At 40.2% G+C, this 57,671-nt stretch carries 61 protein-coding genes and 1 riboswitch (1 of these 62 only partly in view); of the genes, 42 read left to right on the top strand and 19 right to left on the bottom strand.

The features are described from left to right. From desA to BK583_RS17135, 3 genes are all read left to right on the top strand, one after another. Positions 1–588: the 3' portion of a Delta(5) desaturase DesA gene (gene desA / locus BK583_RS17145; protein WP_038477109.1), read on the top strand. It extends 456 nt beyond the left edge of the window; the window shows 588 of its 1,044 coding nt (coding positions 457–1,044); the start codon falls outside the window, past its left edge; its stop codon occupies positions 586–588. 75 nt (positions 589–663) lie between these two features. Continuing rightward, on the top strand, positions 664–1,797 hold the full coding sequence (locus BK583_RS17140; protein ID WP_055736658.1) for a sensor histidine kinase: 1,134 nt from the start codon (positions 664–666) through the stop codon (positions 1,795–1,797). Further along, positions 1,794–2,393, top strand: coding sequence for a response regulator transcription factor (locus BK583_RS17135; protein ID WP_055736659.1), 600 nt, complete (start codon positions 1,794–1,796; stop codon positions 2,391–2,393). Before BK583_RS17140 ends, BK583_RS17135 begins: the two co-directional genes overlap by 4 nt. A 108-nt stretch (positions 2,394–2,501) precedes the next feature. Here the strand turns inward: BK583_RS17135 and BK583_RS20870 are convergent, their stop codons facing one another. The 7 genes from BK583_RS20870 to BK583_RS17105 all read right to left on the bottom strand — a co-directional run bounded on the left by BK583_RS20870 (position 2,502) and on the right by BK583_RS17105 (position 8,515). Continuing rightward, on the bottom strand, positions 2,502–2,669 hold the full coding sequence (locus tag BK583_RS20870) for a hypothetical protein (protein WP_158318490.1): 168 nt from the start codon (positions 2,667–2,669) through the stop codon (positions 2,502–2,504). Positions 2,670–2,862: 193 nt separating this feature from the next. Beyond that, a complete protein-coding gene (locus tag BK583_RS17130; protein WP_055736660.1) occupies positions 2,863–3,930 on the bottom strand; it encodes a sulfate/molybdate ABC transporter ATP-binding protein in 1,068 nt (355 codons plus the stop codon). Further along, on the bottom strand, positions 3,927–4,745 hold the full coding sequence (gene cysW, locus BK583_RS17125; protein WP_055736661.1) for a sulfate ABC transporter permease subunit CysW: 819 nt from the start codon (positions 4,743–4,745) through the stop codon (positions 3,927–3,929). Before cysW ends, BK583_RS17130 begins: the two co-directional genes overlap by 4 nt. Beyond that, positions 4,745–5,572 carry a sulfate ABC transporter permease subunit CysT gene (gene cysT, locus BK583_RS17120; RefSeq protein WP_055736662.1) on the bottom strand — a complete coding sequence of 276 codons (828 nt, stop codon included), beginning with the start codon at positions 5,570–5,572 and terminating at the stop codon, positions 4,745–4,747. Before cysT ends, cysW begins: the two co-directional genes overlap by 1 nt. A 16-nt stretch (positions 5,573–5,588) precedes the next feature. Then, positions 5,589–6,590, bottom strand: a complete 1,002-nt coding sequence (locus tag BK583_RS17115; protein WP_055736663.1) for a sulfate ABC transporter substrate-binding protein — start codon at positions 6,588–6,590, stop codon at positions 5,589–5,591. A gap of 284 nt (positions 6,591–6,874) precedes the next feature. Then, on the bottom strand, positions 6,875–7,864 hold the full coding sequence (gene mgrA / locus BK583_RS17110; protein WP_055736664.1) for an L-glyceraldehyde 3-phosphate reductase: 990 nt from the start codon (positions 7,862–7,864) through the stop codon (positions 6,875–6,877). A 138-nt stretch (positions 7,865–8,002) separates the two neighbouring features. Beyond that, a complete protein-coding gene (locus BK583_RS17105; protein WP_078440238.1) occupies positions 8,003–8,515 on the bottom strand; it encodes a GNAT family N-acetyltransferase in 513 nt (170 codons plus the stop codon). Between the two features lie 357 nt (positions 8,516–8,872). Between BK583_RS17105 and BK583_RS17100 the strand changes: the two genes are divergently transcribed. Next, a complete protein-coding gene (locus tag BK583_RS17100) occupies positions 8,873–9,466 on the top strand; it encodes a hypothetical protein (RefSeq protein WP_055736665.1) in 594 nt (197 codons plus the stop codon). 74 nt (positions 9,467–9,540) lie between these two features. Here BK583_RS17100 and BK583_RS17095 read toward each other — a convergent pair whose 3' ends face one another. Beyond that, positions 9,541–10,410 carry a TetR/AcrR family transcriptional regulator gene (locus tag BK583_RS17095; RefSeq protein WP_038477137.1) on the bottom strand — a complete coding sequence of 290 codons (870 nt, stop codon included), beginning with the start codon at positions 10,408–10,410 and terminating at the stop codon, positions 9,541–9,543. 148 nt (positions 10,411–10,558) lie between these two features. Here BK583_RS17095 and BK583_RS17090 point away from each other — a divergent pair, with 148 nt between their 5' ends. Next, on the top strand, positions 10,559–12,031 hold the full coding sequence (locus tag BK583_RS17090; RefSeq protein WP_055736666.1) for a DHA2 family efflux MFS transporter permease subunit: 1,473 nt from the start codon (positions 10,559–10,561) through the stop codon (positions 12,029–12,031). Between the two features lie 94 nt (positions 12,032–12,125). Here BK583_RS17090 and BK583_RS17085 read toward each other — a convergent pair whose 3' ends face one another. Further along, the gene (locus BK583_RS17085) at positions 12,126–12,980 is read right to left on the bottom strand and encodes a glycoside hydrolase family 16 protein (RefSeq protein WP_055736667.1); all 855 of its coding nucleotides are present in this window, start codon (positions 12,978–12,980) and stop codon (positions 12,126–12,128) included. A 341-nt stretch (positions 12,981–13,321) separates the two neighbouring features. Here BK583_RS17085 and BK583_RS17080 point away from each other — a divergent pair, with 341 nt between their 5' ends. Genes BK583_RS17080 through BK583_RS17045 form a run of 8 tightly spaced genes read left to right on the top strand, consistent with a single transcriptional unit; the run spans position 13,322 to position 21,761 of the window. Further along, on the top strand, positions 13,322–14,365 hold the full coding sequence (locus BK583_RS17080; protein ID WP_055736668.1) for a ring-opening amidohydrolase: 1,044 nt from the start codon (positions 13,322–13,324) through the stop codon (positions 14,363–14,365). Next, on the top strand, positions 14,362–15,375 hold the full coding sequence (locus BK583_RS17075; RefSeq protein ID WP_055736669.1) for an amidohydrolase family protein: 1,014 nt from the start codon (positions 14,362–14,364) through the stop codon (positions 15,373–15,375). Before BK583_RS17080 ends, BK583_RS17075 begins: the two co-directional genes overlap by 4 nt. Positions 15,376–15,389: 14 nt before the next feature. Then, on the top strand, positions 15,390–16,220 hold the full coding sequence (locus BK583_RS17070) for an ABC transporter permease (protein WP_055736670.1): 831 nt from the start codon (positions 15,390–15,392) through the stop codon (positions 16,218–16,220). After that, positions 16,217–16,999, top strand: a complete 783-nt coding sequence (locus BK583_RS17065) for an ABC transporter ATP-binding protein (RefSeq protein WP_038477162.1) — start codon at positions 16,217–16,219, stop codon at positions 16,997–16,999. The genes BK583_RS17070 and BK583_RS17065 overlap by 4 nt, the downstream gene beginning before the upstream one ends. Before the next feature lie 20 nt (positions 17,000–17,019). Beyond that, entirely contained in the window at positions 17,020–18,060 is a 1,041-nt protein-coding gene (locus tag BK583_RS17060; RefSeq protein ID WP_055736671.1) for an ABC transporter substrate-binding protein, read from the top strand. Between the two features lie 14 nt (positions 18,061–18,074). Continuing rightward, positions 18,075–19,700 carry a PucR family transcriptional regulator gene (locus BK583_RS17055; RefSeq protein WP_055736672.1) on the top strand — a complete coding sequence of 542 codons (1,626 nt, stop codon included), beginning with the start codon at positions 18,075–18,077 and terminating at the stop codon, positions 19,698–19,700. A gap of 4 nt (positions 19,701–19,704) precedes the next feature. Further along, a complete protein-coding gene (locus BK583_RS17050) occupies positions 19,705–20,889 on the top strand; it encodes an amidase (protein WP_055736673.1) in 1,185 nt (394 codons plus the stop codon). Further along, the gene (locus BK583_RS17045) at positions 20,886–21,761 is read left to right on the top strand and encodes a fumarylacetoacetate hydrolase family protein (RefSeq protein ID WP_055736674.1); all 876 of its coding nucleotides are present in this window, start codon (positions 20,886–20,888) and stop codon (positions 21,759–21,761) included. Before BK583_RS17050 ends, BK583_RS17045 begins: the two co-directional genes overlap by 4 nt. A 182-nt stretch (positions 21,762–21,943) precedes the next feature. Here BK583_RS17045 and folE2 read toward each other — a convergent pair whose 3' ends face one another. Beyond that, positions 21,944–22,834, bottom strand: coding sequence for a GTP cyclohydrolase FolE2 (folE2, locus tag BK583_RS17040; RefSeq protein ID WP_055736675.1), 891 nt, complete (start codon positions 22,832–22,834; stop codon positions 21,944–21,946). Between the two features lie 541 nt (positions 22,835–23,375). On the opposite strand from folE2, the gene BK583_RS17035 reads away from it, so the two are divergent. The 9 genes from BK583_RS17035 (at position 23,376) to BK583_RS16995 (ending at position 33,794) form a co-directional block, all read left to right on the top strand. Next, positions 23,376–24,365: a ZinT family metal-binding protein gene (locus tag BK583_RS17035; protein ID WP_055736676.1), complete on the top strand. Its 990-nt coding sequence runs from the start codon at positions 23,376–23,378 to the stop codon at positions 24,363–24,365. Positions 24,366–24,428: 63 nt separating this feature from the next. Further along, a complete protein-coding gene (locus BK583_RS17030) occupies positions 24,429–25,982 on the top strand; it encodes a metal ABC transporter solute-binding protein, Zn/Mn family (protein WP_055736677.1) in 1,554 nt (517 codons plus the stop codon). A gap of 158 nt (positions 25,983–26,140) precedes the next feature. Beyond that, positions 26,141–26,857 (top strand): metal ABC transporter ATP-binding protein, encoded by a 717-nt coding sequence (locus tag BK583_RS17025; RefSeq protein WP_038477179.1) that lies wholly within the window; start codon positions 26,141–26,143, stop codon positions 26,855–26,857. Next, complete coding sequence (locus BK583_RS17020; RefSeq protein WP_055736678.1) at positions 26,794–27,630, top strand: metal ABC transporter permease; 837 nt, start codon at positions 26,794–26,796, stop codon at positions 27,628–27,630. Before BK583_RS17025 ends, BK583_RS17020 begins: the two co-directional genes overlap by 64 nt. A 151-nt stretch (positions 27,631–27,781) precedes the next feature. Continuing rightward, entirely contained in the window at positions 27,782–28,228 is a 447-nt protein-coding gene (locus tag BK583_RS17015) for a hypothetical protein (RefSeq protein WP_055736679.1), read from the top strand. A 333-nt stretch (positions 28,229–28,561) separates the two neighbouring features. After that, a complete protein-coding gene (locus BK583_RS17010; RefSeq protein WP_055736680.1) occupies positions 28,562–29,422 on the top strand; it encodes a D-alanyl-D-alanine carboxypeptidase family protein in 861 nt (286 codons plus the stop codon). A gap of 131 nt (positions 29,423–29,553) precedes the next feature. Next, positions 29,554–30,672, top strand: a complete 1,119-nt coding sequence (locus BK583_RS17005) for a sensor histidine kinase (RefSeq protein WP_055736681.1) — start codon at positions 29,554–29,556, stop codon at positions 30,670–30,672. Positions 30,673–30,814: 142 nt separating this feature from the next. Beyond that, a complete protein-coding gene (locus tag BK583_RS17000) occupies positions 30,815–31,504 on the top strand; it encodes a response regulator transcription factor (protein ID WP_055736682.1) in 690 nt (229 codons plus the stop codon). 364 nt (positions 31,505–31,868) lie between these two features. Continuing rightward, positions 31,869–33,794 carry an endonuclease MutS2 gene (locus BK583_RS16995; RefSeq protein ID WP_055736683.1) on the top strand — a complete coding sequence of 642 codons (1,926 nt, stop codon included), beginning with the start codon at positions 31,869–31,871 and terminating at the stop codon, positions 33,792–33,794. A 203-nt stretch (positions 33,795–33,997) separates the two neighbouring features. On the opposite strand, the gene BK583_RS16990 is transcribed toward BK583_RS16995, so the two are convergent. Beyond that, on the bottom strand, positions 33,998–35,362 hold the full coding sequence (locus BK583_RS16990; protein WP_055736684.1) for an FAD-dependent oxidoreductase: 1,365 nt from the start codon (positions 35,360–35,362) through the stop codon (positions 33,998–34,000). Between the two features lie 300 nt (positions 35,363–35,662). Further along, a riboswitch (TPP riboswitch) is annotated at positions 35,663–35,765 on the top strand. Positions 35,766–35,828: 63 nt separating this feature from the next. Between BK583_RS16990 and BK583_RS16985 the strand changes: the two genes are divergently transcribed. Beyond that, positions 35,829–37,094: an acetylornithine deacetylase gene (locus BK583_RS16985; protein ID WP_055736685.1), complete on the top strand. Its 1,266-nt coding sequence runs from the start codon at positions 35,829–35,831 to the stop codon at positions 37,092–37,094. Positions 37,095–37,111: 17 nt separating this feature from the next. On the opposite strand, the gene BK583_RS16980 is transcribed toward BK583_RS16985, so the two are convergent. From BK583_RS16980 to BK583_RS16965, 4 genes are all read right to left on the bottom strand, one after another. Continuing rightward, a complete protein-coding gene (locus tag BK583_RS16980) occupies positions 37,112–37,618 on the bottom strand; it encodes a cupin domain-containing protein (RefSeq protein ID WP_055736686.1) in 507 nt (168 codons plus the stop codon). Between the two features lie 108 nt (positions 37,619–37,726). Next, positions 37,727–38,341 (bottom strand): class I SAM-dependent methyltransferase, encoded by a 615-nt coding sequence (locus tag BK583_RS16975; RefSeq protein WP_055736687.1) that lies wholly within the window; start codon positions 38,339–38,341, stop codon positions 37,727–37,729. A 14-nt stretch (positions 38,342–38,355) separates the two neighbouring features. After that, entirely contained in the window at positions 38,356–38,820 is a 465-nt protein-coding gene (locus BK583_RS16970; RefSeq protein ID WP_055736688.1) for an HIT family protein, read from the bottom strand. Positions 38,821–38,833: 13 nt separating this feature from the next. After that, complete coding sequence (locus BK583_RS16965) at positions 38,834–39,541, bottom strand: tubby C-terminal domain-like protein (protein WP_055736689.1); 708 nt, start codon at positions 39,539–39,541, stop codon at positions 38,834–38,836. A 116-nt stretch (positions 39,542–39,657) separates the two neighbouring features. Here BK583_RS16965 and BK583_RS16960 point away from each other — a divergent pair, with 116 nt between their 5' ends. From BK583_RS16960 to BK583_RS16930, 7 genes are all read left to right on the top strand, one after another. Next, the gene (locus tag BK583_RS16960; protein WP_038477214.1) at positions 39,658–40,227 is read left to right on the top strand and encodes a hypothetical protein; all 570 of its coding nucleotides are present in this window, start codon (positions 39,658–39,660) and stop codon (positions 40,225–40,227) included. A gap of 19 nt (positions 40,228–40,246) precedes the next feature. Beyond that, a complete protein-coding gene (locus BK583_RS16955) occupies positions 40,247–41,044 on the top strand; it encodes an SDR family oxidoreductase (protein ID WP_038477216.1) in 798 nt (265 codons plus the stop codon). Positions 41,045–41,111: 67 nt separating this feature from the next. After that, positions 41,112–41,318 (top strand): hypothetical protein, encoded by a 207-nt coding sequence (locus BK583_RS16950; RefSeq protein WP_038477219.1) that lies wholly within the window; start codon positions 41,112–41,114, stop codon positions 41,316–41,318. A 102-nt stretch (positions 41,319–41,420) separates the two neighbouring features. Then, the gene (locus tag BK583_RS16945; RefSeq protein ID WP_055736690.1) at positions 41,421–42,479 is read left to right on the top strand and encodes a tetraprenyl-beta-curcumene synthase family protein; all 1,059 of its coding nucleotides are present in this window, start codon (positions 41,421–41,423) and stop codon (positions 42,477–42,479) included. Between the two features lie 53 nt (positions 42,480–42,532). Next, the gene (locus BK583_RS16940; RefSeq protein ID WP_055736691.1) at positions 42,533–43,012 is read left to right on the top strand and encodes a GNAT family N-acetyltransferase; all 480 of its coding nucleotides are present in this window, start codon (positions 42,533–42,535) and stop codon (positions 43,010–43,012) included. Positions 43,013–43,025: 13 nt separating this feature from the next. Further along, the gene (locus tag BK583_RS16935) at positions 43,026–43,931 is read left to right on the top strand and encodes an aminoglycoside 6-adenylyltransferase (RefSeq protein WP_055736692.1); all 906 of its coding nucleotides are present in this window, start codon (positions 43,026–43,028) and stop codon (positions 43,929–43,931) included. Between the two features lie 89 nt (positions 43,932–44,020). Next, entirely contained in the window at positions 44,021–45,238 is a 1,218-nt protein-coding gene (locus tag BK583_RS16930; RefSeq protein ID WP_055736693.1) for an MFS transporter, read from the top strand. A gap of 109 nt (positions 45,239–45,347) precedes the next feature. Here the strand turns inward: BK583_RS16930 and BK583_RS16925 are convergent, their stop codons facing one another. Beyond that, complete coding sequence (locus BK583_RS16925) at positions 45,348–46,106, bottom strand: class I SAM-dependent methyltransferase (protein WP_055736694.1); 759 nt, start codon at positions 46,104–46,106, stop codon at positions 45,348–45,350. A 222-nt stretch (positions 46,107–46,328) separates the two neighbouring features. On the opposite strand from BK583_RS16925, the gene BK583_RS16920 reads away from it, so the two are divergent. The 3 genes from BK583_RS16920 (at position 46,329) to BK583_RS16910 (ending at position 48,586) form a co-directional block, all read left to right on the top strand. Further along, positions 46,329–46,949, top strand: coding sequence for a DJ-1/PfpI family protein (locus tag BK583_RS16920; protein ID WP_055736695.1), 621 nt, complete (start codon positions 46,329–46,331; stop codon positions 46,947–46,949). A gap of 138 nt (positions 46,950–47,087) precedes the next feature. Then, on the top strand, positions 47,088–48,032 hold the full coding sequence (locus tag BK583_RS16915) for a helix-turn-helix transcriptional regulator (RefSeq protein ID WP_055736696.1): 945 nt from the start codon (positions 47,088–47,090) through the stop codon (positions 48,030–48,032). Positions 48,033–48,097: 65 nt separating this feature from the next. Continuing rightward, a complete protein-coding gene (locus BK583_RS16910; RefSeq protein WP_055736697.1) occupies positions 48,098–48,586 on the top strand; it encodes a DinB family protein in 489 nt (162 codons plus the stop codon). Positions 48,587–48,650: 64 nt separating this feature from the next. Here BK583_RS16910 and fosB read toward each other — a convergent pair whose 3' ends face one another. Continuing rightward, positions 48,651–49,100 carry a metallothiol transferase FosB gene (fosB, locus tag BK583_RS16905; RefSeq protein WP_371836655.1) on the bottom strand — a complete coding sequence of 150 codons (450 nt, stop codon included), beginning with the start codon at positions 49,098–49,100 and terminating at the stop codon, positions 48,651–48,653. A 109-nt stretch (positions 49,101–49,209) separates the two neighbouring features. Between fosB and BK583_RS16900 the strand changes: the two genes are divergently transcribed. From BK583_RS16900 to BK583_RS16890, 3 genes are all read left to right on the top strand, one after another. Then, entirely contained in the window at positions 49,210–50,280 is a 1,071-nt protein-coding gene (locus tag BK583_RS16900) for a GNAT family N-acetyltransferase (RefSeq protein ID WP_055736698.1), read from the top strand. A gap of 168 nt (positions 50,281–50,448) precedes the next feature. Further along, positions 50,449–50,868: an RrF2 family transcriptional regulator gene (locus tag BK583_RS16895; protein WP_038477249.1), complete on the top strand. Its 420-nt coding sequence runs from the start codon at positions 50,449–50,451 to the stop codon at positions 50,866–50,868. Between the two features lie 75 nt (positions 50,869–50,943). Beyond that, complete coding sequence (locus BK583_RS16890; RefSeq protein WP_055736699.1) at positions 50,944–51,861, top strand: NAD(P)/FAD-dependent oxidoreductase; 918 nt, start codon at positions 50,944–50,946, stop codon at positions 51,859–51,861. On the opposite strand, the gene BK583_RS16885 is transcribed toward BK583_RS16890, so the two are convergent. Both BK583_RS16885 and BK583_RS16880 read right to left on the bottom strand, forming a co-directional pair. After that, on the bottom strand, positions 51,858–52,172 hold the full coding sequence (locus tag BK583_RS16885) for an AzlD domain-containing protein (RefSeq protein ID WP_038477256.1): 315 nt from the start codon (positions 52,170–52,172) through the stop codon (positions 51,858–51,860). The genes BK583_RS16890 and BK583_RS16885 overlap by 4 nt on opposite strands. A gap of 4 nt (positions 52,173–52,176) precedes the next feature. Then, a complete protein-coding gene (locus tag BK583_RS16880) occupies positions 52,177–52,851 on the bottom strand; it encodes an AzlC family ABC transporter permease (protein ID WP_055736700.1) in 675 nt (224 codons plus the stop codon). Between the two features lie 100 nt (positions 52,852–52,951). Here BK583_RS16880 and BK583_RS16875 point away from each other — a divergent pair, with 100 nt between their 5' ends. The 6 genes from BK583_RS16875 (at position 52,952) to BK583_RS16850 (ending at position 57,663) form a co-directional block, all read left to right on the top strand. Next, positions 52,952–53,500 carry a helix-turn-helix domain-containing protein gene (locus BK583_RS16875; protein WP_245804423.1) on the top strand — a complete coding sequence of 183 codons (549 nt, stop codon included), beginning with the start codon at positions 52,952–52,954 and terminating at the stop codon, positions 53,498–53,500. 108 nt (positions 53,501–53,608) lie between these two features. Then, a complete protein-coding gene (locus tag BK583_RS16870; RefSeq protein WP_307188683.1) occupies positions 53,609–54,184 on the top strand; it encodes an LOG family protein in 576 nt (191 codons plus the stop codon). Then, a complete protein-coding gene (locus tag BK583_RS16865) occupies positions 54,181–54,942 on the top strand; it encodes an alpha/beta fold hydrolase (RefSeq protein ID WP_055736702.1) in 762 nt (253 codons plus the stop codon). The genes BK583_RS16870 and BK583_RS16865 overlap by 4 nt, the downstream gene beginning before the upstream one ends. A 369-nt stretch (positions 54,943–55,311) precedes the next feature. Further along, on the top strand, positions 55,312–56,388 hold the full coding sequence (locus BK583_RS16860; RefSeq protein ID WP_055736703.1) for a hypothetical protein: 1,077 nt from the start codon (positions 55,312–55,314) through the stop codon (positions 56,386–56,388). Positions 56,389–56,497: 109 nt separating this feature from the next. Continuing rightward, positions 56,498–57,049 (top strand): NADPH-dependent FMN reductase, encoded by a 552-nt coding sequence (locus tag BK583_RS16855; protein WP_139366203.1) that lies wholly within the window; start codon positions 56,498–56,500, stop codon positions 57,047–57,049. Positions 57,050–57,189: 140 nt separating this feature from the next. Continuing rightward, positions 57,190–57,663 carry a metal-dependent hydrolase gene (locus BK583_RS16850; RefSeq protein WP_055736705.1) on the top strand — a complete coding sequence of 158 codons (474 nt, stop codon included), beginning with the start codon at positions 57,190–57,192 and terminating at the stop codon, positions 57,661–57,663. Positions 57,664–57,671: the final 8 nt, after the last annotated feature.

Raw genomic sequence — 57,671 nt, 5'->3', positions numbered from 1 at the left:
ATTTTATTCGGATTAGGTCCACTTTATTTATTTTTAATAGAAAATCGTATCAATTGTAAGGGCGCAAAACGGAAGGAACGCTATAATACGTACGTAACCAATATTTGTATTGTGTTGATTTATGTTGGAATGAGTATGCTTGTTGGTTGGGAAGCTTTCTTACTTGTTCAACTTCCTATTATGTATGTGTCAGGCGCAGCAGGAATTTGGCTATTCTATGTACAACATCAATTCGAAGATTCTTACTTTGAAAATGATCATGAATGGGATTTTGTAAAAGCAGCTGTTGATGGAAGTTCTTACTATAAATTACCTAAGATTATACAATGGCTGACTGGCAATATTGGGTATCACCATGTGCATCATTTAAGTCCAAAAGTGCCAAATTATTATTTAGAAAAAACGCATGAGAATACACCACCATTACAGACGGCAACAACGATTACACTGAAAAAGAGTCTTGAATCCATTTCTTTCCGGTTATATGATGAAGAGAATCAAACGTTTATTAGCTTTAAAGAAATGAAACTGGCTAATCGCTTACAATCCATTCGACGTTCACGAGGTAGAACAAATCGAGTAGGATAAAAGTAAAATGGGAAAGCTCTCGGAAAAGGGAGCTTTCTTTGCTGTACACCAAATTGGCTGTAAGGAGTCTTTAGAATGTATCACTGGTTTCATATTTTCCCCAAAAATACAGGGTTAAGTCTCTATGCATGGATTGTCTTTTGCTTATTGCCCTTTTACTTCATTATTCGTTCATCTACTGTTTATGAAATTATTGTAGGTGTGGCAATGATTATGCTTTTTTTCACTGCCTATCGTTTGTCTTTTATCAAAAAAGGCTGGACCGTTTATGTAGCACTTAGTATTGAAATGCTTATTAGTATTGGCATGACTATTTATTTTGGTTATGTCTACTTCGCATTATTTATCGCCTTTTTTATAGGCAATTTAAAAAGCCGAGCAGGCTTTATTAGTCTATATGTCGTGCACCTTTCCACGACTGTCATAGCGTTTACCATTGGTTCCTTATTAGAGAATGAAGGGTTTATGGCTCAACTTCCTTTTAATGTCCTTAGTATATTAGGTGTGATTTTGTTACCATTTACCATTTCTCACCGTAATCGTAGAGAAGAGTTAGAGAGCCAGCTTAAAGTAGCGAATGAACGAATCTCCCAGCTTATGGTTGTGGAGGAGAGGCAGCGGATTGCTAGAGATCTACACGACACATTGGGACAAAAGCTATCTTTAATTGGCCTGAAAAGTGACTTGGCTCGAAAGTTATTAAAAGTCAAGCCAGATTTAGCTGAGCAAGAGCTTGAAGATATAAACCAAACGTCAAGAACAGCATTACGTGAAGTGAGGGAAATTGTCTCAGATATGAGAACAGCGCGATTGAAAGACGAGATGGTCCATGTTCAAGCGCTCCTTGCTTCCAGCGATATGGCGTGTGAGATTTCAGGAGAAGGGTCATTTAAACACCTTCCTCTGCTACTTGAAGACGTGTTCTGTATGTGCTTAAAAGAATCTGTGACAAATGTAGTCAAGCATAGTGAAGCTACTACGTGCACCATTCAATTAGAAAATCATCCGAACGAATGGCGTATGATTGTAAGGGATGATGGCGTCGGATTGCAACATAAGCTACCAGCAAGAAAGAAAAGTGGATTAATTGGAATGAAAGAAAGACTAGAATTTGTGAACGGGGATTTGGACATAACGTCTAGTGAGGGAACAGTACTGACCATTGCTATACCAAGAATTATTTATCAAAAAGAAGGAGAGGTACTATGATTCGAATTGTGATTGCAGAGGATCAAGGAATGGTTTTAGGTGCACTTGCATCCTTGTTAGAATTGGAAGCCGATATGACAGTTGTTGGAAAAGCCAAAACAGGTGTTGACGCCGTTGCGCTTGTAAAGCAGGTCCAACCGGATATTTGCATCATGGATATTGAAATGCCACTTATGACCGGAATAGAGGCTGCTGAACAATTAAAAGGTGAGGCATGCAAAATTATTATTCTCACGACATTCGCGCGAACCGGTTATTTTAATTATGCTCGTGCGGCTGGTGTCAGTGGGTATCTGCTAAAAGATAGTCCAAGTGATGAATTAGCACGAGCCATTCGCACGATTCTAGATGGACGCAAAGTCTATGCACCTGAATTAATGGATATGATCGACGACAGCACGAACCCGTTAACAGATCGAGAAGGTCAAGTAATTCAACTCATTGCAGAAGGAAAGAGCACAAAAGAAGTAGCAGATCATTTAAACATAAAAACAGGAACCGTCCGAAACTATGTATCGGTGATTTATGAAAAGTTAAACGTTACTAATCGAATTGAAGCTATTTCGCTGATCCAAGAAAAAGGCTGGTATAAATAAAAATAAACAGATGGGCATAAATGAGATAACTTCTATGTCCTTTTCCTGATTACCTGTATGGTTCATGTACTTGTTTTGTTATCGGTTCTGTTCCTCTGCTGAAACCTGTTACATACCGAGAAGTAAGCTTGCCATTATAGTAATAATAAAAGCAATTACAGTTGAGGCTACAAACCATGATTTTAGTGTTCCTTCGTTTTTTAACAAAGCATCGAAAATCCCATTAAGAATAAAGACAATAACAAACACTACGATAAAAAGTAAGAAAATAATCAAGTGCTGTCCTCCTTTAAACAACTTTTGCTTTTAGGTAATAAATTGAATCAATTCATCCTATCATTTTGACGAGAAGATCGCTTTCTTGACAATAAGAAAGATTTTTTATTTGAGAGTCATTAATACTAAGGCAATAGAAAAGACAAAAGAACCTATCACTTTGTATAGGCTCTTTGGCATGGAATAGACTTGGTTAAATAACATAGTCATTTACGTGGAAAACACCAATTTTTTCAGGTCGAATATAAGCGGTATCGCCAACTTGTAGGCCAAGCTCGACAATTGTTTTTTTCGGTTGTTGAATGTCAATCATCTCCGGGTGACCTTCATGTTTCGCTTCAATAAAAACAATAGGGCCAACTGGATGAATGGATGTGATCGTTATTTTTAAGTCGGCTTTTCCCTCATAAGTCGTCGAAATGGAAAATTCGTGTGGGCGAGCAAATCCGATCGCTTCCTCTTCTTCCAGTGTTGAAGCGGTTTCCCAGTCGGCACCTTGAATGTGCAAGGTCCCTGCTTTAGCCTGACCGGAAAAACGGTTTGCGTTTCCTAGAAATTCATAGACAAATGGTGTTCGGGGTTCTTCATAGACGTAAGTAGGTGTGCCTACTTGCTCGATGGTACCGTTGCGCATGACAACTACTTTATCAGCTACATCAAGTGCTTCTTCTTGATCGTGTGTAACAAATACAGTCGTAATACCTGTCTGCTTGTGCAACGTTCGTAACCACCGGCGTAGCTCTTTACGTACTTGGGCATCAAGTGCCCCGAACGGCTCATCTAGTAGTAATACATCTGGATTAATAGCTAAGGCACGAGCGAGTGCTACACGTTGACGCTGTCCTCCTGATAATTCAGAAGGATACCTTTCTCCAAGACCGTCGAGCTTCACAAGAGAAAGAAGTTCATCCACACGCTTTGTAATCTCTTGCTTAGAAGGTCGTTCGCTACGTTTTAAAACCGTTAATCCGTATGCAATGTTTGCTGATACAGTCATGTGAGCAAACAGGGCATAGTGTTGAAACACGAAACCCACTTTTCGTTCTCGTGGGGATCGGTGGGTGACATTTTTCCCTTTAATCTCAATTTCGCCACCATTGGTTGTCTCTAATCCAGCAATCATGCGTAGTAGTGTCGTTTTACCAGAACCAGAAGGACCAAGTAAAGCGAACAATTCTCCTTGTTCCACTTCAAGATTAATATCCTTTAAAATCGGTGTGGTACCGAATGATTTATAGAGGTTCATCATTTTTATGGTCATTTCGTTTTTACCTTCCTTTGACGGGATTCCACCAATTGCTTTACAACGATGGTAACAATGGCAAAGAGGGACATTAATGCAGCAATGGCAAACGACGCCGTGAACTGGTATTCGTTGTATAAGATTTCAACGTGAAGGGGCATCGTATTAGTGCTGCCTCGAATTCGACCTGATACAACGGATACGGCACCAAATTCACCAATTGTGCGGGCTGTACAGAGAATGACGCCGTAGAGAAGTCCCCATTTAATAGCGGGTAACGTCACACGAAGAAAGGTTTGCCAGCCGCTGGCACCAAGGGTAACGGATGCTTCTTCGGCTTCTGATCCTTGTGCCTCCATTAGTGGAATGAGTTCTCTCACTACAAAAGGTAACGTGACGAACATCGTCGCGAGAATGATTCCTGGTAATGCAAAGATCACTTGAAAACCATTTGCTGTAAGCCATTTACCAAAAAAGCCATAAACACCATAAAGCAAAATAAAGAGTAGCCCTGCAATAACAGGAGAAACCGCAAAAGGAATTTCTATAAGCGTTATGAGAAATTGTCTACCTTTAAACCGAAACTTGGTAAGCGCCCAAGCGGCAGCTAGACCAAATAATGTATGTAAGGGAACAGTAATGACTACGACTAATAGTGTTAACTGAATGGCAGATAATGCATCTGGTTCTGTGATTGACGCAACAAAGACTTGAAAGCCTTGGGCAAAAGCACCTGAGAAGATTACGATTAGTGGAAGAAACAAAAACAACAGTAAGAATAAAAACGCAACACTTATTAATACATAGCTTAACCATGTTTTTTTTGCTTGCATTACGTTATCCTCCTTTGTCCAAGTTTCCTTGAAATAAACCACTGAAGTGCATTAACAGCCAAAAGAAGCGCAAACGAAAGTGTTAGCATGACAACGGCAATTGCTGTAGCGCCACCATAATCAAATTGCTCAAGCTTCGTCATAATAAGCAACGGTACAATCTCTGTTTGCATCGGCATATTACCGGCGATAAAAACGACTGAGCCGTATTCTCCAAGGGCTCGTGCAAATGCTAGCGTCATTCCTGCCAGTAAGGCAGGAATGAGCACAGGGAAGATTACGGTCCGAAATGTTTGGAAAGGAGTAGCGCCGAGCAGTGCCGAAGCTTCTTCCGTTTCTTGATCGATGGTTTTTAATACCGGTTCCACCATACGAACGACAAACGGAAGTCCAATAAAGGTTAGCGCAATGGTAACTCCAATTGGTGTGAAAGCGACTTGAATGCCCAGAGGAGCAAGTAGTGAGCCAATCCATCCACTTTCTGTGTAAAGGCTTGTCAACGCTATTCCTGCTACAGCAGTAGGTAAGGCGAAAGGTAGATCAATCATGCCGTCCATGATCCGTTTACCTGGGAACGTGTAACGCACCATGACCCAAGCAATTAAAACCCCAAAAACACCATTTATTAATGCAGCAATTAACGAGGCTGTAAAAGATAAGCGAAACGCTGCGTATACACGTGGGTCATTTAGCGCGTTCCAAAACGTATCCCAGCCATTATAAACAGTAAACACAATCAATGCGGCAAGGGGAATGAAAACAATAAAACTCATATAGAGCATCGTAAAGCCTAAGCTTAACCCAAAGCCGGGTAATATTCGTTTCATAATCGACTCCTACGTATTAAGGTTGATAAATCGTATCGAAAATGCCTCCGTCGGCGAAATGTTTTTCCTGTGCTTCTTGCCATGAACCGAACTTCTCATCAATGGTAAAGAGCTCAAGCTCGGGGAAGGAATCACTATATTCTGAAAGAACTTCTTCGTTTCTTGGACGATAGTGATGCTCTGCAATTAATCGCTGTCCTTCATCGGTATATAAAAATTCTAAATAAGCTTCGGCGACTTCTCGTGTTCCTTTCCGATCAACCACTTTATCAACGATTGCTACTGGTGGTTCGGTTAATATTGAAATAGAAGGCGTTACAATATCAAACTCATCTTCCCCTAATTCGTTCGCAGCAAGAATCGCTTCGTTTTCCCAAGCGAGAAGAACATCCCCAATATTACGCTCAACAAATGAAGTCGTTGCCCCGCGTGCGCCTGAATCTAAAGCGACCACATTTTTGTAGATATCACTCACAAATGCTTGTGCTTCTTCTTCGGAGCCATATGCTTCTTCAGCAAATCCCCATGCGGCTAAATAATTCCATCGAGCACCACCAGAAGTCTTCGGGTTTGGAGTGACGACTTCAACGTCCTCACGAATTAAATCATCCCAATCTTGAATATCTTTTGGATTACCTTTTCGGACGAGAAAATTAATAGTAGATGTATAAGGAGAAGAGTTATCTGCGAACTGTGATTGCCAATCTGAATCGAGCAACTCTCTTTCCTGTAGAACATCAATATCGTAAGCCAATGCTAACGTAACAACATCTGCATCAAGGCCATCTAAAACTGAGCGTGCTTGACTTCCAGACCCACCGTGTGAGGCATTAATTTTAATTGTTTCTCCTGTTTCTTCTTCCCAATATTCAATAAAGGCATCATCCACATCCGTATACAATTCACGCGTAGGGTCATAAGAGACATTTAATAACTCCACTGTTGATCCAGAACTAGAGGTGGTATTGCAAGCAGCGAGAACACCTAATGATAGTAAGGGAAGGATAATTTTTTTCATGTCAACACTCCTTTTATGTATTCCTATGTATTTAGTGGGAATTAAGACTAAAAAAATAGCTTGCTAATGTGTTCTTATATTATTCTTATAATTCCGATCTGTCAATAAGTTTTTTGTGAATGAAGCATCCTTTTAACTGGAATGATTGATAAGGGGAAGAAAGTGAGTACAGCTTCATATGGTTAAAATAGCGGGGCACAAGGCATGGTGATAAATAAAGAGCTTGTCTCGAATCGAAACAAACTCTGGGCACTCTAGTTTACATTGTGATGCTCTGAACGAAATTAAGATGTTAGAATACTATCAATCATTTCTAGTTCGCTCTTGCTAAACGCTAAATGATCAAGGGCTTTTACATTCTCTTCAATTTGTTCCACCTTACTTGCGCCAATTAATGCTGATGTGACTTTCCCTTCACGAAGTACCCAAGCTAGGCTCATCTGGGCTAGGGACTGGTTGCGCTCCTTTGCTATCTCGTTTAATTGAATTAATTTTGAAATGGTAGCATCGGTGATCTCTTCTTGAGACAAGCTCGTTCCTTTACTAGCGCGAGATCCTTTAGGAATTCCATTTAAGTACTTGCTTGTTAACAAACCTTGAGCAAGTGGAACAAATGCAATCGAACCAACTCCATTTTCCTCCAACACTTCTTGCAACCCGTCTTCAATCCAACGGTTCAACATGGAGTAAGCAGGTTGATGAATGAATAATGGTGTACCCATGTCATTGAGTATCTTCACGGCTTCAGAGGTTTGCTTTGCATCATAGCTCGAAATGCCAATATATAAGGCTTTTCCTTGTCGAACAAGTAAATCCAGTGCATGCATCGTCTCTTCAAGGGGTGTATCAGGATCAGGACGATGATGATAGAACACATCAACATACTCTAAGCCCATTCTTTTTAAGCTTTGATCTAAGCTTGATACGAGGTATTTTTTTGAACCCCAGTCTCCATAAGGGCCGTCCCACATCTTGTAACCTGCTTTGCTGGAAATAATGAGTTCATCTCTGTAAGGCGCCAAATCTGTCTTGAGCATCTCTCCAAAAAATTCTTCTGCAGAACCTGGTGGCGGTCCGTAATTATTTGCCAAATCAAAATGTGTTATGCCTAAGTCAAAGGCTTTTCGTATCATTTCTTTTCCCGTTTCCCTTGCATCGACACCGCCGAAATTATGCCACAAGCCAAACGAAATAAGTGGAAGTTTTAAACCAGAGTGTCCAGACCGACGATACTGCATGTGTTCGTATCTATTACTAGCTGCTACGTATACCATAGAATCTCTCCTTTATCGTCATTCTTCACATTGTAAACGTTTTCTTCGTTTCCTTCCACTTTTAAAATTACGAGTTATACTGTAAGCTAAGTCAAAATGTGGCATCTCTATTTTGTATAAGAGTTTACTTGCTCATAGCTAAGAAGACTCACACAGACTATAAACCAAAATTTCTTTTCCCCACGTAAGAATGCGTTTTTCTTTTGTCATACCAATTCGCTCAGCGACTCGAATGGAAGGGTAGTTGAGTGGAGCAATTAAGGAAATGAGTCGCTTTTGTCCTAGGTCGTTAATGGCGAAATCACGGCAAGCAGATGCCGCTTCGGTTGCATAGCCATTGCCCCACGCATGCCTTGCGAACAAGTAACCAATTTCTACTTCATCTTTCCCTTCTACATGTTGGGGCACTAAACCACATTGACCTAAAAACGTTTTTGTCTCTTTCTCTTCAACGATCCAAAGACCAGCTCCGGTTTGTTGATAAAGATCTAGCTGCCAATGAATCCATTTTTTTGTTTCAGTTTCACTTTTTGTTCCAGGATAATGAACCATTGCTTCTGGATCAGTAAATATGGTCATTAAATGGTCTACATCGGCAAGTGTCATCTGCCGCAAGGCTAGTCGATCCGTTACGAGTACATCCTCGTTCAATTTGTTTTCCTCCTCGTTTTTTTTTACGATTCACATGTTGCTAGGAGCGTGCCCCTTTTTTCGAGTCACTTTTTTTTAGAAGCTAGACAGTAGTAGCGAATCTGTAAGTATTTTATCGTAATTTGTAGCTTGTTAAGTAAATAAAAACAACTCGTTCCTTAAGACAAAAAGTGTAGAAAGTGGGTATTGGTAATAAAATTCATTCTTTTATGGCGAAATCCTGCAAATGCAGATGGGCGATTAAAGTTTTAAGACACAGTCGTTGCACAATGGGTGAACAAATGGCTGGCTCGCAAAACAGTCTAATGGGATGAAACATGGTTCATGTTGTTACGTAAAACGAGTGGAGGTGATTAGGTGAAAAAATGGATCGTAGAAGCTCCTACTTTAGGTGCAATTCTTATCGTAAGCCTTTTCTTTTTCCAAATTCAAACCATAGCCCCGGAAGAAAATGAGCAGTTCCAACAGCCACTTCTAGAAGCAATTGTACAAGCGCGAGAAGATGTCGCCGCTATAGATGGACTAAGGGACAAAGGAATAGAGAAATGGGCAATAAGACTAAGAATCAATCAATTGACTACTGGTCATGTGCAGTCTGAAGAAGATTTACTCGCACAAGCGGAACAGGCTCATGTAAAAAGAAACGATCAACTAATGGTAGCAAAAGAAGTATATGGTGTAGATATGAGTGAGAATCAGATTCATACCTTCATAAATCAAGAATTGGAACAAGTCGACGACGCGTTTATGAAACCCATCGCTGCCGCTCATGGAATGTCACTAGAAGCATTTATGTTTGAATGGGAATATGACCATTTTGCTTACAATTATGCGTGGCGTGAAATAGGGAGCCAGCTCGAAGACGAATTTCCTATTCAAGAAGGAGAAACAGCAGAGGAATACAATGAACGCTTACGTGAAGAATGGCGTTCGAAAATAAAAGAGATGTAGCGAATCGTTGCTACATCTTTTTCTCTTATTTCATAAGTGAAGCCCTGCCCTTATGCACGTTGCATGAAAAGGAGTCAGTATGAATGAACGTAATACCAAATCATGTTAATAAACGTTTGTACAGTGTCTTCCATTGTTGTATCTTGTGCTGATGCTTGAAACGGTTTCAATAAAGGTAACAGAACGGCTTTTCGTATACGCTCTTTTTGAAGCTCTTCTAAAATGGCATCAAATAAATCTTTCTGCTCTTCGTAAAAGTGTGCTACATCAAATGACTCTGCGTAAGACAACACATCTTTTTTTGTAATCGTTCTATGTTCAACTTGGGAACGGAATTGCTGAATGGCACCATCGTTCAACAACAGATGCTGGTCTCGCTCCATTTTTTTCAGAATGTCTTCTAAATAGGAAAGAAGGATGTCTATGACTGTCTCAAGATGGTAACTACTGTTTGTATAGCGATGAACAAATAGTGTGTGTTGCATCATACCTGTAAAAAGAACGACTCCTTCAAATGCATAAGGGCGTACGGATTCACCTCTTACTTCAATTAAGCGTTGGGTGAGCCATTCCATATCATGCACGCGGTGCTTGAGGACTAGCTTTTTTAAATCGGCTTCGTTTGAATGGAGAATCGCTTCGAATAGCCGATAAAGGTGTTTTTCTTCTTGCAATTTAATGAAAATCGCAATTTGCTCAATGAAAATGGTTCGATCGTTTCGGGCTTTGCCGATTTGTGCAGCAATGCGCCGTTGGCTTGCTTCATATCGTAAATCCTCTAAAATTTCGGCAACACAATCATTTTTAGAGGAAAAATAATTATAAAACGTACCTTTTGAGATAGATGCTGCTTTTACTATATCTTGGATCGATGTATGCTGAATGCCTTTCTCTTGAAAGAGTTTTAAAGCCGTTTCCGCGACATGTTTCTTTCTTTCGTTCATTGGAGCCTCCTCGATAGATTCCGATGTGCTTAGTATAAATTCTAGAACGAAAAAAAACAATTTATACAGTGAGTATAATATATTGACTATATTGTACCATAGGTATAATATAGCGTAGTGTTGAATTTCTGATTAGAGGTGACGATGCATGAACGAAAGCATGCAGCTAAAAAGACCTCCCTACTTGATGATAGGGATTTTATTTGTTGGTGCGTTTGTAGCATTCTTAAATAATTCATTATTAAATGTAGCTTTACCAAGTATTATGGTGGATTTAGGCATTGAAGATTACTCCACAGTCCAATGGCTAGCAACTGGCTATATGCTTGTCAGTGGTGTACTAATTCCGGCTTCTGCCTATTTACTAACCCGGTTTACAAATCGGAATCTTTATATAGCAGCAATGGCCATTTTTACAATTGGAACAGCTCTTGCGGCATTTGCTCCAAACTTTGGTCTGTTATTAACAGGAAGAATGGTGCAGGCGGTAGGCGGCTCTGTTATGGGACCGTTGCTGATGAACGTGATGCTCATTAGTTTTCCACGGGAAAAACGGGGAACGGCTATGGGTGTATTTGGCCTTGTCATGATTACTGCACCTGCGATTGGACCAACATTATCTGGTTACATTGTGCAAAATTACGATTGGCGCTTGTTATTTGAAATGATTCTGCCACTTTCTATTATTAGTCTTGTTTTAGCTTTATGGAAATTAGGAAACGTGATGCCTCAAAATAAAGAGGCTCACTTGGACTACACGTCAGTGATCCTTTCAAGCTTAGGCTTCGGTGGGTTGCTTTATGGATTCAGCTCAGCAAGCTCGGATGGATGGACAGATTTTTGGGTATTAGTGACATTAATCGTTGGTGTCATTACCCTCACTGCCTTTATCATACGGCAATTGCGGATGGATGAGCCGCTCTTAGATTTACGAGTGTATAAGTACCCAATGTTTGCATTGGCATCGGTTATTGCTGCAGTTAATGCAGTGGCTATGTTCTCCGGTATGATTTTGACGCCTGCTTATGTACAAAGCGTACGCGGTATCTCACCGCTAGATTCCGGGTTACTTATGTTACCAGGAGCCATTATTATGGGATTGATGTCTCCTATAACCGGGAAGCTATTTGATAAATTTGGACCACGAACCATATCTGTACTTGGTCTTGTGATTTCGGCTATTTCTACTTATATGTTGGCTAACCTCCAACTTGATACACCGTATGCTATGATTGTTGTTATTTACAGTATACGAATGCTTGGAATGTCTCTTGTCATGATGCCCATTATGACAAACGGATTAAATCAACTACCAACACGTTTAAATCCGCACGGGACGGCCATTAACAATACAGCACAACAAGTATCTGGATCCATTGGAACAGCAATTCTTGTAACGATTATGAACAGTGTTGCTGCTAGCGAAGCAGAAAGTATTTTAAGCCAAACTGATCCTGCTGCTGTCAATGAAGCTGCGCTAATGCAACAGTCGTTATTAGCGGGAATCCAATTTTCTTTCTATGTCGCGTTTGGAATGACACTTATTGCATTACTGCTCTCGTTCTTTGTGAAAAGAGTTGATACAAGTATGGAAGCTGTACGAAAAATCGAAGCAGAATAAAGAAAAAGAGTATGGGGTGATCCTCAATACTCTTTTTCTTAGTCATTCTCATGAATCTTTTACTCGTTCTTTACACTAGCTTAATGAAAGGGCTTTACCGCTCATACACGCGCACATAATCCACTGCCATGGAAGATGGAAACGGTGTTGATCCGTCTGGATTTCCACCATACCAACCACCAACAGCTAGGTTGAGAATTAAATGGAAGTCTTGATCAAATGGTGCGGGGTAAGATCCACCGGTAGAATACCAGTCGTTAATCGTTTGATAGTGGTTCCCGTCAACATACCATCGAATTTCTCCTGGCTCCCATTCTACTGCATATTCGTGATATCCTGTCGCATCGGTACCAGCAGGGAAATAGTAATCCCCAGCTTGAAATTGATTCTCCGGCCAAGGACCACCATAATGAATAGCGCCTCCTACTTTATTAGGTGTTCCTCCTGCATTCTCCATAATATCAATTTCACCAGATGCTGCCCAACCACCGTACTGGTCATTCTCAGGCATCATCCAAAAAGCTGGCCAGAACCCTTGTCCAGCGGGTAAACGCATGCGTGCTTCAAAACGGCCATAAGTTTGACTGAAACGACCTTCTGTTAACACTTTTCCTGATGTATAGCCGTGTGTGCCATATTGATCAGAAACGGATTCTTGGTGCGCTTCAATAATTAATTCCCCATTTTCCACACGAACGTTCTTCGGATCATCGCTATAGTATTGTAGTTCTTCATTTCCCCAGCCAGGCAAATTCGGCTGTCCGTTGCCAATATCATGCCGCCATTTAGATGGGTCAAGCGAATTGCCGTCAAATTCATCGCTCCAGACTAAGTTCCATCCTTCTTGTTCAATGGATGGTTCTCCTTGAGTCTCTTCTGCACCGACATATGAAGTGGCGAATAAAGTGGTGCAAGCAGCTATCGATAGTGCTCCTATTACTTTCTTCATGTCATCTCCTCCTTAATGATTTAAGGTGTCTGCTTCTCGTGAGAAGTGTTTCTAGTTTTAAGTATAAGAGCTAGATGTTTCTTACACAGTTGGGAAAAAAAGAACGAGGTTGGGAAAATCCTGGCGAATCAGAATGGCTAATGTAGAAAAATGGTTTCTGTATGTTCGATCGTTAGATTTTGTAACGGACTTGTGGCTTGGATATAACAAGGTGCGCTACTATTAGTGAAACTTCCTAATAATGAATCGATAAATTTGGAAATGGTTCACCATTACTTCGTTTCCTCGTGTTGCTAGAATGAAAGAAATTCAATCAACAGCGAAAAAAAGAGGTGACTGGAATGAACTACGATATGATTCGATGTGACATGAGCCATCCAGGAGATGTGACGGCTTTACAAGAGTTACTTGATACAAATCAAGTACATGCGCAGGAGATTAAAGCGATTATAGCTCAAACCGAGGGAGACGGTTATGCAAGAGGTTATGCAACGCTTGCTTTCCAACAATTATTATCAGAACGTTTAGACATTAGTCAAGAAGAGGTGTTTGCTTCCATTCCTATGATGATGATTGGAAAGACAGGCGGTTTAATGACGCCACATTTTACCCTTTTCTTAAAAAAAGAAAGTAATCAAGTAGGTGATGGCACGAAACGATTTAGCTTTGGCGTCCAGTCAACGAGACCATTACGAAAAGAAGAAATTGGAACATTAACTCAAGTCGACCTTGTACGTGAAGCAGTAGAAGTGGCTATGAAAGAAGCGAACATAGAACAGCCAGAAGATGTTAAATGTGTTGAAATAAAGTGTCCTTGGGGTGAGGGTGGAAGTTTATCAAAGGCTGCAGCTGCATTAGGCTCTGCCGTAGCACTAGGAGAAGTTGATCGCTCAAAATTAACAGAAACAAGTGTAAACCAAGATCATTCACTCTATTCTACAAAAACGAGTGTCTCTGCTGGACAGGAGCAAGTCGCAGTAAGAGTAATTGTGATGGGGAATTCAGCCACTTCTGTAAGTGAGCTAAAGATTGGTGCAGGTGTGATGGGTGATGCCCTTGATTTAGTCGGTTTGCAACAGGCATTCGAAGATGTTGGATTAAAAGCCGACGGATTTCTTACAAAAGCCCAGCAAGAAAGAGTTATACAGGTCTTTGTTAATGCTGGAGCAGATGCTCTTCCAGATATTCGTGGTCAACGTCATACCATGCATACCGATGCATTAAGTATGCATGCAGGAATTTTAGCAAAAGCCGTTGCCAATGCAGTGGTGGGAAGCTATGTTGGCGAAACAAGAATTCTTTGCTCAGCAGGTTCAGAGCATCAAGGCCCACAAGGTGCTAATCTCATTGCCCCTATTGTTCGAATTGTAGGGGGTGTAGCATGAAGACCATTCAATCAGGTTGGAAAAATTATCATGCTCACCTTGATAAAGGCTTTCTTATTCCTCCAAACCGGTACGAAGATGCACCTGCACCGGTTCGAGCTGAGTGGACACGTGACGCGAAAGTGATGATGACGAAACAAGATATAAAACGAGCAGCAAGCCAAGCGCTAGAAAAAATGACCGTACACGGTACTACTTACGTGCGTACCCATGTAGATGTTGATCCGTTAGTTGAGCTTCGAGGAATTGAAGCGATGCTAGAAATAAAGCAAGAATGGAAGGATCGAGTGGTTCTCGACATTGTTGCATTTAACCAAGAAGGCTTTGATCGCTTCCCAGAAACAACAGTATTGCTAGAAGAAGCCCTTAAGTTAGGTGTAAATGGCATAGGTGGTCATACGAGCATGGATAAGGATGCCAAAGCTCATATTCACAATATTTTTGCACTAGCAGAGAAGAAAAATTTAGATTGGATTGAATTTCATACTGATGAAACTGGCAATCCGCAAGATTTTAATCTTCCCTACCTAGCAGATATCACGAACCGCCTCGGCTATAAACAGAAGGTAACAGCGATTCATTGTTGTTCCCTAGCGAATGTAGAGGATGAGCTGGCTGAACGAACGATTGAGAAAGTAGCACATGCTGGTATGACGGTAACAACTTGTCCAACGGCCATTGCAACGAGGAATTTAACAAGAGTAAAGGATCTGGCAAAAGCAGGGGTACCTATACAGCTTGGTTCAGACAATTTACGTGACTACTTTAATCCATTAGGTAGTGGGAACATGTTGCAATATGGACAATTGCTTGCTTACGTGCAGCGTTTCTACGAAAAAGAAGAACTCGAACAGCTGCTATCTTGGTTAAGTGCAACTCCGCTGAATCAACAGGTGGCTATAGCCATAGAGAAGCTTAATCGTAATGTGGACTACGAGGTTGATCGTCTTAGTGATTTGCTCGCAGATGTTCCGGTGATTGCGTCAACGGAAAAAACGATTTACTCATGAGAGGTGGAGGGACAATGCAAACAAAAACAGAGACAACGTGGATGAAACAAGCAAAGCAAAAAAACGTCAAACGTATACAAATACCACATTCATTGTGGGCAGGATTTACATTAATCGGTTTTTTCCTTGTTTGGCAGTTGGCAACAATGCTGTTAGCCATTCCCCAATATTTGTTGCCTTCTCCACTAATCATTTTCACACGTGTGCTAAGCGAATCACAGGTACTACTCTCTCATGCACTAACAACACTGGCAGAAGTAGGGTTAGGCTTTGCACTAAGTGTTTCCATTGGTATCCCTCTTGCCATAGCCATTGTATACTCTCGTTATTTGGCAAACGCTCTGTACCCAATTCTAATTGCCATTCAATGTATTCCCATGGTATCGATTGCGCCTATTCTGGTTATCTGGTTTGGTTATGGGTTAACCACAAAGATTTTGCTCGCTTGTTTAATCTCTTTTTTCCCTATTGTCATCAATGCTGTAACTGGTTTTCGTTCATTAGATAAAGATATGCATGATCTGGGACGGTCAATTGGTATTTCGGAGTGGAAAAATTTCTTCTATTTACGTTTACCGAATGCTCTTCCCCATCTATTCGGAGGGATAAAGGTCGGCGTTACATTAGCAGTAGTAGGGGCAGTTGTTGGAGAGTTTGTTGCTTCAGAACGCGGTCTTGGTTATCTACAACTCACTGCAAACGCAAGACTTGATACACCCCTTGTGTTTGCGACATTATTTACACTTGCCCTTATAGGGATGATGCTGTTTGGAGCGGTTCAATTACTTGAAAGATGGCTGATGCCTTGGTATAGCGCGAATAAAGCGGGGGGTGATCGATCGTGACAACGAGCCTTGAGCTGCAACACATTGGTAAAGTTTATCAAACAAGAACAGGTGAAGTACAAGCACTATCGCATGTGCATCTGTCAATTGCTCCTCGTTCGTTTGTTTCCATTGTTGGTCCAAGTGGTTGTGGGAAAAGCACGGTGATGCGTATTATCGCAGGTCTTGAACAGCCGTCAACAGGATCCATTAAAAAGAATGGGGAGGATCTTAAAAACCATCGTGACGATATGGCGGTGGTGTTTCAGAAAGATGTCTTGTTAGCATGGCGGTCTGTCCTTGATAACGTGCTGTTTCCAATTGAAATAAAGCATGGGAAGAAACAAAAAAAAGCAACTGTTGATAAAGCCATGCAGCTACTGAAAAGCGTCGGGTTAGAAGGATTTGAACAGAAATACCCCCATGAATTATCTGGTGGGATGAAACAGCGAGTAGCCATTTGCCGAGCACTTATTCAAGATCCACAGCTGCTATTAATGGATGAACCTTTTGGCGCTCTTGATGCGCTAACACGGGAGCAAATGATGTACGATTTGCTGCGCTTATCCGATACGTATCAATTTACTACCGTTTTTATTACCCACAGTATTGAGGAAGCTGTGTTTCTATCAGATAAAGTAGTTGTGATGTCGGGGCGGCCTGGTTCCATTGTAAAAGAAATTCCGTCAACACTTTCTCGCCCCCGGAATGGAGATACAAGAAAAGAACCGGAATTCACTGAACACGTCTCAGCCATCCGTTCAATTTTCCAAACCCAAGGCATTTTGGCGGAAGCATAAGAAGTAGAGGAGGAAAAAGGATGAAACGGTTTATTCCTTATACAGTAGCAGGTTGCTTCCTAGGTTTTCTAGTAGGGTGTGGAAATGAAGGAGGAAGCTCTTTAGCTAAGCCTACGGTAAATGCTGACACAGGTGAAATTGGAGAGCCGGAGGTGGAAGATGTTACACTCCGCTTGAATTGGCGATTCAAAGGGGAGTTTGCTCCTTTCTATGTTGCACAAGAAAAAGGCTTCTTTGAAGAATATGGACTAAATGTCGATGTACTTGAAGGAAATGGCTCAACAAGCGTTATGCAAACAGTGGCCCAGGGGCAAGATGATTTGGGGATTACGTCTACCGTTGAACCAGCCCAAGGTGTAGAAGAAGGAATGCCCATTACAATGATTGCAACATACATGAATTCTTCTCCTATAATGATTGCTTCTCACCCGGATACTCCAGTGGAAACGCCAGCCGATCTAGAAGGGAAGTCTATAGCAATGGCCATTGCTTCAACCTTCACGAATATTTTCCCTCGTTTTCTAGATCAAGAGAATGTCGATGCCACTCAAGTAGAGGCAGTGCAAGTGGAGGCTTCTGCTCGAAACGGTCTCTTCCTAGGAAAAGAAGTCGATGCTGTTGCCATCTTCTCAACAAATGAACTACCTGTATTTGAACAAGAGCTTGGCTATGAATTAACGCCGCTTTATTTAAGTGAGTATCAATTTGATTTAGCTGGATTAACTGTGATCGGCAACAATCAGTTTTTGAATGACAATCCTAACACGGCAGCACGATTTCTTGCAGCAATGGACGAGGCATTCCGCTACACATTGGATCATGTAGACGAAGCCGTCGCCATATCTGCGGAGCGATTTCCAGATGCTGTTGATGAAGAGGTTGTGAGGAAACAATTACTGTTGCTGGAAGAGATTGCTCAGTTTGATTCCGTGCCATATGGCTGGATAGAAGAAGAAAATATTGCAGAAACATTAACCATTTTAGAGGGAAGTGGGTTAATTTCAGACAAACAGGACGCAGAAGCTTATTTTACGAATGAATTCTTTCAGCTTGATCAGTAGCGAGGTGAATAAAGTTGAGCTCCTTTCATAAAAGAGGGTTAACGATTGAGCGCCTGCTTGAGCTTGAGCCTTTGCATGGTGCTCGGTTAATAACGGGTGACCAAAATAAGCAAAAGCGCATCTCGAGAATTAACATCATGGGTTCACCAGATATTGATCAGTTTGTGCGCCCGGAAGAATTCGTAATGACAACAGGCTATTTGTTTAAGGACAATACGATTCATTTAAGAAAGCTGATCGATGCCCTTCACGACAGAGGGGTAACTGGGATGGGTATTAAAGTGGAACGGTTTATTGATGTTATTCCAGAAGATCTTTTGTGCCGTGCACGAGAGTTGTCTTTTCCAATCATTGAAATTCGACCACAAACCATTTTCTCTGATGTCGTTAGGGTAGCAATGGAAGAAGTATTTTATCAGGAATCAGAGCATCTAGTCACATTGTATCATCGCGTACAAGTCTTTATGGATCAGCTCAATCGCGATCATTCTTTACCTGATTTATTAAAAGGAATTGAACAGATGATTGGCAATCCAATTGTTGTACTCGATTTTGAGGAACAGCTTACCGCACCACTGTTTGAGCAAGTGTTAGAACCGAAAGAATGTCTCCACCTTAATCATACGTTAGAAGCAAAAGCAGGTATTGGGAAAACAACGATTTCAATAAGAGACGAATCGTTTCAATGTTACTGTGTGCCTCTTGTTTCTGAAGGTCTTATTCATTTTGTCCCTTATATAGCATGTATTGAGACGAATGTTGATCTCACTGAAGTAGATTGTATGACACTAGATAAAGTGAGTTCAATGCTGAGCATCGAGCTGACGAACCAAACAGCTAGAAAACGAATTGAACAAAAATACTTAAACCAATTTGTTAAAGAATTAGTTGTTGGAGACATTGTTTCGGATTATGACATCGACCTACGCGCCCATTCATTCGATTTAGACTTAAAAGATAAGTGGTTTCAAACGGTTATTTTAGATTTGGAGGAAGGCGTATTTTCTGATGTTACAGCATTCCAGCTTTTCTTAAAGAAAATAACGATGCAGTCGCACGGTCAAGTATTAGGTACATCCCTTGATAAAGCTTTTGTCATGCTGATCTGTGTCGATCGAAAGACAAGTATACCAATTATGCTGCAAATGATTGAAACGGCTGTACAGCGAATTGTAAAGAAAGATGGGCAGCCCCCCCTTTATCAGCTTTACGGAGGAAGAGCTGTTCAATACATTGGGCACATTAAGCAAAGCTTTAATGAAGCTTACCATGTAAAGACCATCGCGAAACATAACCAGTTAACAACGTCTGTGTTGAACTATGACGACTTACATGTCTATCAGCTTCTATACCATTTGCCACAAACATCAGAAGTCGCTCATTATCTTGAAGGAATCATTGGTCCGTTACGAAGCACACGAAATGATGTGCTTTATTTCGAAACATTAGATGTGTTTTTTCAGAAAAACAAGAACGTTCGTGCCACTGCTGATGCGTTATACGCACACTACAATACAATTGTGTATCGTCTAGAGAAAATTTCAGCATTACTTGGAATCGATTTGCAAGATGCGGAAGCATGCTTAGAGCTTCAGCTCGCATTAAAACTTCGATTTACTCACTTATCTAAAGGGGGATGATGAAATGATTGAATCACGAGCATTTATGCAAAGAGGCTGGAACGTAAAGGAAAACAAAAGCGAAGGAAGAGTACATACGTATACATTTGCTGTGAAGGATGTGTTCACCATTCAAGGTCATGCGTCTAGTGCCGGGAATCCAGACTGGCTTGCTACACATGAATCAGCGACTACCCATGCTCCAGCTATTAGGCAACTCCTTCATGAAGGAGCAACCCTTGTTGGTGCGACAATAACAGATGAATTAATGTTTAGTTTAAACGGAGAAAATAGTCATTACGGAACACCCGTTAATCCTGTGGCAAATGACCGTATTCCAGGTGGGTCCTCTAGTGGATCGGCTGTTGCTGTAGCAGACGGGTCCGTTGACTTTTCACTAGGCACAGATACGGCAGGCTCGGTTCGGATTCCGGCAAGTTACTGCGGTATTTACGGTTTTCGACCTACTCATAACGCTGTTTCAATAGAAGGTGTTATTCCACTTGCTTCTCGTTTTGATACAGTTGGCTGGTTTGCCCGCTCTGCTTCTTTGCTAGAAAAAGTAGGAAGTGTCCTCTTATCTGAAAGCGATAAGCACCTAACTTCCTTTTCAACAGTATATGTTCCTGAAGAAGCATTACAACTTGTGCAGCCGAAAGTGGCGGAAGCCTTCTTAGCAGAACTAAAAGCAATGGTGGGCCATTTGCCAATCGTCTCAATCCGCTTAACAACAGATCGGTTGGACACTTACATGGAGACTTTTCGCACGTTACAAGGCTACCAAATTTGGCAAACACATAGGGAGTGGATCGAAACGCATCAGCCAACGTTTGCTGATGATATTGCAACACGGTTTCGGTGGACTAGTACGATAACGGAAGAAGACCAAAAAAATGCAGAAAAGCAAGTAAGTACAATTAAAGCTCAGTTACAAGAACTGTTACAAAACGGTGGTTTGTTAGCGATTCCGACATCACCAGATGTGGCGCCTAAGATTGGAACGGATCCAAGTGATTTAGAAGCTCACCGCAAAAATACATTTAAATTAACGGCAATTAGTGGGTTGGCCGAAATCCCACAAGTAACCATTCCTTGCTTAACCATTCATGACTTACCAGTAGGTCTGTCTTTTCTAGCAAACAAGCACAATGATTTGGCACTTTTGCAATTTGCACGAAGCGTACAAGAAAAAGAAGAGGTGTTGTTATGAAACTTGTATCTTATAAAGCGAATGATGAAGAGCAAGGAGCGATTGAAATTGGTGGAAAACTAATTCCGCTTCTTGCCTTGAACGACCACTTTCATTTTCATTATGAAACAACCGTTTTTTCCTTACTGGAAAAAGGACAATATGAGTCTCTGAAAAACTGGTATGTACATGAGGGGAAAGAAGCGCTAGCAAATCCTCATTTGCCTTTTCTAGAAGAATGGGTACCTGCCCCCCTCTATAGACACCCACGAAAAATCTGGGGAATTGGTATGAACTACAGGAAAGGTGATGAGGATCAATTTGCTTCAAATACGGTTGCTCCTGTTAGCTTTATGAAACCAGACACTAGTTTAATAGGTCCAGAAGATCTCATTCAAATACCTCCTTTATCTAAAAATACGACGGCAGAAGCAGAACTGGCACTCGTCATAGGAAAAACGTGCAAAGAAGTGTCTGAAGCTGATGCACTTGACTATGTAGCTGGGGTTGCAGCCGCCCTTGACATGACTGAAGCAGACATCCACGCCGAAAACTTACGCTATCTGACTCGAGCAAAAAGCTTTAACACGTTTTTTAGCTTCGGTTCAGAACTTGTTAGTTTAGATGAATATCCATGTTTAGATGATATTTACGTTACGACACTACAGAACGGGGAGGAGCAGCATACCAATAGGATAGGAGCCATGCGATATAACCTAGCCTATATTGTTTCTTTTCATTCAGAAGTGATGACCCTTTTGCCCGGAGATATTCTCCTAACTGGTACACCTGGAGCGGTCGTCTTGCGGGATGGCGCTGTTGTAGCCTGTCGTATTAGTGGATTCAGTAAACAGTTGGAAAATAGGGCTATAAACAAAGAGGTGCATGCTTAATCTCTTATTTTTCTTAGCCATGTGTCAGAAAAACAAATATGAGAAAAGACCTCATAGGAAAGCAGGTAGCTCTACTCTATGAGGTTTTTTAGAGAGAGGTTCTTCTCTGTAAGGTTGTCGGCAAAAACGTTTTTCGTTTAATTATTGACGTTTAAGAATTCGTCTTAAAAATACGTATCTTACTATTTTTTATAGGTGATTTTTGCGACTGCATCATGCAGATGGATGGATTCTTGGTTTTGACAGGTGACCTTAAAGGCGGTTACCCAGTCATACTCATAAAGATCGGCAGCAACAAGTCTTACTAAATCTTCAACGAAGCGAGGATTCTCAAATGCTTGCTCCGTAACCACTTTTTCGTCTGGCCTCTTTAAAATGGGGTGAATCCTTGCACTAGCATTTGATTCCGCTGCTACTAACAATTCATTCTTCCAGTCTATTTTATCTTCGTCAAAGTCTTCACATAGTTCTACACTCATTTTTACTTCCCCACGCTGGTTATGAGCGCTATACTCACTGATTTCTTTTGAACAAGGGCATAGAGTCGTTACTAAACATGCTAGGGTTAATTCTGTTTTAAACCCTAGTGTTTTAGAGTAGTTAAGCGAGATCTCGATCTCAGAATGATTATGGGCTGATTGTAATGAGGTTGGCGCCTCTCTTGAATAAAACCAAGGAAAAGCAACGTGAATATGAATCATGTCTTGATTTAAACGATCAGCTAACGATCGTGCTAGATTTTTTAGTGACGCAAGAGATAAGGTTTGGTTTTGACCATTGAATTCTTCAAGGGCTGTTAGAAAACGACTCATATTTGTGCCTTTTGCATAGCGATTTAATTGTGCACCTATGGAAAAAGTTGCTACGGTCGTTTGATTGACTGGGCTTGATGTGCTTTTTATTTGTACAGGTCGTTTAACATTGGCAACCCCTACAAGATTAACGTCGAACAGAAAGTCCTTATGTGTATTTTGTAAATCCTGCATATGTTCTTTTTCAGTTGGTTTGGTTTTAACGCTTGGTGAGACTGAACCAAATAACGCATGACGCGCTGCTTTCAAAGGTATTTTCATAATAAGCGCTCAACTCACTTTCGTTCTACATTGTTTGTTTCTTAATTGTATCTACAGACATCCGAGCGTTCGAAGGTTATGTTTCTATCGTGACATTAACCATGGAGGAATCTTAATTGTTAGCCTGTCATAAGTGTATCTTTCAAATCGTAAACATTACGATTTAATTATAGGATAAGTCTCTTTGGAAAAGCAAGAAGAATCTAGATTGTTCGAAGTAGAGAAAGAAATAGATGAAATAGACTACTTGAATATGGGGAGGATGTCTAGTGCTTGAATCGTAATCGTTTGAAGCACAAACGGTTTTATCATATTTTTTAGCTATCTACAGGGTAAGTAGTCTGCTAATGATTCTAGAGAAACGACCATCTCAAAAAAATAGCACTTCTTGCTTTCAGATGGTTTAATCCAATTCATTCAAAAGAAATAGTGAAAAACCGAGTGACAAATAAAATTAAAAAACGATCTTGACAAAGTGTATGCTAACAATATAATCTATAAAACGTAATGATTACGATTAACGTTAAAAAAGGGAAGGGTGATGAGGTTGAAGAAATCATTCATATTCGTTAGTGTTTTAGCGCTAAGCGCCACACTAGCTGCTTGTCAGGATTCAACTGAACAGACAAATAATGACACTGAATCCGAACAAGAACATACTACTGACGATTCTTCTAATGAGACTGAATCAAATGAAACAGGAGAGATTGCTATAGAAGGTTTAGGTCATCACTATCATACAGGTGACACCATCGAATTAACGGCATCAACTTCTGAAAATGTTGATTATGACCATTGGCACTGGTATACAAAAGAACCTGGTCAAACAGAATGGGAAGTAGCGTCTGGACAACAATCTGAAACATTTAGCGATGAAGCAGCGACTGATGGTTTAGAGATTAAAGCCACGCTTTATGACGATGATCACAATGTATACGCAGAGTCAGAAGTTGTAACCATCATAATTGACGATCACCACGGCCATGATGAGGAGAGTCGACAGATTTATCAAGGCTATTTTGATGATGATCAAGTGCAAGATCGTGATTTATCAGATTGGGAGGGCGATTGGCAATCCGTCTATCCATATCTTGTGAACGGTGATTTAGATGAAGTCTTTGAACATAAAGCAGAAGAAGGAAGTATGACTGCAGAAGAGTATAAAGACTACTATACAACTGGATATGAAACAGATGTAGAAAGAATTATTATTGATAATGGTCACGTTACATTCCTTGAAAACGATGAAGAATACTCTGGGGAATATGAGTATGATGGATACGAAATTTTAACTTATGAAAAAGGGAATCGTGGTGTTCGTTTTGTATACGAACTAGCTGAAGGGGATGACGAGATGCCTCAATACATTCAATTCAGTGATCATATTATTTTTCCAACACCTTCAAGTCATTTCCACTTGTATTGGGGAGATGACAAAGAGGAACTTTTCGAAGAAGTAACCCATTGGCCAACGTATTACCCGTCTGAATTAGATGCTGATGGCATTGTACGTGATCAACTAGCACACTAATAATCTTTGAGAAGAAAAGCGTTTCGCTTTTCTTCCTATTTTTGTTTAAAAGGAGTAGCAGGGATGAATAAAAAAGTATATCGATCGATACTGGCAAGTTGCGCAGCAATAGCGGTTCTCTCCGGTTGTCAATCGCAAGACGGTCAAAACAACACTAGTGACGATTCTCAGATTTCAGTAGTAGCCTCTTTTTTACCAATGTATGAGTTTACAAAACAAGTGGCTGGTGACCGTGCGAATGTTCAATTGATGGTATCAGAAGGCCAAGATGCACATCATTATGAACCAAGTGCTCAAGATGTTGCAACTATGAACGAAACAGATGTGTTTGTTTATAGCAGTGAGGAAATGGAATTCTGGGTTAATCGTTTATTTAATGCAATAGAAAATGATGATTTAATCGTTGCTCGTGCAGCGGATGGGCTTGATTACGGAGAGCAACATCACGAAGGGTCCGAAGAAGCTGAAGTGACGATGAACGGCATAGCAGACCACTACCATACTGGGGATAAGATCGACATCACTGCCACGCTATCGGCGGATGTAAACTTTGATCATTGGCACTGGTATCAACGAGCCAATTCTGATGAAGAATGGACAGCTTTGGCAGGGCAATATGCAGAAACATTACAGCTGGATGCTCCTGAGGAGAGTTTCGAACTAAAAGCAGTTATCTATGACAATCATCACAATGTTTATGCTGAATCAACATCTAAGGAGATTCGCATTGATAATCATGGAAGTGATGGGTCAGACCATGAAGATCATGATCATGACCACGACTATAGTGAAGAAGATAATGAGCAGGTAAATTCGAATGAAGAGATTGATATAATTGGTTTAGCAGATCATTATCATACTGGAGATGTGGTTACATTAGTTGCAGACGTAAACAATCGTACAGATTTCGATCAGTGGGAATGGTTTATAAAGGAAGAACATCACGATTGGGAAGCTGTACCAGATCAGAATACCGATCATTTTGAATACAAGACAACAGGGGAAAGTTTTGAAGTGAAAGCGGTTCTCTATGATGAGGAAGACAATGTACATTTAGAATCAGAAGCTGTTTCTGTACGAATTGATGACCACGATGATGTAGATCCTCACATTTGGCTGGATCCAGTATTGGCACAAGATCAAGTTCGCATAATTCGTGACGCATTGATTGAGGCTGATCCTGATGGTCGAAATGTTTATGAGGAAAATGCAGATGCGTTCATTGAGGAGTTAAAAAGCTTAGATGAAGAGTATCGTTCCACATTAGAAGATGCGGAAAACCGTGTATTCGTGGTACAGCATCAAGCATTTGGCTATCTTGCTGACCGCTACAATTTAGATCAAGTTGCCATAGGAGGGTTATCTACAGAAGTTGAGCCAAGCCCTTCCCGTATGTCAGAAATTGCTGATTTAGTACAAGATTATGGTGTGCCAGTTATTTATTATCAACAAGGGGCTAGCTCTGCAATTGCCCAAACTGTAGCAACTGAAACAGGAACAGATACGGCTGTACTATATGACTTAGAAGTTTTATCAGAGGAACTGCTCGAAAATGACTTAGGTTACATTGAAGCAATGCGACATAATTTAGAGTCATTGCAAATTAGTATCTACTAATCTTGTCCTAAACAGCGAGCCCATTCTAGAATAGGATTTTGGCAAATAAACTTGGTCCAGTAAATGCTTAGAGTTTCTGTATCTGAATGCCTGTGTTTCACTTTTTTAACTAGAATGGTGTCCTGTACACCGTTATTGAAAAAGAAAGGTAGATAAGCATGGTCTATATTAAAGTCGAGAATCTCGCTTTTTATTATGAGAAAGAGCCCGTTTTAACAAACATTTCGTTTGAATTAAATCCAGGAGATTTCGTTATGCTTACTGGAGAGAATGGAGCTGCGAAAACAACGTTAATTCGAAACATCTTGGGTTTATTAAAACCATCAATAGGAAACGTAACGTTATCTTCTACAAACCACTTAGGCGAAAAATTACTTGTTGGGTATGTACCTCAACAAGTAGCCTCCTTTAATGTCGGATTTCCTAGTACGGTATGGGAGTTAGTTAGTTCTGGCCGTTATCAACGAGGCAAATGGTTTACAAGATTAACTAAGAATGATAAAGCCCAAGTTGAACGTTCCCTTAAATCAGTTGGAATGTGGGAAATGCGACATAAAAAGATAGGAGAGCTATCTGGGGGGCAAAAGCAACGCATATCGATCGCTCGGGTTTTTGCTACCGATCCAGATTTGTTTATTCTTGATGAACCAACAACAGGGATGGATAGTCAATCAAGAGAAGAATTTTATAAATTGCTTAAGCACAATTGTGATAAGCATGGCAAGAGTATACTAATGGTTTCACATGATCATGAGGAACTTAGGAAATATTGTAACAAACATATTGAATTAGTTCGGAAGGAGGGGTTACCTTGGAGATGTTTTTCTATGGATTCATGCAAAGAGCTTTCCAAGCCTCACTACTCATCTCATTAATCGCACCATTATTAGGTCTCTTTCTGATTTTAAGAAGACAATCTTTAATGGCAGATACGCTTGCACATGTTTCTTTAGCAGGAGTCGCGTTAGGCTTGTTGCTCAGTATTAATCCAACATGGACAAACATTTTCTTGGTAATGGTCATTGCCATTGTATTAGAGTATTTGCGAATGGTTTATCGTAGCTATTCGGAAGTCTCCATTGCGATTTTAATGTCTGCTGGAATGGCATTAGCACTATTTTTAATGAGTCTCAATCAAGGTGGTACTACACTTAACATCAATCAATTTTTGTTTGGATCGATCGTAACCATTAGTTCACAACAAGTATGGATGCTAGTGGCATTGGCAAGTATCATTTTAATTCTATATGCTGTCCTGCGCAAAGCCATGTACGTAATGGTTTTTGACGAAGAAACCGCCTTTACAGCAGGTCTACCAGTGAAAACAATGTCTATAATGTTTAACGTATTAACTGGAGTAACGATCGCTGTTATTATGCCGATCGTTGGAGCTCTATTAGTGTCAGCAATCTTAATTCTACCAGCAGCAATTTCAATGAGGCTAAGTAAACGTTTTTCAACCACCATCTTATTAGGTATTCCTATTGCTTTAACCGGTATGCTTAGTGGCCTTTTCACTTCTTATGAATATGGAACGCCTCCAGGAGCAACCATAACGTTAATTCTCATCGTTATTTTAGGATGTGTGATTGCTTTGCAACGAGCTTTAAGACTCTTTAGATCCAGTCACAATCCACTGCGTCGTTAACTATATACACAACCCAAAGAGTTGGCGCCTATACGTCCATTCTTTGGGTTTTACTTTTTCTAAAAGCATTGTATTTTCCTATAAGGAGCAGGAGGTATTGAAACTTTTTTATGGAATTGACCGTATGAAAGGTTGAAAGAGGGTGCTATAGATGAAGCGGAATGTTGTTATTATTCTTATCATTTTTTTTATTGTTATTGGTGGCTATTCTCGTTATTTAGAGAGGGAGCCAGCACCGTCAACTGTAGGTGAAGAAATGGCTGAGCGATTTAATGAGATTACCATTGAGCAGATTGAGGTGAATCAGTACAAAGAGGGAGTCGTAAATGTAGGGTATTTGCATAATCCAGATGAGATTGAGACATTGCTCCAAAAAGTCAATGCGTTAGATGTACAAAAAACGAAGCAAGTGGTGAATCAAAAAGCGAAAGACTCTTATTTGGTTTACGTAAAAGTTGATGGAGGAGGAAGTTTCTCAATGGATTTCAATGATCCGCGAGTGACGTTGCCGTCAGGTATATATACGTTACTTGGAGAGAACGAGGCGACAGCTTACATTGAAAACTTAGATTCAATTGAATGGTACCGAAATGAATAGAGGGTTAAAAGGGTCACACTGAAAAAGACAACCGGTAGGGCGTTCTTTCCAACATACGCTGTCCATATATTTTCTTATTTTAAAGAGAAAGGCCGGTCTTCTTACAAATAAAAAAAGCTTGCTCAGGGGGGAGAGCAAGCTTTATAAAGAGTAAGTATGTGGTACTATACCCATTCTGTCATGTTTTAAACCTAGAACGTTCATGTTACGTTCTTTTTTTAGTTGTAGGAGTGTAGACACTCTTCCTAAAACCATTCTTTATGATTCTTAAGGTTTTCTTTTTATCTTCTTATCGTTTAGTGGGTAGACTTCTTTTTGAAGGAGTTGACGAAGATGAGAAAAAAATGGCTGGCAATTGGAATTCCTATTAGCTTAGTGTTACTAACGTATTCCTTTTTCTTTTCAACAGCTGAAAAAACATTGTTACTAGATGTAAATGAGGATAAATTAGTAATCGACTCAGGTATTGATGAGGCTGTGCCTGTTGCAAGTATATCAAAAATGATGACAGAGTATCTCATATTAGAATCAATCGAACAGGGTATTATTGATTGGAGTGACCCTGTTCAAATAAGTGGTGAGGCAGCATCGAAAGAAGGGGCAAACATTTCTTTATCAGAAGGAGATGTTGTTCCCATTCATGATTTATATATGGCGATGCTACTCCCCTCTGCGAATAATGCAACGGTTGCGTTAGCCGAACATTTAGCCGATAGTGAAAAAGAGTTCGTGAAAAAGATGAATGAAAAGGCGGAAGAAATGGGGTTAACCAAATCTACGTTTGTTAACGCAACAGGACTAACAGAGTTAAATTCACAAAGCAATCAAATGAGTGCCCGTGATATTGCTGTGTTGGCGCAGTTGATCATTACTCGATTTCCTGAGGTTCTGCAAGATACAGCCAAGTCTTCTCATACGCTGTTATTTTCAGGTGAACGGGTTCATACAACCAATCATATGTTAACCAAATCAGACCTTGCTTTTGATGGGTTGGATGGCTTTAAGACAGGCTATACAAATGAAGCGGGATATTGCTTTGTTGGAACGGCAAGCAGAAATGGGCAACGGTTTATAACCGTTGTATTAGGAACCGAAAACGATCAGGCACGATTTGTAGAAACAAAAAAGCTCTTATCGTTTGCTTTTGGTGAGCCGTATCGTCCTCCTTTAGAAGCTTCTCTTGACAGAGAATAACCCATTTAGAAAGTGGTATGGCGTCGATTGTTAGATGGTATGATAAAGAGAATACCAGAGCGTTGGGATCGAGAATAAAACGATAGAGTGTTTCGGATAAGGAACAAATGGGTTAAAGGGAGGCAATGGCGTTGGATAGTCGGTATGTGGCTTTACTTTTTAAGATGGTAATGTTGTTATTTATAAGTGGGTTTATTACAAGTGTGGCTATTGCTGGACTTTACTTTACGTACCAGGTGTCGAACTTACATTATTATGTGAATGTGTTTGATCGATTTGCAGCGGCTTTTAACGCAACACTGAACTTTTATATCTATGAATTATTCAATTTAATAAATGTATTATTCTTTCTTGGAATTGTCTTATCTATAGTGGTCATTGGACACAGGTACATACATTATTTCGTGAAGATTGAAAAGGATCTTGGGCAGATGGCAAGTGGCGAGCTTTCTCAACGGATCGAGGTAAAAGAAAATCATGAATTAGGTCAATTAGCTAGGCAAGTGAACCAATTAATAGAAAGGTTAGAAACCACTGTACATGAAGAAAGAATTGCTGAGCAATCAAAAACAGAATTGATTACAAATGTATCCCATGACTTACGAACACCTCTTACTTCTATCATGGGCTACCTCGATTTAATCGAGAGAGATCAATATAAGGATGAAGTTACCTTACGCTATTTTACAGACATCGCTTATGATAAAGCGAAGCAAATGAACACAATGGTTAACGACTTATTTGAATACATTCGGACGAAAAACCCTAAGTTACTGTTAAATAAAGACTACATCGACCTAAAAGAAGTGATCAAGCAAATCGCTTCCCATTTTCATTTACAAATGGCAGAAGCGAAATTGAGCTTTAGGATGAATCTTCCGGATCAAGAAGTGAAGCAATATGTGGATGGAGAAAAGCTTTCTCGGGTATTTGAAAACATTATCGGTAATGCAATCAAGTATGGAGCGGATGCACCGTTTATTGATATTACTCTTCACCAAAGAGAGAAAGAAACAGAAATGGAAATTCGAAATTACGGGGAACCTATTGCTCAGTCTGAGATCCCATTTATTTTTGAAAGGTTTTACCGTGTGGACCAATCTCGTTCAAAAGACACTGGAGGTTCTGGATTAGGGTTAGCCATTGCAAAAAACATTGTTGAGCTACATGAAGGTGAAATTGATGTAACGAGTAATTCAGAAGGAACGGCATTTTTCATCACCTTGCCTATTATGGATAAGGAAGCGTAAAGATTCTCTCATAGACGAAGGAACACCTCCTATATGGAGAGGACAAAAATATATGAACCCTTACGAACGACCGAGTCTATCGAATCGTATGGAGTGCTTGTAGACGATATCCATCAACTCGTAAAAAAGGATGTGAGCCGCATTGTCTAAACAAATTTTAATTGTAGATGACGACCAAGACATAGCAAACCTCATTAACTATTCTCTGAAAAATGAAGGCTTCAACACAATTATGGCTAGCAATGGTGTGGAAGCAATGAAACAACTGGAACAGCATCCTATTGATTTAATCGTATTAGATGTGATGATGCCTGAAATGAATGGATTGGAATTTTGCCAAACCGTCAGGCGCAGCCATAGTCTACCTATCCTGATGATTAGTGCTAAATCAGAAGATATGGATAAAATTACAGGAATTATGACAGGTGCTGATGATTATGTTATTAAGCCTTTTAACATTCTTGAGCTCGTTGTTCGTGTGAAGGCGTTAGTACGAAGAGCGTACTACTATCACGGCGCTCCAAAAGAAGGTGGCATCCTTGAGTTAGGCGATTTAACCATTGATAAAAAGAAATATCAAGCTAGAGTGCATGGAAATGAACTGAAATTAACCTCTAAAGAATTTGATATATTATATCTCCTTGCTAGTCAAGCGGGACAAGTGTTTGACTCAGAGACTATTTTTCAAAGCGTTTGGAAGGAAAAGTACTATGATTCAAATAACACTGTGATGGTGCATATAAGCAACTTGCGAGACAAGCTTGAAAAAGCGTTAGGGTATAAAGTCATTCAAACCGTCTGGGGAGTCGGCTACAAAATTGAATCTGTTTAAGGCTCAATAAAAAAAGAAGTCCCTTGACTTCCACATGAGAAAAGACCTATAGTAGGTGTGTAGTAAATAATTGCACGTATAAAGGAGACAACTTTTATGTATCTGGTGGTTCTTAACTAATCCATGAATTGGATAGCTTGAAATGCGATTTTTCAGCGTACTGGTGACGCTTATTTTGTCATGGCATTTCAAGGAGTTAAGAACACGTTTACTAGTAAGAGTTGTCCTACTTGAAGTCTACCTACAATAGGTAGGTCCTTTTCTAAGAGGCCGCTGTGAACGATTGTTCAGAGCGGTCTCTTTGTTGTCTCTTGAATAATCGTTCCCATGGTTCCTTATACAGCAATAAAAGGAGGAAACCTAAATGAAACAACAAACTTTAGAAGCGATAGGATTTTACGATGTCCTTAAAGACATTGCTGAACAAACCCGTATGGATCGGGCGCGTGAAACAATTCTTCAGATGACGCCCCTAGTAAATCAAAGTCAAATGGCGCATAAGATGACTGAAATTGAAGAGGCTATGCGTATTCTAACACGTAGCGGCAGTGTTCCTATTCACGTTGTGGATGATATTGCCCAAATGATTATGCAAGCAAAGAAAGGATTGTTTATTCGTGCGGACCAATTTACAAGAGTGATATCGTTTTTAGAACACTGTAGCAAATTAAAGCGGTTTATGAATGATAAACAAGAGATTGCACCGCTAATTAGTAGCTATGCGTTTTCGATTGATGATCTATCCTCAGTAGAGGAACAACTTACTTCTGCCATTCGTAATGGTCAAGTAGATGAGTATGCGTCAAAAGAATTGAGTTACCTTCGTCGTCAAAAGAAAGTGGCTTTAGAACGATTAAAAACGAAAGTGGAGCATCTTGCAAATGGAGGGAAATACAAAAGCTTCTTGCAAGATAAGATGGTCTCCACACGCCAAGGGCGATACGTTCTTTCAATAAAAAAAGAATACCGTAATAAAGTAAACGGTACAGTTCTGGACACATCCGCTTCTGGTTCAACTTTGTTTATTGAACCGGCTGAAGTGAGTGATATTCAAGAAGAAGTAAGTATGTACACGTATGCAGAAGAGGCAGAAGTAGAACGAATCCTATTTGAACTAACAGAAGCGTTACTAGCACAAGAACAGACCATTTCAATTGCAATGGATGTCATGCATGAGTACGATGTGTTGTTCGCTAAGGCAAAATATTGTCGGGAAATAGAAGGAATAAAACCTTCTTTATCCAACGATCGAACCATTAAGCTCGTACGTGCTAGACACCCAGCCTTAGGGCAGAAAGCAGTGCCGTTGACGTTAACCTTTGGTGGAGCAGTTGATCGAGCGTTAGTAATTACTGGACCGAATACAGGTGGGAAAACCGTCACGTTGAAAACCGTTGGGTTATTGACTGCAATGGCTCAGGCAGGGCTGCTGATTCCTGCAGAAAAAGGTAGTCAGATCGGCATCTTCCAATCCATTTTTGTGGATATTGGTGATGGGCAAAGTATTGAGGATAATTTAAGCACATTTAGTTCAAGAATGGTTTCCATTATAGAGATATTACGAGAAGCCAATGATCGATCTCTTGTCTTGCTTGACGAACTTGGTTCTGGTACTGATCCAAATGAAGGAATGGGTTTAGCCATTACGATTCTAAACCAGTTATATAAAAAGGGTTCAACACTTTTCGCTACGACCCACTATAGCGAAATGAAAACTTTTGCCGATGATACAGACGGCTTCATTAACGGCTCAATGGAATTTGATGTAGAAAGCTTACAACCAACGTATCGATTATTAATCGGTGAAAGTGGGAAGAGTCAGGCTTTTGAAATCGCACTTAAATTAGGCTTACATCCAAGTATCGTTGAGGAAGCACATCAACTCTCATATGGACAGAAGCGTTCCTATCAAGATCGTTTTTCTGCTGAGGCCCTTCAAAGCGATGCGTTTCGTAAACAAGTTATTTTCAATCGTCACGCAAACAAACAGAAGAAAACCCTCTCTTCTGATGTGGAGGTATTCCAACAAGGGGATAATGTAACGATTCAAGCAACGAATGAAACGGCAATCATTTATAAAGGCCCTGATGAAAAAGGAAACTATATCGTGCAAGTGAAGGACGACAAGCGAATCATTAACCATAAGCGCTTAACGTTGCATATTTCAGCGGAAGAGCTGTACCCTGCAGACTATGACTTCGATATTATCTTTAAAAGCAAAACCTATCGGAAAGTGAAAAATGATCAGAGTCGCAAGCATTTAGATGGTATATGGTTAGAGGAGGAATAAAGTGAGCCTTATAGGACGTTCTACGTTATCTATGGGGTGTGATTCGAAAGGTAGATGTAGCCAAAACTCTATTAGAAAATAGAATGAAGTGTAAAAAACGAAAGACGAATGTCTTAGTGATGGGCTCCCTTCAATGGATTGTTGTTAAAGTTTACTTGATAGGGTGCTAATCATAGAGAACATTCGTCTTTTTGCTTCGTTTTTTATTGAGTTTGTAGGTGAACCTGATCTCGTTCAGCCAACGTTTTTAACGCAACGGTGTTAAGCAGATTAACAGGCTTATTATAATGTGGCTGGAAGAAGAAATCGCTAAATGCCAGGTCTTCTACAGTCATTCCTTGCTGGATGCAGACAGATAAGGTATTCATGAGTTGAGTCTGGTCACTTTTACTCATAATCTGACCGCCAATTAGACGCATTGTCTCGTTTTCATACACGAGCTTAAGCCTGACTTCTGTTGCAGTTGGCATAAAGGTTGGTCGCTCATGATCAATAAGTGTTGTAGAGCGAACATCTAGACCGTACGTTGCCGCTGCATCTTCTGTAAGACCGGTTGATGCCATATGAAGGTCATAAAGCTTTAAGCCAGATGTTCCTTGTGTACCACGGTAACGAATGGTGGGTTGCATAATATTATAAGCAACAAGTGTGCCCATTTTAGTTGCGTTCGTTGCAAGTGGTATATAGGCATGGTGCTGTGCAGAATTGTGAAATATTGAGCAATTGTCCCCAGCCGCAAAGATCGAAGGGTCACTCGTTTGCATATAGTCATTTACGAGTAGTGCCCCATTGGATAACGTATCTAGTTCGTCTTTTACTAATTCCGTTTGAGGTCGAAAGCCAACACAGAGAATAACTAGGTCAACATCATGGGTAGCCTTGCTTGTTTGAACAGACTTTACATAACCGTCATCATTGCCAGCGAATGATTCTACTTTCTCATTAAGTGCCAATTGAATACCGTGATTCGTTAACGTTTGTTCAACTTCGTCTGTAAATTCACGATCCAAATACTTGTTTAAAACGCGATCAGAACCCTCGATAAATGTGACATGCTTGCCATATGCTTCAAAGGCTTCAACTAGCTCCACACCAATATAACCAGCACCGATTACAGCAATGTTAGTAGCATGAGCCGCTTTCTTAATAATGTCTTGTGCTTGTGCATAGTTTTTGCAAAGCTGAATATGTTTTAACCCAATTCCTGAAATAGGTGGGACAATCGGCGTTGACCCAGTGGTATAAACTAGTTTGTCATAATGATCTTGCTTCGTTTCATTTGTTTCAAGGTTTTCAACAACAATGGTTTTTGCTTGTCGATTAATCGACAAAACGTTGTGATGAACGTGCATCGTTGCACCAAGGGCTTCTAACTCTTCTGGAGACGAATAGAATAGGTCTTCTGCATTCTTTACAACACCGCCAACATTTAGTGCAATCCCACAGGAAAGAAAGGAAACGTTGTTGTTTCGTTCGTAGACTGTAATGTCTGCATCAGGATGAAGACGAAGCAAATTTTTAACGGTTTGTGTCCCGGCATGTGTACAACCAATAACAATAATTTTCATAGAAATAGCCTCCTAAAATTTATTGTGAAATACTGAACAATCGTTTTTATAAAGGAAGGAGAGAAACCATTCTCACCAACAGTTTAACTTTGTGAAGAAATGAGCAAAGAAAAGTGAAGTTCATTTCAGCTGCTTACAATGTAAGAATAACATATTGTGAAATGGTGAGCAAGTAAAAGTTTGAAATTATTTAGCGGAATGAGTTATAGCCTGTAAGTTCGATGCGAGGGTTAAATAGATGTGAAAAGAGTTGTTGTTTTGGTACACTAGGGAAGAGAATACCGCAAACGAACTACATACACCTACCACTAGGGGTGCGTCATGCTGAGAGAGACGATGAAGTCTTAACCCTTATAAACCTGATCTAGATGATGCTAGCGGAGGGAAGTGGTTGAGCAATAGGTATGTTCTGTTCAACACTTCTTTTCATTAAGGAGTGTTTTTTTATTTAAGGAGGCTGAGAAAAATGAACGAACTAATGGATCAAGTGGACATGCGCGAGGACGAGCTTATTGAACTAGTGAAAGCGTTAATTGCATTTCAAACACCAGCACCACCAGCACGAAATACAGTAGCCATTCAAACGTATATTGCCAATTATTTAAAAGAAATGGGGATGTCGATTGATCAGTGGGATGTATATGAAGGTGACCCGAATGTTGTCGGAACGTTAAAAGGAACAGACAGGGAGGCCTTTCAAAGTTTAATCTTAAATGGACATGTTGACGTGGCTGCTGTCGAAGAAGATGAAGAATGGGATACCTCCCCTTTTACTGCAGAAGTAAAAGATCGGTCGATTTATGGTCGTGGTGCTGCAGATATGAAAGGCGGACTTGCTGCCTGTTTGTTTGCGTTAAAGCTAGCTTATGACCATGGCGTTGAATTAAAAGGGGACGTTATTTTACAGTCGGTTATCGGAGAAGAAGTAGGGGAAGCAGGGACAAAGCAATGCTGTGAACGGGGGTATAAAGCAGATTATGCCATCGTAGCTGATACGAGTCACTGTTCGATTCAAGGTCAGGGTGGTGTCATAACTGGGTGGATTACGATTAAAAGCCCAACTACGCATCACGACGGGACAAGGCGCCAGCTTATTCATGCTGGGGGTGGTGTAAATGGGGCGAGTGCCATTGAAAAAATGGCAAAGCTGATTACAGCTTTACAAGAGTTAGAGCGACATTGGGCAATTACAAAATCGTATCCTGGATTTCCGTCAGGGACAAACACCATTAATCCTGCGGTGATTGAAGGAGGAAGGCACCCTGCATTTATTGCGGATGAATGCCGTTTATGGATTACGGTTCATTTTTATCCAAATGAGTCGATTGAAGAGGTAACAAAAGAAATTGAAACACATCTTCTAGCGGTAGCAAAAGGAGATGTTTGGTTACGTGATCATCTACCACAATTTGAGTGGGGTGGAGAGTCAATGATTGTTGATCGAGGAGAAGTGTTTCCAGCGTTCTCTGTTGATGAAAAGCATCCAGGGTTTTCAGTCGTTTCAGAAGCGCATGAAGCGGTCTTTAAAGAGCAACCAAAGGTCGATATGTCACCGACTGTGACAGATGGCGGGTGGTTAGCGGCTTATGGTATACCAACGATTTTATACGGACCGGGAACATTAGCCAACGCCCATGCAGTAAATGAAAAAATTGACATAGACGAACTGATTATGTACACGAAATCCCTTTTATCCTTTATGGTACGTTGGTGTAACACACAAAAAAAGTAGCGGATTTGCTACTTTTTTTATGTCCATAATGTCAGTAAAGGACCGTTCTCTCCAAATATAGGATCGTGACTTGGTTTAGGGACGGCTGCAATTTGTTGAATATGTTTATCTTTCTCTATTGGATCACCTGTACAAAGATTATAGGCAGTCCCGTTAGGATAGGCCCCAACAACTGTGAATGAATGACTACCCCGAATAAACTTATGACCGGTTCCAGCAGGTAAGAGTAGCACATCGCCAATAGTTAAATGAAGCTCCTCACCTGATGCCCCTCCTATGTGTAACGTTGCTTCTCCTTCCGCTACTACAAGGACCTCGTGGGCATTGCTATGATAATGGTGGTAATCAAATACACTGCCTCGCCACGTATTCCTCCAATGATTCCGTTCAAGCACTTCTTCAATAGCATCCGTTTTGTCAAAAACCGCTGGATAACGAACAAAAGGATAATGGGGGTGGTTAGGAATACGACCATCATCGGGAAAAAAATGTTGCTGTACAGTGATCTCGGTTATATCGCGCATAACAATGCCCTCCAATTTGCATTTCTTACTCTATACCACTTCTATAAGAAGGTAAACGTCACAAAATTCAATCAATTGTTAGAAGGGAGCAAAAGAAGGACGTAAAGGTTATTCCTTTCGTAAAACAATTGACTGAAAGGCCAAGTCTCCACCAATGACGTTACTTGGAATTACGTTGAACGATTCGATGGAAAAAAAGGCAGATAAAAGAGACTGGAGAGGCTCATGTTCATAAAATGAGAAAAAGCGTTTAGGCTCATAAACATCCTCTTCCCATATTCCTTCAGATGTTCTCCCACCATACACACCTAAATAAAACAGACCATTTGGTTTTATCACCCTCTTTAATTCACTTAACACCTCACCTAATTCTGCTTTCGGAACGTGTAACAGGCAATTGAATGCATAGAGAGCATCAAACTGTTCATCAGGAAACTGGAGTTGATAAAAGTTCATTTCTGCTGCCTCAAGATCTTTGCTTTTACAAATGGCAATCATTTCAGGGGACAAGTCCGTACTAAATGTATGGAAACCATGTTGATGAAAATACAAACTATCATGTCCAGGACCTGCACCGATCTCTAGTAAGCTTGTCTTCTTTTCACATTGCAATACTCGTAAAAACCCTTCTCTTTCATTTGTTTTCCAATCATCTGTTATAACAGAATCTCGGTGTTTCGCTTGTTTGTTGTAGGCTTCTTTTAATTGTTGTTGTGTGTTCATATCATGGCTCCTTACTAATAAGCGTCTTTCATCAAAATATGTAAATGCTTCGTTAGTTCTGCTCGTAAACCACCGTGTTTGTTTTCTTGGAACTGTTCGTTCTCATCCGTCCAGTTCTGTTTTGGGTATTGCCAAACTGGATAAGGAATGCGCTCTTCAGGCTCCCAGCTGTATCTTGGGAAAATATGAGCATGTAAAAAGGGATCTGTATTGCCATAGATTGAATAATTTACTCGAATGGGCTTACATACATGAAGAATAGCATCGCCAATTAAGCTCATGTCTAGTAGATAATCGCTTCTTTTTTGATACGGCAACGCTTCAAGAGAGGGGTATTCTTCATCTGGTAACAGTACGCAATAACCGGGGAGGAACTGCGTGTCACCTATAACCGCAAAGCCAGTGCGCATTCGTGCCATCGCCATCGGATTTTGCTGCTGTTGTGCTGCTTTAATACGATTTTGTTTCCAATGATCCATTGTGTCATCTCCTTTATTTACGATGAATAAAATGAAAGGCAACATAAACGGCTAACAAGAAGTAGTGTTCTTCTTTATCTCCTTTTGAAGAGAGGGACAGTTCATATAGATATCGATTAACATGTTGACCGGTTCCGATTAGAAAATCGTCACAGGTGATGCGCAATTCTTGACCAATAAGCTCAGTCGTCAATTTAAATGTGCTGTCATTTAGTTGAACAAACATACAACTCTGTCCATTCTTTAAAGCAGATAGAGCTGAGTCAAGCTGAGCAATTCCTACCTTGATATCATTTTTGTAGATATGCCATTCTTTTCGTTTATCATGTTGTTGGAAAGACAGATACGTGCCGTTTTCAAATGAAAAATGAAGTTGGAGGTGGTGACTACCTTGTCCACGAGCAAGTGATTCGAGGAGACGGTGCCATTTCTTTTTGTAGGATCGTTCAACATAACCAATTTTTTTGCCTTGAAAGAAAAGTGGCTTTTTATTCGTTGATACGCGATCAAACAATCGAACAGAAAAGACAGCTCTATGATGATGTGGGACATAGTCTTGATCTTTTCTGCCTTGCCACCGAAGAAACAAGGTTAATAGGAAGGCAACAAACAGAAAGAATCCTGTGGCGAAAACTTGGATCCACTCAAGCTTCCCAGTGAAAGCGAAGCGAATGGGAATAGCGACTAAACCTACAAGGAAAAATGCGTAAAGAATATTCATAATAGATGACGCCCTCCTAAGCTGAGGAATGCTTCTTACCAGTATACATAAAAAAGACAGGTAAATGATAACATTACGAATAGTGAATGTTATACTAAAGTAGGAGGGATGATGGAATGCATGATGAATATGATAATAAACGAGTCAAAGAGATAGATGAAGAGATTTGTGCTTTGCTACACAAACGTAAGGTGATGACAAACAATAATCCAGGCTGTCCGTCTATGGATCAAATGGAAGAATGGGCACAAACCTATCAACTTGAAAAGGAAATGATTGCGAGTATTTTTCATGTCGCCGCTAACGAGGAAGAATATAGGCCAATAATTCAACCTAAAGGCTATGTAAACACCATTCCTCAATCGTTGTTACATGAAGAGGACGACATCCTTTATAGCATACCAGCGTTGCAAACCTATCAAAATGCAACAGTGTTACTCCTGCAAATGGTCTGTCGTCCAGAGAAGGTCAATTTTCATGAGCGGACGAGGGTTTTTACAATCAACGTAAAAGGGTCAAAGCCATACAGAGCCCAAATGACAGAGGGAAGTGGTGGGGATGCGATGCAAGGCTATCGGTTTGTTGTTAGCCCTGCGATACAAGAAGAAGTAACGATTGTAGTAGAGGAAAAAGAATGGAGCAAAAAAACACCGCTGACAACTTTTGAGTGGATCGTAAAAGCTTGAACAAAAGGAGAACAATCGAATGCCATTTAAGCGAGAAACGTTGCCATTGCAGAATAAAACCGTGTTGATAACAGGGGTTAGTCGTAGAAAAGGGATCGGATATGCCATTGCTAGGCAATGTGCTGCTTACGGTGCATCCATTGTTATCCAGCATTACCGTATTCACGACAAAGAGCAAGACTGGGGAGCTGATTCATTAGAAGCTGTTTTAGGTGGCATAAAAGAACAGCTGACAGAAGGTGCAACGCTAACGGAGTTTTCAGCAAATTTTGAGGAAGCGAGTGCCCCTGCACAACTTTTCGAGAACATCGAGCATGTACATGTTGATGCACTCGTATGTAATCATGCCATGAGTGGGAGTGATGGTTCTTTAATGGCGATAAATAGTGAATCCCTTTCTCGTCATTACGTGGTCAACACCCAATCTAGCTTGTTGCTTGCCCAGCATTTTACAAAGCAGTTTAAACCGGAGACGGGGCGGGGAAAAGTGATCTTTATGACGTCTGGACAAGAGCTAGGTCCCCTGCGCGGCGAAATTGCGTACGGCTCTGCAAAAGGTGCCATTGCCGGGATAACTGAGACCATTGCAGATGAATTAGCCGACTACAACATTACAGTGAACACTGTCAACCCAGGCCCTGTTGATACAGGTTATATGACGGACGAACTTTGGCAGGCCTTGAAGCCTAAATTTCCATTTGGGCGCATGGGTGAAAATGATGATCCAGCACGACTTATTGCGTGGTTATTAACAGATGAAGCCAACTGGATTACCGGTCAAATTATTAATTCAGAAGGCGGCTTTCGTAGAGGATAAAAATGTTACAAAAAATTTAGAATGGTTGCGCTTCTAATGGATTAAAAATAGGAAAAGAGGCACGTACATGAACGATAAAGTTGTCTGGTATGGTCGCTGTTTGTTTATAGTAGGCATTGTATTATTCGGTCTTACTCAAATTGCGTTGGCAATGGACATACACGATCCCACCTTATTTACAGGAGCAATGATTGCTTATTATGCGAGTATCATCTTCTTTATTGTTGGTCTTATTACTATACTAACGGATTTATTTCAAAGCCAAAATGAGTAGACCTTTTCCCCTTTGAGTAAAAAAGGGGATTTTGTTTAGTTTTTAAAGCATTAAATGCTACAATAAAAAGAAATTGGAAGGTATGAAGCTGGAGGAGTTTGTATGCAATCAGTCCCAACAAATGCAATTAAAGTAGTGTCGCGTGCTAAGAAGGAAACCATTCCCCAAGCCCATGAAGAGCTACGTCACTGGAAAAGTGAAGCCATGAAGATACAAGACGAATCGATCCGTGAACAAGCAGCATGGACTGTTAGCGATAAAACGTTTCACGCTGAAGGAGGCAGTATTATCGGTCTTCTGTCTGGCGCAAATAAAGATCGCTATATTCAATTTATGGTAGGGTATCAGTCGATTTGTGATTTTTTAGATACGCTTTGCGACAAAAATGACAGCACGAACCCGGATGATTTTCGTTCTATTCACAATGCGCTATTAGATACATTAGAGCCTGAAAAAGAGTTTAGTGATTACTATCAATATCGACCACGCTTTCATGATGACGGCTATTTACAAAAGCTGGTGACCCGTTGCCGTGAAGCGGTGCAGCAATTTCCTGGTTTTAACGTGATGAAAGATGACATGAAGGAAGTTGCGCGTTATTATATTGATTTCCAAGTGTACAAGCATGTGGAAGAAGAGAAGCGTGAACCGTTGTTAAAAGCGTTTTATGAAGAAAATCAGCACCTTGTTCCAGGGATGCGTTGGTATGAATTTGCTTGTGGTGCGGCATCAACCCTCGCACTTTATACACTTGCAGCCTATGCTGCTGCCTCTGAGCGGACAAAAGAAGAGTCGAAGCATATAAAAGAAGCTTATTTTCCGTGGGTCCAAGGCTTACACATTATGCTTGATTATTTTATTGATCAAGAGGAAGATCGCTTAGAAAATGAAATGAATTTTGCTGCGTACTATGAGTCAAAGGAAGATATGATGGAGCGGTTTCGCTTTCTAGATGAACAAGCGAACTTGAAATTAAAAGGCTTGCCTGACGAGAAATTTCATATGCTTTTGAAGAAAGGCTTGTACGCACTTTATTTATCTGATGGCAAAGTAGCGAATAATCCTGAACTGAAAAAAGATGCAAAGGAAATTATTAAGCTAGGTGGAAAGTCAGCGGCGTTTTTCTTCCAAAATCGCTGGATGTTTAAGCGCGCGATTTAACAATGAAGGCATCTCGGAAATTGACGAGGTGCCTTTTTCAAGGAGGTAACAAGATGGTGATCAGAGAAATTAATCAAGACAATCGAACAGACGTTGAAGCGTTTTTTAGGCAACAATGGGGTTCTTCGCTAATGGTGGTTGCTAGCGGTGTTTATGATTGTAGTGAACTGGATGGCTTTGTTGCACTAGATGAAACTGGAAACATTATTGGATTACTCACGTTTGCGTATCACAACGGACAAGTGGAACTAATGTCGTTGGATAGTGTAAAGGAAGGTGTTGGCGTAGGGACTTCTTTATTGGAAACCTTCGAGAATGATGCCAAAGAAAAGAACATAAAAGCGATCCATCTTGTGACAACAAATGATAATGTACATGCTCTTGCATTTTATCAAAAAAGAGGCTATGTACTACATAAGCTTCATAAAGAAGCCGTAAAGAAAGCACGTTTGCTTAAGCCTGAAATTCCGTCTATTGCAGAAAATGGTATTCCTATACGGGATGAAATTGAGTTAATGAAGCCACTTGCTTAAGGAGGAAGTAACGATGCGATCAGAAAAGGAAATGATGAATCTTATTCTTTCAATCGCCAGTGAAGATGAACGTATTTTAGCTGTGTATATGAATGGGTCTAGAGCAAACAAGAACGCACCGAAAGACCTTTTTCAAGATTACGACATTGTTTATGTTGTAGAGAATACGGCACCATTTGTGGAAGAGCGTGAATGGTTGGATCAATTTGGTAAGCGTTTACTTATGCAAGAGCCAGCTCAACACGATGAAGCTCTAGGGAAAAAAGTGAATGCTGACCGCTCTTACACGTACTTGATGCTCTTTACCGATGGAAACCGAATTGATTTACATGTTGAGACGATTGCGTCAATGAGAGATGAGTACGGAAACGATTCATTAACGATACCGTTATTAGATAAAAGGGGGATTTTGCCTGATATCCCACTAGCTTCCGATAGAGGTTATCGGGTGAAAAAACCAACGGAAGCGGAGTTTTTAACTAGCTGTAACGAGTTTTGGTGGTGTCTACAAAATGTTGTGAAAGGGATTTGGCGAGATGAGCTTCCTTATGCAAAAGAAATGTTTGATGGTGTGGTGAGAGTGCCGTTGAATCATATGACCTCTTGGTGGATTCAACAAAATCAAAACGCGCCGGTGGCAACAGGAAAAATGGGTAAATATTTTAAGTGTTTCTTACCTGAAACATTATGGGAACAATACAAACACACGTATAGTGGTCCTTCCTATGAAGATTTCTGGCGCTCTCTTTTTATCGCATGTGAATTATTTAGTACGTTAGCGAGAGATGTAGCTAGCCAATTAACCTATCCGTATAACGAAGAAGAAGAAAAGCATATGCTTCTATATATACACCAAGTTCAGTCGTTGTCAAAAGAGGCGACGGAGATTTTTAAAAGAACGGCTAGTGAACAAGAGTAGTAAAAAGAACTAAATTTTTGATTGTTCTGTTTTTAAAAGAGCGTTACACTTGTGTACATATAAGAGGGTGAGGAGATGGTTTATAGGGGATGAGTTCAAAGTCTAGAGTTGTGGCAATCGCGCTTATTACAGCAGTAGCCGTATTAGGGGACGCGATGTTGTTTATTGTGTTACCGCTAAATTGGGAGGAATTTGGTTTAACAGCGGTATGGCAAGTAGGTGTACTTTTATCCATTAATCGGTTTGTTCGCTTGCCCATTACACCTCTTATCGGACTTTTTTATAAAAAATTTGATGTGCGGGTTGGTATGGTAGTAGCTGTAAGTCTAGCAGGAATTAGTACGCTGTTTTACGGCTTTTCAAGCGGGTTTATTGTTTTAGTTATCATGCGCATTTTATGGGGCGTTGCATGGTCCTTTATCCGTCTTGGCGGTTTATTGACAGTTGTTTCATTGTCTCAAGATACGAACCGGGGCAATTTAATGGGTCTCTACAATGGTCTTTGGGGATTAGGTGGTTTAACAGGGATGTTGGCAGGTGGCGTCTTTGTAGATATTTTTTCGATAACGGCTGTTACGACGATTTTTGCCCTCGGCTCGTTTTTACTTCTCCCATTTATTTATATGCTGATCCCGAAAACAGAAGGAAATGAGGCGGCTCAGGACGCAGCTGACAAGTATAAAAACCTAGATTTAACATTCCTCACTCCTTACATTCGTTTAGTCATCGCAACAAGTGCCACAATGGGTTTTATCGTTTTAGGTATCTTTGCGTCTTCTTTAAGCACACTAATTGGTCGAAGCTATGATGAGCAATGGTCGATTTTGGGTCTAACCATTGGCGTGCTTGGATTAGCAGGCGCAATACAGGCATTTCGTTGGGCGTGGGAACCCTTTATTGCACCACTGTTTGGCCGTATGGTTGATCGCTCAACTAATAAACAAACCCTCATACTTGTCCCTTTATTCATTAGCATTGTCACGTTTTGGTTTTTAGGTTTTCTTGACATGATTGTTCCTCTGCTCATTGTTATTTTTATCTTCCAGTTTGCATCCACTATGTTTGTTACCGTTACGGACACACTTGCTGCGGGAGCCGCTTCAAAAACAGACTCTGTCAAGATGATGACTGTTCACACCGTTATGGTTGATCTAGGGGCTGCACTAGGGCCGCTGTTATCGTTTTTAATTCTTTTCTGGTTTGATTTAAGTATGGTGTTCTATGTTGCGAGTATTCTTATGGCAGTGTTAGCGGCTGCTTGGGTTCTATATGGTATAAAACAAAAAAAGACCTTGAGTCGTGTATAGTCCTCAAGGTCTTTTTAGCTTTCTTTCCTCTTATTATCGCAATATCTGTCATTATTTCCGGGGCAATAAGAAAAGCTAATGTATGAAATTGACAAGATTTTCGCTTACATTACAGCAATCGCGCTTCAATCAGAAATCGATGCTGAATAAAATCAATATAGCCTTTACGCTGAATATGCTCATGCATCTGCTGAAGTGGATGTTTATATTTCTCAACAGAAAAATCAGGAATTTGCCAAGGAATGGCTTTTAAATAGTAAATCACTGCTCCGATATCATAAAATCGCTGCACACCGATCTTTTCTAGTGCTTTTTGAATGTGAAACGGCTTATTAGAGAAAGCTGCTAGTGCATGGTCTAAATCCCATTTTGAATACAAAGGATCTATCTTGGCTCCCAGAGCTTTATTTAAGTCAGAACAGTCTTTTCCACCGACTTGTTGAGTTAAAAACGTTCCGCCAGGTTGCAACAATCGTTCTAGTTCGTTAACAGAGAACGAATCATGTTGATTTAAAATGAGGTCAAAATAAGAAGATGGTATGGGAATGTTCTCATCGGTTTGAGAAAAAACAACCGTAACGCCAATGGGACTTAAGCGTTGACGAGCGATCGTTAGATTAGGCGCGTAGCCTTCTGTTGCGTAAGCAATAGGTGGATAAGGATGAAGTCTAGAAAAAAATTCTCCACCACCAGTCCCCATATCGAGGACGGCGTTTGCTTGTTGCATGGCGGCATAGGCTAGTCCTCCATATGACCATGGTAATAAGCTACTATTAAAGCGATTTAATGAAGTTAAACGGGAAAAATCCCAACCACTAAAAGCTTCTTCTTGTTCTTGTAAATAGGTAGTAAATAATGATTTTTCCATTTCTCTTTTCCTCCATTCCGTTAACTAAACGTTTTAACTGAATAGAGGGAGGTCCGCGAATGAGTCCATAAAGTTGTTAGGTTGGATGAGAGTAAGGGTAGATAATATCGCCTCCAATAAAGTAAGTATGTTAAGTTGGGAACCACATTGTCAAGAATAATCTGAATAAAATCACTTGTGTAATATACCCCTATGAGGTATATTGATCTAAGAGGTGAGTATATGAAGCGAACGTATCAAGTTGCCATACTTTTATTTGATTATGTGGATGCACTCGATTTTGCTGGACCGTACGAAGTATTTACGATGAGTGTCTTTTCAGAAGGCGATGTAAGAAAGCTTTTTATGAATCAATTAGCGTTAAAGGACAAGCCCTTTCAAGTATTTACAGTATCAAAAGAAGGGGAGTCTATTACGGCCCATAATGGGTTAAAAGTGATACCTGATTATTCATTTAAAAACTGCCCTGCTTTTGACGTCCTACTCGTTCCAGGTGGTCCTATAAAAGCAATGAAAAATGTAATGGAAGATCAACAGATTATTGGATGGATAGAGGCTCAACCCCATGCACTGATTGCTTCTGTCTGTACAGGATCGTTTTTTCTAGGTAAAGCGGGACTACTGGACGGTAAAGATGCTACTACAAATCAATCCGCTTTATCTTTATTTGGAAGAACGTTCGAGAAGGTAAACGTTGTTACAGGCAGGCGCTACATTGACACTGGTTCCGTCGTTACATCAGCTGGCATCACAGCGGGAATCTCGATGACCCTTTCTTTAGTCGAAAGACTGTATGGGAAAGAAATGCGAGACAGAACTATACAGATCTTAGAGTTGGAGTAGCTAAGGGGAAATTCACTACCTGTTTTACTTTAACCACAACATCGGTTTGCTTCCTTGGCATATGAGAAATAATTGTTTCTTATCCTAGCACGAAGTATGATACATGCAAGTAGACATTACTTGAAAAAGGGTGAAAGCATGTCAAAGACAACAAGATTAATTGAATTACTGTTTTACATAAATAAACGACATAAGTTTACAGCGCGTGAGCTTGCTCAGGAATTTAATGTGTCCTATCGGACTATTCTTAGAGATTTAGATGAACTAAGCGGGTTAGGGCTACCTTTATATTCCGAGGTTGGTCATGGAGGTGGCTATTATGTTATCGCTGAAAAAATGCTTCCGCCGTTGTTTTTAAAAGAAACAGAAGCAATTGCGCTCTATTTTTCTTTTCAATCGTTGGAATTTGTTCCTACTCTGCCATTCAAAACGGAAACGGACTATGCGCTAGAAAAACTGTATCAGCATTTCTCTCAGGAAGCTCGAAAGAGGATTAAAAAAATGAATGGTCGTATTGCGTTTTGGAGTCCTCCTCGTCATAAACAGGCGCGTTATTTAGACGTGTTATTAGAAGCGGCAGTGGAGCGCACACCAATTACAATTACCTATGAAAAAGAAGATGGGCTGGTGGAAAGAATGATCCAGCCGATTGGGCTTTACAGTTCTCATGGGTTTTGGTATTGTCCGTCATACTGTTTTACAAGAAACGCGATCCGTTTATTTCGAGCAGATCGTATTAAACAGGTCGAGAGGACGAGGACAGAACCTGTTGATCTCCCGTTTCAGACAGTTCAAGAATGGCTACTGGAAGCTGAAGAAACAGGTGAAGAGTCATTCCATTTTTTAGTGAAATTGTCGCGAAAAGGGGTAAGAAAAGCCCAATCGATTGTTGACGTAGAACGATTTGTAAAAGTAGAAGAAGATGGAAACGGTTGGATTGAAGCATCTGTTCCGGAACAGGAGCTTCCTTATTTTATTCAAGTAATCTGGACACTTGGCTCTGAAGCCGTTATTAAAGAACCACAAGTAGCGATTGATAGGATAAAAGAAAAAATGCAAGCCATGTGGACAAACTATGTGTAACGTGACACTCATTGTCACTATTATGAGCTAAACTAAAAGAAAGTTACGAAAGGAGATTGATAAGAATGAATGCTGTTAGCCAAATGAAAGAAACCGCATTTCACGAGTTAGAAGTTGGAATTCGGTCGATTGAGGGATTAATACACAAAGTAAGAGAGGAAGACTATTCGTATCGCCCAACTGAACAGATGCGCACATTGGAAGAGTTGATGCGCCATTTAATAGCCATTCCCGAAGTCGATTTATGTATTATGCAGGAACAAACTCAGGAGCAGATTCAACAAATAGAACAGAAATACGATTCGCTTCCTACTAGGCAAGCAATGATTGATGAAATGTATAAAGGGTTAGAAGCCTATAAGACGTATGTATTTCAGTTAGAAGATGAAGACTTTCTGACAAAAACAACGACAGCCTTTTATCTTGAAAAAGGAACGACACAAATTCAGTGGTTAATGGAAGTAGTGACTCACGTCTTTCACCATCGTGGGCAACTTTTTACTTATTTAAAGCAAAAAGGCTATGAGGTAACGATGTTTGACCTATATGTGTGACGATGGAAAAAAGCAATGAACCCCTTCATTGCTTTTTTACCCATGACGCTACACAGCCTTGTAATTAATAAAAAGTGAGATGGCTTTTGTCTTTTCGATAGTAGTCGAGTCGGTCTTGCAATGTCCCGGTGTGGTATTCGAATTTATGCCCATCAGGGTCGGTGAAATAAATGGATTGTTTGTCTTGTTCATCTCGGGTTCTTCCTTTTAAAATGGAGACTTCTAAGGCGTTAAGTCTATGGACTGTGCTTTCAAATGCTTCTTCTTCAATTGAAAAAGCAATATGAGTGTAGGATTGGGCGATTTCGTTACGAGGGATGGCTTCTTCGACATTCAGGGCGAGCCATGTACCGTCTAAATCAAAGTAAGCTAGTTTTTCGCCTTTAACGAGTAAGGTTGCACCTAATACTTGTTCATAAAAAGTAATGGATTTCTCAAGATTTGAAACGGAAAAAGTAAGATGATTAATTGGCATAAGAACCTCCAAGTCAATTGTTTTCCTAAATGGATCCATTTAGCGTATACTAAAAATTAATTTTTATGAATCTTCATCATTATAAATGCATACCTGTGATAAATACAATGGAGGATTTAAAGTGACTGAAATCGTACGTGAATGAACTGTGGATGAGTGGGATTCCATTGTCCACCTTTCAAAGGCTGTTGGATGGGATTATCATAGAAAAGAAGTAGAGATTATATTTAAAAACGGCACAGTGTTTGGAATTCAAGACAATGGAAAACTTGTGGCTTGTGGAGCGCTTATTTCTTACGATGAACAAAAGATTGGGTCGATCGGAATGGTAATAGTTCATCCGTCCCATCAAGGAAAGGGACTTGGTCGTAAACTAACAGAAGCGTGTATAAATAAAAAAACACAAACTCAATCACTTATGTTGATTGCAACAAAAGAGGGGGAACCCCTTTATCGAAAAGTAGGCTTTCAAACGACGGGTAGGATAGTGAAATATACAAATCCTTCCGCTACATTCTTTAACGATCTCGTACAAGCCCAGCCTTTTGAACGATTCATGTTTCAAGATGTAGTCGATTTAGATGCAATGGCATTTGGAGAGAGAAGAGAAGGATTCTTACAGGATCGTATAAAGCAAGCTAGTAAAGCCTATGTACTCATTAAAGATGAAGGAATCGTTGGATATGGATTAGCTATAGATACACCTTACAATCGAATCATCGGGCCACTCATTTGTAACACAGAAGAAGGAGCTATTGATCTCATTCGTGCCCTATTATTAGGATATTCGGGTCGAGTTCGAATTGATATGCCTGAAAAACGAGAACGTGTGGAGGCTTTTTTACAAAAAGCTGGCTTTTCTCTCTCTGCTACTCCACCTTTAATGGTGAAAGGAGAACTGCCCGATCGCAACGGAACATTGATTAGTATCGTTGACGTAACTGATTTTGAGCCGCTTTATCAAGACTCGTTCAAAAAAGAAGCAACCTTTATGAAGCTATTTCGGTGTCAGCTTTATCAATTACATCAGAAACGCAGTGTCTCGATAGTAAACAATACCTTTTCAATTCGCTTTGAATCAGGTAAAAAGCAGACAAGAACATTGAATAATTTAAACGAATTAGAGCGAGTGCTCAATGAAGAATTTCATTTACCGCAATTACCGGTTGAGCCATGCATTGAATTTTTACAACAACAAAATCTAGCCCTTTTTAAGTAAAGGAAGCTGCATCACTCATTACGGGTGAAAGACTTATTAAAGGAATGATTTCGAAACTGTGTGATCCTTCCTTAACTAAAGGTACAACTAATTGACAGCACCCCATTTCACATGCTACTGTATATTACAGATAAATAAGGTCTGTAATAACGATTAAGGATGAGGGGCATGAAATATTCGAAAGCAACAAACTACGCTTTGCATACAATGGTTTATTTAACGACGATGCCTCGTGGTAAGGCAACAGGTGTTGATGTACTAGCAAAGCGACAAGATGTCTCACCAACTTACTTATCCAAAATTTTAACAAAGCTTGTAAAAGCAGGGTTGATTGAGTCAACGCCTGGCGTGAATGGCGGCTATAGTCTGAGCCGGAATGGAAAACAAATCTCTTTTTTAGATATCATTCATGCGATTGAAGGACAGTCGGTATTATTTCGATGCTCCTCAGACCATGAAGATGCAGTTCAAAGAAAAGGGTGTTTGATTGAAAAAGCAATGTCGCGAGCAGAAGACCGATTGAAAGAAGAGCTAGATAAAACAACCATTGCAGATATCGCTAATGAGGTAGAAAAGAGCCGCGGGTAGCGGTACTCTTTTTACAGAAATTAAAGATAAAAATAGTCTTCGATATCTATAATATCGATAAAAGGAGATGAAAGAATGATCGATACAGTGATTATAGGTGGCGGTCCAGCTGGATTAAGTGCAGCGCTAGTTTTAGGAAGAGGCAAACGGAGCGTTACGCTGTTTGATGATGCTAATCCGCGAAATCAAGTAACACAGCATTCACACGGCTATTTGACCCAAGATGGCGTGACACCAACGCAATTTAGACAAAAAGCATTAGCTGATTTACGTAACTATCCTTCAATTAAATGGGAACAACAACAAGTGAAGGCGATTGAGAAGCAAGGCGATGGCACGTTTAAAGTCAAAACCGAAAAAACTGAGTTGGTCACTCGCAAAATTTTGCTTGCAACAGGATTAAAAGACGTTTTGCCTGATGTTCCAGACATTCATGACTACTATGGAACCAGTTTATTTCCATGTCCATTTTGTGATGGGTGGGAGCTTAAGGATCAACCTTTGGTGGTCATCTCTGAAAACGATCATGCAAGCATGTTTACGACACTCATTACGAACTGGAGTAGAGATCTTGTTTTAGCCACGAATGGCAAAAGCGTCCTTTCAACTGAACAGAAGGAAGCTTTTGCTGCAAGAAACATTCAAGTAATAGAAGAGAAGATTCAGGCACTTAAAGGAAAAGATGGTCAACTACACCAGGTTCAATTTACAAATGGACTTGTACTTGAGCGTTCGGCAGGCTTTGTGACATGTACGCTTAAGCAAGCCTCCCTTCTTGCAAATCGTCTTGGCTGCAAAGAAAATGAAAATGGTGGGTATGAAACAGATGGTTTTGGTCAGACAACAGTATCAGGGGTGTATGCAACCGGTGATATGACAATGAATCAAGCCCCGCAACTTATACTTGCAGCTGCAGATGGAAGTATGGTAGCCGCAAGTATCGTTAAAGCGCTGGCATTTGAAGATTTTGAAACCAATGTGGCTGTTCATTAGAAAAGTAACGTACGAAAAACAATGCCGCAGATAACACCAATAATTACGGATAGTAAAAAATGGTTTGTAAAAAAATAAACAATGCCCGTGGAAAGACATACGAGTAATGTTGGTACAGAAAGAATGGCAGTAGATGAAGGGTTGAGCACTTGCTGTGCTAGAAACGTTGTTAAAATAGCGATTGGCACATATTGAAAATAAAGCTTTGCAAATGGAGATAAGGTAACACGTCCTAACCATTCTAATCCAATGTAGCGGATACTGAAGACTAGCACACCCATTAATACAATGAGTAGCCATTGATCAAACATAAGTCTACACTCCTTTCTGTGTATAAATACCAACGAGTGGGGCAAGCAAGCCGACAAGTATAATGGTAAAGCCATTATTTGGTGCGATCCATTCAGCAATCATTGTGATGATACAAGCAGCCCCAACAGTTAGCCAAGCAGCCTTGTGTGTTAAAGCAGGGAGGAGCAGAGCGGTAAACGCTGCTGGAAATGCAAGATCAAGCCCAAAACGAATGGGGTCTATTTGATCGCCAATCCATACACCTATAAAGGAAGAACTTACCCAGGCAACATAAAACAATAAAGTCGTTGTTAAGAAATAACGAATATCTGTGCCGTGTTTATTGAATCGAGCTTTGGCAAGAAGGTAAGGTTCATCGCTTATACCGAAAAGGCTAAAGAATCGCCATGGTTGCTTCACTTTCTTTAAATCTCTTGCTAAATCCATTCCATAAAGAAAGTCGCGCAAGTTTAATAGAAAGGCAGCGAGTAGAATGGCTGGTATAGTAGCACCGGTAGCATACATGGCAACGGCAACTAGTTGCACAGAACCAGCAAATATAAGTATGGACATAACCGTAGCTGTTAAAATTGTAAAATCTGCTTGATGAGCGAGTACGCCGTATGATAGGCCATAAGAAGCAATCGCAAGTGCGATCGGCAACCCGTCAGCGATAGCGTCTTTCAATGAATTCTTCATAACCTAGACCCCTTTAGGTGAGATGTTATATACTTAAAGTAACCTTATTGTATATTATAATATACTTTAAGTCTATTATAATTATATGGTGGCGATGAAATTGGAAGAAAAAGTTGCTCAACAGATCGGTGATCGAGTACGTCAATTGCGGATAAAAAAGGGTATCAGTCTTGAAGCGTTCGCAAGTAAAAGTCATATAAGTAAGTTGACATTAATGAAAATTGAAAAAGGAGAAGGGAATCCTACTCTATCTGTTGTTTGGAAAATAGCGAATGGATTAGGTGTACCGGTTGCTTCCTTATTAATGGTCGAAGAAGGGATTGAGCTTTCTCGAAAGAACCAATCCCTTGAATTAGCTAGTTCTGATAAACAGTTTATCGTTGAACCAATGTTTCAAAAAAACCACTATGAGCTTTACCGAGGTTATTTAAAACCAGGAGCGATTTACCAATCAGACCCTCATCCTCAAGGCGTGCTTGAATGTGTAACGGTTATGACAAATGAGCTTATTGTACGTATAGGAGATGAAGCTTATCATTTACTGGAACATGACGGCATCCGTTTTAATGGAGACAAGATTCATTTGTATGAAAATCCAACTGAGGAACTAACAGTACTTCATTTTGTCATTACGTATGAAGGATGGTAAATGATACCATCCTTTTTGACATACGCAGGAAAAATAAGAATGATGTCGAAAAGAATAGTGATGGAGAAAAGTTTTATTAAATGAACGTAATAGAGAGGGTTTAATCAAATGATAAAAAAGATAGCTGTTTTTTGTGGGTCTGCCAGTGGGACAAATCCTATTTATATAGAAGAAGCGAAGCGTCTAGGTTCTTTACTTGCAGAGCAAAACCGTGGACTCGTTTACGGTGGAGCACAGGTAGGGTGTATGGGGGCAATTGCCAATCAAGTGTTAGAAAAAGAAGGTCATGTACATGGTGTTATTCCTAAGAAATTGATGCGTGTAGAGGTTGCCCATCATCATCTTACTCAATTAGATGTTGTTGAGACCATGCATGAGCGAAAGGCAAGGATGGCAGAGCTTGCCGATGCATTTGTCGCTTTACCTGGAGGAGCCGGGACACTAGAAGAATGGTTCGAGGTTTTTACATGGGCGCAACTGGGTTATCACCAAAAACCATGTGGGGTTTTAAATGTAGCTGGATTTTATGATCCGTTTCTTTCAATGATTGATCATACGATTGAACAAGGCTTTATGAATCCTCAATATAAAGAGCTCATCATTGTCGCTGATTCCTCAGAATCGTTATTAAAACAATTGGACGATTATGAGCCAATCTCGATTTCAAAATGGAGTGAAGGATGAGTACGAGTGTCCTCGCTTTTCAAGAAGTAGGCGATCCGTTGCAGCCATTACTTTTTTTTATTCATGGGGGTGGCGTTAGTAGCTGGATGTGGGAAAAGCAATTAACTGCCTTTTCCTCAACCTATCATTGTCTAGCTGTAGATTTACCTGAACATGGAAAGAGTAAAGGACAGTTTTCCATTGGACAAAGTGCATTAAAATGTCTACAGCTTGCAAAAGAAAAGGCAGAGGGAAAGCCTATCCACCTCATTGGTTTTTCGCTTGGGGCTCAAGTAGTCATTGATATGATAAGTAAAGATCCTAATGTTGCTGAAACAGCGATGATTAACAGTGCACTTGTTAACACGACGTCTTTCGTTCGTACAGGAGGATTATTGGCTTTGCAAGCATCTTATCCACTTGCAAAGTATCGTACCTTCGCTAAAGCTCAGGCAAACGTGCTCTACATACCAGAAGAACAATTTGACCGCTATTACGAAGAATCAAAGCAATTAAAACGTGATACATTGGTGCGGGTTATGCGAGAAAACTTGTCTTACCAATTGCCGAGCTCTTTTTCATCCGTAAAAACTAAAATGCTTGTAACAGTCGGTGAAAAAGAAAACCGAATGATGAAGCGGTCATTAACGGAAATAAAGTATACGAATGAATACTGTCAAGACCAAGTATTTACAGGTGTCGGACATGGCTATAGTTTAGCAGATCCCCATGGATTTAATACCGTTCTACTTAATTGGGTAACAGGAGAAAGATGGTAGAGAGTGAATATTGCCCCCTGCTCATCTTGTAATCAATACATTCTCGGCTACGCCAGTTCCAGTTCCTGCATTCAAAAAGGAAAAAGGTCTCGATTAAACAAAGTTTTTACTGTATAAGAATGGAGCATGTTCTTTCATCCTGAAGGAATGTGCTCGTTTTCGTCTCTTATACGAATTCTGCTCATAAGTTTCACAGGTGGTCAATCGACTTAACTAATAGCCAAAATCATCAGTGGAAATTGCTGAAACATAGGAAGGGTTTTTACCTTTTGAAGCGAATAGGTAGTAATGAATGCGTTGTGTATTAATACAATCATCAACAAATAGCTAAGCAAATAAAATTATTTAACAGGGTGGATTTATTTACTTATGCATATCGAGATTATGGAACGATATCAGTTGGATCGTAAAAAGATTGAAGACGATGGAATTGAGTATTTAACTAGTCAAAAAAACAACATGGATTTTGAACAAGTGGTTTTGTTGGTAGATACTTTTTTTGATGAAAAGGAAGCCAGAAAACAAATGGCAGCCTATTGTATGAAGGTCACAGATTATGCATGTGTGAAAGCAGCTTTTGAATATACATCGCTATACAACCTGGAAGAAGAACAAGAGGTGCTATTTGAGCGGTACCAGAATGATCCGATATTAAAAGACCATATCCTAGTGTATGACCTTGCGAGACAATCGAAGCAATCTAAAGGCAAAACCGCACACATTATGGAAACAGTACGAACACTTTATGGGCAAGTTCAGGATAATTCGTTAAAACTTAAGCTTGATTTAATCTTACAATATGAATTACTTATTAATGACCAGCATACCGTCGAGAAGTTTTATGAAAGTATGGTAATGAAACTAAGGAATTTAGATCCTAGCTATGTAAAGACCGTTTTGTTAACAAGGCTCGTTCATTACCATTCCCGTTCATTGTTCATAGATTCAGATGATTGGGAGGAAGCAGAAAAGAATTGTCTTGCTAATATTGTTAATCCTTTGGCACCCCCGTTTTTCAAAGGAAGTGCTCATCAAATCGCTGGTTCTATTTTGGCGTTTTCGAATAAGCTAGAATGCAGTTTAAGTCATCTATGGAAAGCAAATCACTACTATAACGTGTCAGAAAATATCGATGCTGCTAAGAGAGTTACGACTAGTGTAATCCCTTTTTGTTTAAACTTACACAAAAAGCAGATACCTAGTAAAATTAACTTTCAAGAAATTGATAAAGTAGAACAGGCTCATTATTTTATTGTACATGATGAAAGGAGTAAGGCAGTTGGCCTGTTAGAAGATATATTAACAATGGATTCATCTCATTTTAAAGCAAATCTTTATCTGGCTTTTTTAAAGCGAAACCTTTCTCATCTGATGAGGCTTGCATGTGACTACAATCGAAATGCGTTTGAATTAAACTTAATCAAGCTTTTTGCGAATAGACTGTAAGCACGTTCTAGCTTATCGGCATAACGATGAGCTTTTTTATTTGGATCCGATTAGAAAACTGTGTAAAGGGAATGGGAAGGTTGGAAAAGATGAAGGGAGAGGTTTACTAATGGACATCGTTCTTCTATGTGGAAGTCTTCGTAAACAATCGTATAACCGAAAGTTGTTGAACACGATTAAAGAGCATGCACCAAGTCATTGGACGTTTAATGAAATTGCCATTGAACGTATTCCTTTTTACAATGCTGATGTGGAAGAGAGTCACGTTCCAGATGTAGTGAAAGCACTGAAAGAAGGGATGAGACATGCGGATGGTCTCATCATCGTTTCACCAGAATACAACAATGGAATGCCAGCCGTTATAAAGAATGCGTTGGATTGGGCTGCTAGTCCACCACAGGATTCCCCTTTACCTAAAAAACCGATTGCACTTGCTGGAGCTTCACCACAAGGCGCAGGAACGGTACAGGCTCAAACACAATTGAGACAAACATTAATTGCCATTGATGCCTACGTGATGTCTGGTCCAAAACTGTTAGTTGGACAAGTTCATAAGCGTGTTGATATTGAAGATGAATGTATCACAGAAGAGGAAACGGTGAAGCGGATTAAAAAGTATGTAAGGGCCTTTGACGAGTGGATAACTACATTTAGCGAATAATCAAAAGAAAGTCTAACGCTGCTCAGGTTAGACTTTTTGTCGTTGACGAATGAGGCTATGGGAGTGGCTTTTCATAAAAGTACATACGTATGTTCGTGTTTATGGTAAAATAAGTCGTTGCTACTGAAAAGGAGGTCAAGATGACAGGAAAAACACATCTTATTGGTGGGATCATTGCTTGTCAAGCAGCCGACATCTTTTTGTTTCAGAACGAAGGACAGATTGGCTATTATGCTGCTGGGCTGATTGGGGCTCTTATACCCGATATTTGTCACACGCATTCAAAGATAGGGAGGAGGCTACCATTCTTATCAAAGATTGTTAGCACATTGTTTGGTCATCGAACATTTACGCATAGCTTGCTCTTTCTCTTACTCATTAATCTATTGTTTCTTTATTTTTTTCCGGAACAAGAAGGTTTGCGTCTAGGCTTTTTAATTGGTATGATTTCCCACTATATACTCGATGCACTCACCGTGCGAGGTATTCGTTTGCTTTACCCCGCAACATTCCGTTTTCGTCTTGCTCGTTTTAGGACAGGCGGTGTAATAGAAAGTATCTTGCTTGGGGTACTCGTTTTAACGATTTGCTTCCTTTACATTGGCTACCAATAAAAATTCTC

Origin of the sequence: Shouchella oshimensis (assembly GCF_002019765.1) — a bacterium.
Classification (GTDB): domain Bacteria; phylum Bacillota; class Bacilli; order Bacillales; family Bacillaceae_D; genus Shouchella; species Shouchella oshimensis.
The sequence above is the reverse complement of the archived record's forward strand: the minus strand, read 5'-3'. Positions and strand labels throughout refer to the sequence as shown.

Excerpts from the sequence above, each read along its gene's own strand:
- BK583_RS17050 (WP_055736673.1), top strand. The coding sequence starts at position 19,705 with ATGATTGAATCACGAGCATTTATGCAAAGAGGCTGGAACGTAAAGGAA.
- BK583_RS17085 (WP_055736667.1), bottom strand. The coding sequence starts at position 12,980 with ATGAAGAAAGTAATAGGAGCACTATCGATAGCTGCTTGCACCACTTTA.
- BK583_RS16925 (WP_055736694.1), bottom strand. The coding sequence starts at position 46,106 with ATGGAAAAATCATTATTTACTACCTATTTACAAGAACAAGAAGAAGCT.
- BK583_RS16850 (WP_055736705.1), top strand. The coding sequence starts at position 57,190 with ATGACAGGAAAAACACATCTTATTGGTGGGATCATTGCTTGTCAAGCA.
- BK583_RS17035 (WP_055736676.1), top strand. The coding sequence starts at position 23,376 with ATGAGGTTGAAGAAATCATTCATATTCGTTAGTGTTTTAGCGCTAAGC.
- BK583_RS17140 (WP_055736658.1), top strand. The coding sequence starts at position 664 with ATGTATCACTGGTTTCATATTTTCCCCAAAAATACAGGGTTAAGTCTC.
- BK583_RS16970 (WP_055736688.1), bottom strand. The coding sequence starts at position 38,820 with ATGGATCATTGGAAACAAAATCGTATTAAAGCAGCACAACAGCAGCAA.
- BK583_RS16855 (WP_139366203.1), top strand. The coding sequence starts at position 56,498 with ATGGACATCGTTCTTCTATGTGGAAGTCTTCGTAAACAATCGTATAAC.
- BK583_RS16940 (WP_055736691.1), top strand. The coding sequence starts at position 42,533 with ATGGTGATCAGAGAAATTAATCAAGACAATCGAACAGACGTTGAAGCG.
- BK583_RS17080 (WP_055736668.1), top strand. The coding sequence starts at position 13,322 with ATGAACTACGATATGATTCGATGTGACATGAGCCATCCAGGAGATGTG.
- BK583_RS16995 (WP_055736683.1), top strand. The coding sequence starts at position 31,869 with ATGAAACAACAAACTTTAGAAGCGATAGGATTTTACGATGTCCTTAAA.
- BK583_RS16885 (WP_038477256.1), bottom strand. The coding sequence starts at position 52,172 with ATGTTTGATCAATGGCTACTCATTGTATTAATGGGTGTGCTAGTCTTC.
- BK583_RS17130 (WP_055736660.1), bottom strand. The coding sequence starts at position 3,930 with ATGACCATAAAAATGATGAACCTCTATAAATCATTCGGTACCACACCG.
- BK583_RS17135 (WP_055736659.1), top strand. The coding sequence starts at position 1,794 with ATGATTCGAATTGTGATTGCAGAGGATCAAGGAATGGTTTTAGGTGCA.
- BK583_RS16950 (WP_038477219.1), top strand. The coding sequence starts at position 41,112 with ATGAACGATAAAGTTGTCTGGTATGGTCGCTGTTTGTTTATAGTAGGC.
- BK583_RS17010 (WP_055736680.1), top strand. The coding sequence starts at position 28,562 with ATGAGAAAAAAATGGCTGGCAATTGGAATTCCTATTAGCTTAGTGTTA.
- BK583_RS16870 (WP_307188683.1), top strand. The coding sequence starts at position 53,609 with ATGATAAAAAAGATAGCTGTTTTTTGTGGGTCTGCCAGTGGGACAAAT.
- BK583_RS17095 (WP_038477137.1), bottom strand. The coding sequence starts at position 10,410 with ATGAACGAAAGAAAGAAACATGTCGCGGAAACGGCTTTAAAACTCTTT.
- folE2 (WP_055736675.1), bottom strand. The coding sequence starts at position 22,834 with ATGAAAATACCTTTGAAAGCAGCGCGTCATGCGTTATTTGGTTCAGTC.
- BK583_RS16860 (WP_055736703.1), top strand. The coding sequence starts at position 55,312 with ATGCATATCGAGATTATGGAACGATATCAGTTGGATCGTAAAAAGATT.
- fosB (WP_371836655.1), bottom strand. The coding sequence starts at position 49,100 with ATGGATCCATTTAGGAAAACAATTGACTTGGAGGTTCTTATGCCAATT.
- BK583_RS17075 (WP_055736669.1), top strand. The coding sequence starts at position 14,362 with ATGAAGACCATTCAATCAGGTTGGAAAAATTATCATGCTCACCTTGAT.
- cysW (WP_055736661.1), bottom strand. The coding sequence starts at position 4,745 with ATGCAAGCAAAAAAAACATGGTTAAGCTATGTATTAATAAGTGTTGCG.
- cysT (WP_055736662.1), bottom strand. The coding sequence starts at position 5,572 with ATGAAACGAATATTACCCGGCTTTGGGTTAAGCTTAGGCTTTACGATG.
- BK583_RS17045 (WP_055736674.1), top strand. The coding sequence starts at position 20,886 with ATGAAACTTGTATCTTATAAAGCGAATGATGAAGAGCAAGGAGCGATT.
- BK583_RS16935 (WP_055736692.1), top strand. The coding sequence starts at position 43,026 with ATGCGATCAGAAAAGGAAATGATGAATCTTATTCTTTCAATCGCCAGT.
- BK583_RS16990 (WP_055736684.1), bottom strand. The coding sequence starts at position 35,362 with ATGAAAATTATTGTTATTGGTTGTACACATGCCGGGACACAAACCGTT.
- BK583_RS17015 (WP_055736679.1), top strand. The coding sequence starts at position 27,782 with ATGAAGCGGAATGTTGTTATTATTCTTATCATTTTTTTTATTGTTATT.
- BK583_RS16980 (WP_055736686.1), bottom strand. The coding sequence starts at position 37,618 with ATGCGCGATATAACCGAGATCACTGTACAGCAACATTTTTTTCCCGAT.
- BK583_RS16910 (WP_055736697.1), top strand. The coding sequence starts at position 48,098 with ATGAATGCTGTTAGCCAAATGAAAGAAACCGCATTTCACGAGTTAGAA.
- BK583_RS16880 (WP_055736700.1), bottom strand. The coding sequence starts at position 52,851 with ATGAAGAATTCATTGAAAGACGCTATCGCTGACGGGTTGCCGATCGCA.
- BK583_RS16890 (WP_055736699.1), top strand. The coding sequence starts at position 50,944 with ATGATCGATACAGTGATTATAGGTGGCGGTCCAGCTGGATTAAGTGCA.
- BK583_RS16920 (WP_055736695.1), top strand. The coding sequence starts at position 46,329 with ATGAAGCGAACGTATCAAGTTGCCATACTTTTATTTGATTATGTGGAT.
- BK583_RS16945 (WP_055736690.1), top strand. The coding sequence starts at position 41,421 with ATGCAATCAGTCCCAACAAATGCAATTAAAGTAGTGTCGCGTGCTAAG.
- BK583_RS16960 (WP_038477214.1), top strand. The coding sequence starts at position 39,658 with ATGCATGATGAATATGATAATAAACGAGTCAAAGAGATAGATGAAGAG.
- BK583_RS16985 (WP_055736685.1), top strand. The coding sequence starts at position 35,829 with ATGAACGAACTAATGGATCAAGTGGACATGCGCGAGGACGAGCTTATT.
- BK583_RS16975 (WP_055736687.1), bottom strand. The coding sequence starts at position 38,341 with ATGAACACACAACAACAATTAAAAGAAGCCTACAACAAACAAGCGAAA.
- BK583_RS16965 (WP_055736689.1), bottom strand. The coding sequence starts at position 39,541 with ATGAATATTCTTTACGCATTTTTCCTTGTAGGTTTAGTCGCTATTCCC.
- BK583_RS16865 (WP_055736702.1), top strand. The coding sequence starts at position 54,181 with ATGAGTACGAGTGTCCTCGCTTTTCAAGAAGTAGGCGATCCGTTGCAG.
- BK583_RS17060 (WP_055736671.1), top strand. The coding sequence starts at position 17,020 with ATGAAACGGTTTATTCCTTATACAGTAGCAGGTTGCTTCCTAGGTTTT.
- BK583_RS17030 (WP_055736677.1), top strand. The coding sequence starts at position 24,429 with ATGAATAAAAAAGTATATCGATCGATACTGGCAAGTTGCGCAGCAATA.
- BK583_RS16955 (WP_038477216.1), top strand. The coding sequence starts at position 40,247 with ATGCCATTTAAGCGAGAAACGTTGCCATTGCAGAATAAAACCGTGTTG.
- BK583_RS16895 (WP_038477249.1), top strand. The coding sequence starts at position 50,449 with ATGAAATATTCGAAAGCAACAAACTACGCTTTGCATACAATGGTTTAT.
- BK583_RS16915 (WP_055736696.1), top strand. The coding sequence starts at position 47,088 with ATGTCAAAGACAACAAGATTAATTGAATTACTGTTTTACATAAATAAA.
- BK583_RS17115 (WP_055736663.1), bottom strand. The coding sequence starts at position 6,590 with ATGAAAAAAATTATCCTTCCCTTACTATCATTAGGTGTTCTCGCTGCT.
- BK583_RS17025 (WP_038477179.1), top strand. The coding sequence starts at position 26,141 with ATGGTCTATATTAAAGTCGAGAATCTCGCTTTTTATTATGAGAAAGAG.
- mgrA (WP_055736664.1), bottom strand. The coding sequence starts at position 7,864 with ATGGTATACGTAGCAGCTAGTAATAGATACGAACACATGCAGTATCGT.
- BK583_RS16930 (WP_055736693.1), top strand. The coding sequence starts at position 44,021 with ATGAGTTCAAAGTCTAGAGTTGTGGCAATCGCGCTTATTACAGCAGTA.
- BK583_RS17070 (WP_055736670.1), top strand. The coding sequence starts at position 15,390 with ATGCAAACAAAAACAGAGACAACGTGGATGAAACAAGCAAAGCAAAAA.
- BK583_RS17090 (WP_055736666.1), top strand. The coding sequence starts at position 10,559 with ATGAACGAAAGCATGCAGCTAAAAAGACCTCCCTACTTGATGATAGGG.